At 66.7% G+C, this 56,409-nt stretch carries 58 protein-coding genes and 1 tRNA gene (1 of these 59 only partly in view); 18 read left to right on the forward strand and 41 right to left on the reverse strand.

Annotation, left to right across the window (positions count from 1 at the left end; all coding sequences use genetic code 11):
- Position 1 precedes the first annotated feature (1 nt).
- Entirely contained in the window at positions 2-1,555 is a 1,554-nt protein-coding gene (locus tag AADH62_RS13245; RefSeq protein WP_341579892.1) for an SDR family oxidoreductase, read from the reverse strand.
- A 9-nt stretch (positions 1,556-1,564) separates the two neighbouring features.
- Positions 1,565-2,197, reverse strand: a complete 633-nt coding sequence (locus tag AADH62_RS13250; RefSeq protein ID WP_341579893.1) for an N-acetyltransferase — start codon at positions 2,195-2,197, stop codon at positions 1,565-1,567.
- Positions 2,198-2,266: 69 nt separating this feature from the next.
- Here AADH62_RS13250 and AADH62_RS13255 point away from each other — a divergent pair, with 69 nt between their 5' ends.
- Positions 2,267-2,833: a nitroreductase family deazaflavin-dependent oxidoreductase gene (locus AADH62_RS13255; RefSeq protein ID WP_341579894.1), complete on the forward strand. Its 567-nt coding sequence runs from the start codon at positions 2,267-2,269 to the stop codon at positions 2,831-2,833.
- Here the strand turns inward: AADH62_RS13255 and AADH62_RS13260 are convergent.
- From AADH62_RS13260 to AADH62_RS13275, 4 genes are all read right to left on the reverse strand, one after another.
- Entirely contained in the window at positions 2,823-4,202 is a 1,380-nt protein-coding gene (locus tag AADH62_RS13260; RefSeq protein ID WP_425355692.1) for a multidrug effflux MFS transporter, read from the reverse strand. The genes AADH62_RS13255 and AADH62_RS13260 overlap by 11 nt on opposite strands.
- Before the next feature lie 159 nt (positions 4,203-4,361).
- Complete coding sequence (locus tag AADH62_RS13265; protein WP_425355693.1) at positions 4,362-5,324, reverse strand: carbohydrate ABC transporter permease; 963 nt, start codon at positions 5,322-5,324, stop codon at positions 4,362-4,364.
- Between the two features lie 51 nt (positions 5,325-5,375).
- Positions 5,376-6,509: a sugar ABC transporter permease gene (locus tag AADH62_RS13270; RefSeq protein ID WP_341579895.1), complete on the reverse strand. Its 1,134-nt coding sequence runs from the start codon at positions 6,507-6,509 to the stop codon at positions 5,376-5,378.
- 102 nt (positions 6,510-6,611) lie between these two features.
- Entirely contained in the window at positions 6,612-7,925 is a 1,314-nt protein-coding gene (locus AADH62_RS13275) for an ABC transporter substrate-binding protein (protein WP_341579896.1), read from the reverse strand.
- Positions 7,926-8,225: 300 nt separating this feature from the next.
- Between AADH62_RS13275 and AADH62_RS13280 the strand changes: the two genes are divergently transcribed.
- Positions 8,226-9,260: a LacI family DNA-binding transcriptional regulator gene (locus AADH62_RS13280; protein ID WP_341579897.1), complete on the forward strand. Its 1,035-nt coding sequence runs from the start codon at positions 8,226-8,228 to the stop codon at positions 9,258-9,260.
- A gap of 112 nt (positions 9,261-9,372) precedes the next feature.
- Positions 9,373-9,819, forward strand: a complete 447-nt coding sequence (locus tag AADH62_RS13285; RefSeq protein WP_341579898.1) for a hypothetical protein — start codon at positions 9,373-9,375, stop codon at positions 9,817-9,819.
- Here AADH62_RS13285 and AADH62_RS13290 read toward each other — a convergent pair.
- The 3 genes from AADH62_RS13290 to rplJ all read right to left on the reverse strand — a co-directional run bounded on the left by AADH62_RS13290 (position 9,749) and on the right by rplJ (position 13,340).
- Positions 9,749-12,277 (reverse strand): HAD-IC family P-type ATPase, encoded by a 2,529-nt coding sequence (locus AADH62_RS13290; protein WP_341579899.1) that lies wholly within the window; start codon positions 12,275-12,277, stop codon positions 9,749-9,751. The genes AADH62_RS13285 and AADH62_RS13290 overlap by 71 nt on opposite strands.
- Positions 12,278-12,392: 115 nt before the next feature.
- On the reverse strand, positions 12,393-12,782 hold the full coding sequence (gene rplL, locus AADH62_RS13295) for a 50S ribosomal protein L7/L12 (protein WP_292710082.1): 390 nt from the start codon (positions 12,780-12,782) through the stop codon (positions 12,393-12,395).
- 42 nt (positions 12,783-12,824) lie between these two features.
- Positions 12,825-13,340: a 50S ribosomal protein L10 gene (rplJ, locus tag AADH62_RS13300; protein ID WP_292710080.1), complete on the reverse strand. Its 516-nt coding sequence runs from the start codon at positions 13,338-13,340 to the stop codon at positions 12,825-12,827.
- A gap of 331 nt (positions 13,341-13,671) precedes the next feature.
- Between rplJ and AADH62_RS13305 the strand changes: the two genes are divergently transcribed.
- From AADH62_RS13305 to AADH62_RS13320, 4 genes are all read left to right on the forward strand, one after another.
- Entirely contained in the window at positions 13,672-14,322 is a 651-nt protein-coding gene (locus AADH62_RS13305) for a YqaJ viral recombinase family protein (protein WP_341579900.1), read from the forward strand.
- Positions 14,323-14,492: 170 nt separating this feature from the next.
- Positions 14,493-16,214, forward strand: a complete 1,722-nt coding sequence (locus AADH62_RS13310; RefSeq protein ID WP_341579901.1) for an MDR family MFS transporter — start codon at positions 14,493-14,495, stop codon at positions 16,212-16,214.
- Positions 16,211-16,696, forward strand: coding sequence for a MarR family winged helix-turn-helix transcriptional regulator (locus AADH62_RS13315; protein WP_341579902.1), 486 nt, complete (start codon positions 16,211-16,213; stop codon positions 16,694-16,696). The genes AADH62_RS13310 and AADH62_RS13315 overlap by 4 nt, the downstream gene beginning before the upstream one ends.
- Positions 16,697-16,861: 165 nt before the next feature.
- On the forward strand, positions 16,862-17,893 hold the full coding sequence (locus AADH62_RS13320; RefSeq protein WP_425355694.1) for an NADP-dependent oxidoreductase: 1,032 nt from the start codon (positions 16,862-16,864) through the stop codon (positions 17,891-17,893).
- On the opposite strand, the gene AADH62_RS13325 is transcribed toward AADH62_RS13320, so the two are convergent.
- On the reverse strand, positions 17,880-18,806 hold the full coding sequence (locus AADH62_RS13325; RefSeq protein ID WP_341579903.1) for a LysR family transcriptional regulator ArgP: 927 nt from the start codon (positions 18,804-18,806) through the stop codon (positions 17,880-17,882). The two genes, AADH62_RS13320 and AADH62_RS13325, sit on opposite strands and share 14 nt — an antisense overlap.
- 71 nt (positions 18,807-18,877) lie before the next feature.
- Here AADH62_RS13325 and AADH62_RS13330 point away from each other — a divergent pair, with 71 nt between their 5' ends.
- Positions 18,878-19,540, forward strand: a complete 663-nt coding sequence (locus AADH62_RS13330; RefSeq protein WP_341579904.1) for a LysE/ArgO family amino acid transporter — start codon at positions 18,878-18,880, stop codon at positions 19,538-19,540.
- Positions 19,541-19,591: 51 nt separating this feature from the next.
- Here the strand turns inward: AADH62_RS13330 and rplA are convergent, their stop codons facing one another.
- The 10 genes from rplA to gabT all read right to left on the reverse strand — a co-directional run bounded on the left by rplA (position 19,592) and on the right by gabT (position 27,080).
- Positions 19,592-20,284, reverse strand: a complete 693-nt coding sequence (gene rplA / locus AADH62_RS13335) for a 50S ribosomal protein L1 (RefSeq protein ID WP_292710068.1) — start codon at positions 20,282-20,284, stop codon at positions 19,592-19,594.
- Positions 20,285-20,298: 14 nt separating this feature from the next.
- A complete protein-coding gene (gene rplK / locus AADH62_RS13340; protein ID WP_018172800.1) occupies positions 20,299-20,730 on the reverse strand; it encodes a 50S ribosomal protein L11 in 432 nt (143 codons plus the stop codon).
- Between the two features lie 106 nt (positions 20,731-20,836).
- On the reverse strand, positions 20,837-21,850 hold the full coding sequence (gene nusG / locus AADH62_RS13345; protein WP_341579905.1) for a transcription termination/antitermination protein NusG: 1,014 nt from the start codon (positions 21,848-21,850) through the stop codon (positions 20,837-20,839).
- Between the two features lie 68 nt (positions 21,851-21,918).
- Positions 21,919-22,182, reverse strand: coding sequence for a preprotein translocase subunit SecE (gene secE, locus AADH62_RS13350; protein WP_341579906.1), 264 nt, complete (start codon positions 22,180-22,182; stop codon positions 21,919-21,921).
- Between the two features lie 45 nt (positions 22,183-22,227).
- Positions 22,228-22,300: transfer RNA gene (locus AADH62_RS13355), tRNA-Trp, on the reverse strand.
- Between the two features lie 151 nt (positions 22,301-22,451).
- Complete coding sequence (locus tag AADH62_RS13360; protein WP_341579907.1) at positions 22,452-22,892, reverse strand: hypothetical protein; 441 nt, start codon at positions 22,890-22,892, stop codon at positions 22,452-22,454.
- Positions 22,893-22,930: 38 nt separating this feature from the next.
- A complete protein-coding gene (locus tag AADH62_RS13365; protein WP_341579908.1) occupies positions 22,931-23,770 on the reverse strand; it encodes a hypothetical protein in 840 nt (279 codons plus the stop codon).
- 24 nt (positions 23,771-23,794) lie between these two features.
- The gene (locus AADH62_RS13370; protein WP_341579909.1) at positions 23,795-24,235 is read right to left on the reverse strand and encodes a pyridoxamine 5'-phosphate oxidase family protein; all 441 of its coding nucleotides are present in this window, start codon (positions 24,233-24,235) and stop codon (positions 23,795-23,797) included.
- Positions 24,236-24,321: 86 nt separating this feature from the next.
- Complete coding sequence (locus AADH62_RS13375; RefSeq protein WP_341579910.1) at positions 24,322-25,686, reverse strand: aldehyde dehydrogenase family protein; 1,365 nt, start codon at positions 25,684-25,686, stop codon at positions 24,322-24,324.
- 38 nt (positions 25,687-25,724) lie between these two features.
- Positions 25,725-27,080, reverse strand: a complete 1,356-nt coding sequence (gene gabT / locus AADH62_RS13380; protein ID WP_341579911.1) for a 4-aminobutyrate--2-oxoglutarate transaminase — start codon at positions 27,078-27,080, stop codon at positions 25,725-25,727.
- Between the two features lie 111 nt (positions 27,081-27,191).
- Here gabT and AADH62_RS13385 point away from each other — a divergent pair, with 111 nt between their 5' ends.
- On the forward strand, positions 27,192-28,562 hold the full coding sequence (locus AADH62_RS13385; protein ID WP_341579912.1) for an FAD-dependent oxidoreductase: 1,371 nt from the start codon (positions 27,192-27,194) through the stop codon (positions 28,560-28,562).
- An 11-nt stretch (positions 28,563-28,573) separates the two neighbouring features.
- On the opposite strand, the gene AADH62_RS13390 is transcribed toward AADH62_RS13385, so the two are convergent.
- A complete protein-coding gene (locus tag AADH62_RS13390; RefSeq protein ID WP_341579913.1) occupies positions 28,574-30,061 on the reverse strand; it encodes a helix-turn-helix domain-containing protein in 1,488 nt (495 codons plus the stop codon).
- 165 nt (positions 30,062-30,226) lie between these two features.
- Here AADH62_RS13390 and aceB point away from each other — a divergent pair, with 165 nt between their 5' ends.
- A complete protein-coding gene (gene aceB / locus AADH62_RS13395) occupies positions 30,227-31,888 on the forward strand; it encodes a malate synthase A (protein WP_425355695.1) in 1,662 nt (553 codons plus the stop codon).
- 32 nt (positions 31,889-31,920) lie between these two features.
- Positions 31,921-33,516, forward strand: a complete 1,596-nt coding sequence (locus AADH62_RS13400) for an isocitrate lyase (protein WP_341579914.1) — start codon at positions 31,921-31,923, stop codon at positions 33,514-33,516.
- Between the two features lie 71 nt (positions 33,517-33,587).
- On the opposite strand, the gene AADH62_RS13405 is transcribed toward AADH62_RS13400, so the two are convergent.
- A complete protein-coding gene (locus AADH62_RS13405) occupies positions 33,588-34,067 on the reverse strand; it encodes a Fur family transcriptional regulator (RefSeq protein ID WP_292710046.1) in 480 nt (159 codons plus the stop codon).
- A gap of 125 nt (positions 34,068-34,192) precedes the next feature.
- On the opposite strand from AADH62_RS13405, the gene AADH62_RS13410 reads away from it, so the two are divergent.
- Genes AADH62_RS13410 through AADH62_RS13425 form a run of 4 tightly spaced genes read left to right on the forward strand, consistent with a single transcriptional unit; the run spans position 34,193 to position 36,686 of the window.
- Positions 34,193-34,882: an energy-coupling factor ABC transporter permease gene (locus AADH62_RS13410; RefSeq protein WP_341579915.1), complete on the forward strand. Its 690-nt coding sequence runs from the start codon at positions 34,193-34,195 to the stop codon at positions 34,880-34,882.
- Positions 34,879-35,199, forward strand: a complete 321-nt coding sequence (locus tag AADH62_RS13415; RefSeq protein ID WP_292710042.1) for a PDGLE domain-containing protein — start codon at positions 34,879-34,881, stop codon at positions 35,197-35,199. Before AADH62_RS13410 ends, AADH62_RS13415 begins: the two co-directional genes overlap by 4 nt.
- A gap of 27 nt (positions 35,200-35,226) precedes the next feature.
- Positions 35,227-35,877: a cobalt ECF transporter T component CbiQ gene (gene cbiQ / locus AADH62_RS13420; protein WP_341579916.1), complete on the forward strand. Its 651-nt coding sequence runs from the start codon at positions 35,227-35,229 to the stop codon at positions 35,875-35,877.
- Complete coding sequence (locus AADH62_RS13425) at positions 35,874-36,686, forward strand: ABC transporter ATP-binding protein (RefSeq protein WP_341579917.1); 813 nt, start codon at positions 35,874-35,876, stop codon at positions 36,684-36,686. The genes cbiQ and AADH62_RS13425 overlap by 4 nt, the downstream gene beginning before the upstream one ends.
- On the opposite strand, the gene AADH62_RS13430 is transcribed toward AADH62_RS13425, so the two are convergent.
- From AADH62_RS13430 to AADH62_RS13495, 14 genes are read right to left on the reverse strand one after another with little or no spacing between them, the layout of a single operon-like run.
- The gene (locus AADH62_RS13430) at positions 36,661-37,410 is read right to left on the reverse strand and encodes a DUF6390 family protein (RefSeq protein ID WP_341579918.1); all 750 of its coding nucleotides are present in this window, start codon (positions 37,408-37,410) and stop codon (positions 36,661-36,663) included. The two genes, AADH62_RS13425 and AADH62_RS13430, sit on opposite strands and share 26 nt — an antisense overlap.
- A complete protein-coding gene (gene hypD / locus AADH62_RS13435) occupies positions 37,407-38,537 on the reverse strand; it encodes a hydrogenase formation protein HypD (RefSeq protein ID WP_341579919.1) in 1,131 nt (376 codons plus the stop codon). Before hypD ends, AADH62_RS13430 begins: the two co-directional genes overlap by 4 nt.
- Entirely contained in the window at positions 38,537-38,809 is a 273-nt protein-coding gene (locus AADH62_RS13440; RefSeq protein WP_341579920.1) for a HypC/HybG/HupF family hydrogenase formation chaperone, read from the reverse strand. The genes hypD and AADH62_RS13440 overlap by 1 nt, the downstream gene beginning before the upstream one ends.
- A gap of 14 nt (positions 38,810-38,823) precedes the next feature.
- Positions 38,824-39,948 (reverse strand): hydrogenase expression/formation protein HypE, encoded by a 1,125-nt coding sequence (gene hypE / locus AADH62_RS13445; protein WP_341579921.1) that lies wholly within the window; start codon positions 39,946-39,948, stop codon positions 38,824-38,826.
- The gene (locus AADH62_RS13450) at positions 39,945-40,589 is read right to left on the reverse strand and encodes a hypothetical protein (protein ID WP_341579922.1); all 645 of its coding nucleotides are present in this window, start codon (positions 40,587-40,589) and stop codon (positions 39,945-39,947) included. The genes hypE and AADH62_RS13450 overlap by 4 nt, the downstream gene beginning before the upstream one ends.
- Positions 40,586-40,858: a HypC/HybG/HupF family hydrogenase formation chaperone gene (locus AADH62_RS13455; RefSeq protein WP_341579923.1), complete on the reverse strand. Its 273-nt coding sequence runs from the start codon at positions 40,856-40,858 to the stop codon at positions 40,586-40,588. Before AADH62_RS13455 ends, AADH62_RS13450 begins: the two co-directional genes overlap by 4 nt.
- Before the next feature lie 5 nt (positions 40,859-40,863).
- Positions 40,864-43,164 (reverse strand): carbamoyltransferase HypF, encoded by a 2,301-nt coding sequence (gene hypF, locus AADH62_RS13460; RefSeq protein ID WP_341579924.1) that lies wholly within the window; start codon positions 43,162-43,164, stop codon positions 40,864-40,866.
- A 25-nt stretch (positions 43,165-43,189) separates the two neighbouring features.
- Entirely contained in the window at positions 43,190-43,657 is a 468-nt protein-coding gene (locus tag AADH62_RS13465; protein ID WP_341579925.1) for a hypothetical protein, read from the reverse strand.
- A gap of 34 nt (positions 43,658-43,691) precedes the next feature.
- Positions 43,692-44,876, reverse strand: a complete 1,185-nt coding sequence (locus AADH62_RS13470) for a hypothetical protein (protein WP_341579926.1) — start codon at positions 44,874-44,876, stop codon at positions 43,692-43,694.
- Complete coding sequence (locus AADH62_RS13475) at positions 44,873-45,187, reverse strand: hypothetical protein (protein WP_341579927.1); 315 nt, start codon at positions 45,185-45,187, stop codon at positions 44,873-44,875. The genes AADH62_RS13470 and AADH62_RS13475 overlap by 4 nt, the downstream gene beginning before the upstream one ends.
- Positions 45,180-45,743 carry a hydrogenase maturation protease gene (locus AADH62_RS13480; protein ID WP_341579928.1) on the reverse strand — a complete coding sequence of 188 codons (564 nt, stop codon included), beginning with the start codon at positions 45,741-45,743 and terminating at the stop codon, positions 45,180-45,182. Before AADH62_RS13480 ends, AADH62_RS13475 begins: the two co-directional genes overlap by 8 nt.
- 14 nt (positions 45,744-45,757) lie before the next feature.
- A complete protein-coding gene (locus tag AADH62_RS13485) occupies positions 45,758-47,368 on the reverse strand; it encodes a nickel-dependent hydrogenase large subunit (RefSeq protein ID WP_341579929.1) in 1,611 nt (536 codons plus the stop codon).
- Between the two features lie 17 nt (positions 47,369-47,385).
- Positions 47,386-48,357 (reverse strand): hydrogenase, encoded by a 972-nt coding sequence (locus AADH62_RS13490; RefSeq protein WP_341579930.1) that lies wholly within the window; start codon positions 48,355-48,357, stop codon positions 47,386-47,388.
- Positions 48,354-48,956 carry a DUF1641 domain-containing protein gene (locus AADH62_RS13495; protein WP_341579931.1) on the reverse strand — a complete coding sequence of 201 codons (603 nt, stop codon included), beginning with the start codon at positions 48,954-48,956 and terminating at the stop codon, positions 48,354-48,356. The genes AADH62_RS13490 and AADH62_RS13495 overlap by 4 nt, the downstream gene beginning before the upstream one ends.
- Before the next feature lie 123 nt (positions 48,957-49,079).
- Here AADH62_RS13495 and AADH62_RS13500 point away from each other — a divergent pair, with 123 nt between their 5' ends.
- Genes AADH62_RS13500 through hypB form a run of 3 tightly spaced genes read left to right on the forward strand, consistent with a single transcriptional unit; the run spans position 49,080 to position 51,338 of the window.
- Positions 49,080-50,066, forward strand: coding sequence for an AraC family transcriptional regulator (locus AADH62_RS13500; protein WP_341579932.1), 987 nt, complete (start codon positions 49,080-49,082; stop codon positions 50,064-50,066).
- A gap of 41 nt (positions 50,067-50,107) precedes the next feature.
- Entirely contained in the window at positions 50,108-50,524 is a 417-nt protein-coding gene (locus AADH62_RS13505; RefSeq protein WP_341579933.1) for a hydrogenase maturation nickel metallochaperone HypA, read from the forward strand.
- Complete coding sequence (hypB, locus tag AADH62_RS13510) at positions 50,499-51,338, forward strand: hydrogenase nickel incorporation protein HypB (RefSeq protein WP_341579934.1); 840 nt, start codon at positions 50,499-50,501, stop codon at positions 51,336-51,338. The genes AADH62_RS13505 and hypB overlap by 26 nt, the downstream gene beginning before the upstream one ends.
- 16 nt (positions 51,339-51,354) lie before the next feature.
- On the opposite strand, the gene AADH62_RS13515 is transcribed toward hypB, so the two are convergent.
- From AADH62_RS13515 to AADH62_RS13535, 5 genes are all read right to left on the reverse strand, one after another.
- Positions 51,355-53,076, reverse strand: a complete 1,722-nt coding sequence (locus tag AADH62_RS13515) for an acyl-CoA dehydrogenase (RefSeq protein ID WP_341579935.1) — start codon at positions 53,074-53,076, stop codon at positions 51,355-51,357.
- Between the two features lie 84 nt (positions 53,077-53,160).
- Positions 53,161-53,784 carry a response regulator transcription factor gene (locus AADH62_RS13520; protein WP_341579936.1) on the reverse strand — a complete coding sequence of 208 codons (624 nt, stop codon included), beginning with the start codon at positions 53,782-53,784 and terminating at the stop codon, positions 53,161-53,163.
- Positions 53,781-54,944, reverse strand: coding sequence for a sensor histidine kinase (locus AADH62_RS13525; RefSeq protein ID WP_341579937.1), 1,164 nt, complete (start codon positions 54,942-54,944; stop codon positions 53,781-53,783). Before AADH62_RS13525 ends, AADH62_RS13520 begins: the two co-directional genes overlap by 4 nt.
- Positions 54,945-54,987: 43 nt before the next feature.
- Positions 54,988-55,836 (reverse strand): ABC transporter permease, encoded by an 849-nt coding sequence (locus AADH62_RS13530; RefSeq protein ID WP_341579938.1) that lies wholly within the window; start codon positions 55,834-55,836, stop codon positions 54,988-54,990.
- Positions 55,833-56,409: the 3' portion of an ABC transporter ATP-binding protein gene (locus tag AADH62_RS13535; protein ID WP_341579939.1), read on the reverse strand. 341 nt of this gene lie beyond the right edge of the window; 577 of the gene's 918 nt are visible here — the last part of the coding sequence; its start codon lies beyond the right edge, outside the window — the gene reads right to left on this strand; the stop codon is at positions 55,833-55,835. Before AADH62_RS13535 ends, AADH62_RS13530 begins: the two co-directional genes overlap by 4 nt.

Here is a 56,409-nt window from a genome sequence, read left to right on the forward strand (position 1 = left end):
TCTAGACGTCGACGGACTCGGGGTCGCTCACGAGCGTCTCGGCGGTAGCCGCAATCCGATTGGCCATCCCGCTGAAGATGAACCCGTGGAAGGGCAGCACGGCGAACCAGTACAGGCGCCCGGCAAGTCCGTGCGGGAAGAACACGGCGCGCTGCTCGTAGCGCGATCCGGTCTCGGTCGGGACCGCCCGCAGTTCAAGCCACGCCAGACCCGGAACCTTCATTTCGGCTCGCAGGCGCAAGAAGCTCCCGCGCTCGATAGCTTCGACGCGCCAGAAATCCAGGGCATCACCCGCTGACAGGCGGCCCTTGCTTCGGCGCCCGCGCTGCAACCCGACTCCGCCGACCAGCCGGTCCATCCATCCCCGAATGGCCCACAGCAGCGGCGAGGAGTACCAGCCGTTCTGCCCGCCGATACCCTCGATCACCCGCCACAGCGCGGATGCCGGTGCGGGAGTCGTCGCAGATCGCTCATCGACGAACACGACCTGACCGGCCCAGTCCGGGTCACTCGGCAACGGACTGGAGGGCACATCCAGAAGCTCCGCATCGGCCCAGCTCGTCTCGACCGTGTCATCCTTCTCGCGGTTGAGGGCTAGAGCCACGGCATCCCGGTATCGCATGAGGCCGTCTTCGGGCCGAGGAATGAGATCGTCGACAGCCCAGGAACGCACCACGCAGTCCACCTGCAGCGACTCGACCAGGGGGCGAGCGATAGCGGCGGGGATCGGCGTGACGAGGTTGACCCACAGCGACGCGAGCCGCGGAGTGAGCACGGGCAGTGCAGCGATTGCGCGTTGCGGGAGGCCCGCGACGACCGCGTACCCGTTCATCATCTGCCCGTACCGCAACACGTCGGGGCCACCGATGTCGACAGCCGTGTTCACCTCAGCGGGAACGTGCGCCGCACCGAGCAGGTAGTGCAACACGTCGCGCACCGCGATCGGCTGGATGCGGTTGCGCACCCACTTGGGGGCTGGCATGTACGGAAGAACATCGGTCAGGTGCCGCACCATCTCGAACGACGCCGAACCCGACCCGATGACGACACCCGCCTGCAGCACGAGCGTCGGCACCCCCGAGGCGAGCAGAATCTCACCGACCTCCACCCGACTACGCAGGTGAGGCGACAGCGGAGCATCGTCCGGGTGGAGCCCGCCGAGGTAGACGATGCGGGCCACGGATGCCGCAGCTGCGGCATCCGCGACGGTGGTGGCAACGTCGTGGTCGGTCTGCTCGAAAGATCGACCCGACATCATGGAATGGATGAGGTAGTAGAGCACGTCGACCTCGCCCACGGCGTCGGCGACGGCATCCGGGTCCTTCGCGTCGCCGGCCACGACCTCGACGCGATCCCCCCACGAGAAGGCGGCGACGCGCCCCGGATGCCGGGCGAGCACCCGCACGCGATACCCGGCGTTCAGCAGCCGCGGAACGAGCCGCCCACCGAGATACCCGGTGGCGCCGAGCACGAGCGCGCGCGGCTTCTCGCCGTCGGCGCGGGGTGAAGCTGCGAGAGCGGGTTCGCGGCCGGTCGGTGCGGTGAGGTCTTCCACACCGGCAGGCTAACGCGGCCCTGGCCCCTCCGGGCCGCTCAGCGACATTCCGAAGGCTTGAACTCCCTCGTGCGAGGGAAGCCTCACGAATCCGAGGCGGTCGTAGAAGGCGAGAGCCGACGTGTTCGTGGCGTCGGCCACCAGGTGCACACCGGGGACTCCGCGCTCACGGAGGGTCTCGATGAGCGCGTCGATCAAGCGTCGCCCCCATCCCTGTCCCTGCGCCTGCGGCAGCAGGTCGATGTGCAGGTGAGCGGGATAGGCGTCACCGTAGGGTTCGGCTCCCGCGCGTCTGGCGGCAGCGTAGCGAAGGATGCCGGCGGTGCGCTCCGCACGCAGATCCGCGGCGTCGACATCCGGAGTCCACCGCGCCCCGCGCTCGGGCCACCACGACGTGCTGAACCAGTCCTCGAAAGACCTCGTATCGGGTGCGCAGACGAGATATCCGACTGCCTCGCCCTCATCGTCGACCACGAACGCGTCATCCGGATGCCGGGCGAGGTAGGGGCGCAGGAACACCTCGGGCCAGATCTCGTCGTCGGTCAGGATGCCTGTCGCATCGGATCCGGCATCCGCCGTGCGGATGCACACCGACGACAGTGCCGCCTCATCCTCGGGGCGAAAGGGTCGAATGCTGGCCACGCCACGATGGTACGCGGGGGTAGTCCGCCTGCGACGAGGCTGCGAGGATGGCGAGGTGAGGACGAACGCGTGGGTGTGAGCACCGGTCAGGTGTCCGAGATCGCACAGCGTATCGCGAGGCCGGTGCGCGATCTGCTCCGCACACTTCTGGCGCCGCTGACCAGAACCCGACTCTTCCGCGCCGCAGGTCCCCGCCTGCTCCCCCCGGTCGAGCGGGTCTTCGCCGCCCTCAGCGGCGGCCGAGTGCAGCTCAGCGCCGTCCTGGTTCCCTCACTCGTTCTCCACACGACCGGGGCCAGAAGCGGTCTCATCCGTGATGTTCCGCTGATGTACACCCCCGACGGACAGGGCCGGGCGATCGTCGCCGGGACCAACTTCGCCGGCGAACGCCACCCCGCTTGGACGACGAATCTGCTCGCCCATCCGGATGCTGCGATCACGGTTCGCGGAAAGCTGATGCTCGTGAACGCCAGCCTCATCCCGGACGAGGAGCGAGACGCCGCGTGGGCGCGCATCGAGGCCCAATGGCCCGGCTACCGCGCCTACGAGCGGGAATCCCACCGCACCGTGCGACTGTTCCGGCTCCAGCCGGTACGCAAACACGCCAAGCGCGGCGAGGCCGCCCCTACGGAGTGAGGGCCTGCACCGTCCGGGGCCGCACGATCGCCCACAGTGCGATGACAGCGATCGCTCCGCAACCCACCATCACCGATGCCATCGTCGTGGCGGTGATGCCAGCGCTGGCGGAGAGCCAGCCGACGAGCGGCGAGATGGCGCCGGCGACGCCGAAGTTGACCGCCCCGAGGATGGATGCCGCGGTCCCCGCCGCCTTGCCGTGGCGGTCGAGGGCGAGCACCTGTACGCACGGGAAGCCGAAGCCGACCGAGGTGATGAACAGGAACAGGGGGACCATCGTTCCCCAGAGTCCGAGTCCGAGACTGTCGGCCAGGATGATCGCCGCACCGAACACCACGGTGCCCGCCGTCGAGAAGGCCAGCACCCACTGGGGCCCGAAGCGTGCAGCCAGCCGCGAGGCCATCTGCACGCCGAAGACGATCCCGAGAGAGTTGACGGCGAACAGCAGACCATAGGCCTGTGGATCGAATCCGTAGCCCTCCTGAAAGAGGAACGGCGAGGCTGACAGATACGAGAACAGTCCGCTGAAGTTCATGCCGCCGATCACGAGCACGCCAAGGAACACGCGGTCACTGAGAACCGACCGATACCGCTGCCAGGTCGTGGTGCTGCCCTTGTCGTGGCGGCGCGCGGGCGGCAGGGTCTCGGGGATGAGGAAGATCGTGCTGACGAGCATCACGACGCCGTAAACGGCGAGAACGACGAAGATCCCCTGCCAGGGCATGACGATCAGAAGCGCCGAGCCGATGAGAGGCGCAATGACCGGGGCAACACCGCTCACGAGCGCGAGCCGACTGAGCATCACGACCAAGCGCTTCCCACCGAAGAGGTCGCGCACGATCGCCATCGCCACGACGCCGCCCGCGGCAGCGCCGACTCCCATGAAGAACCGGGCTGCGCCGAGGGTGATGAGCGTCGGCGCCAGGGCCGCGGCTGCGCTCGCCAGCACATGCAGCACCGTCACAGCGATCAGCGGCATCCGTCGCCCGACCTCGTCGCTGAGCGGGCCCACCACGAGCTGACCGACAGCAAATCCAATCATCGTGCCCGTGAGGGTTAGCTGGATCGCGGCTGACGTGGTCTGGAAATCGTCCTCCAGGACCGGAAACGCCGGGAGGTACAGATCGATCGTGAAGGGGCCGAGGGCCGTCAACGCGCCGAGCAGAATGATGTACAGGACGCGGCGACGCGCGGGGATGGCATCGCCCGGGTGCAGCATGATCGGCGCCGTGGCGGGGTTCGTCCCGAGCGTACGGATTGCACCCGTCGCGGCGCGAAGGCGGGTGGCTTCTGTTGCGGGAGCGGGGTCTGACACCCCGCTCGCGGATTGAGCTTCGGGCGTCACGGGGTTGGAGGCGGTGTCGAGCACGGGTTCCGTTCAGAAGGAGATTACTCGGCGCTCGGGGATCGTCGCCCCCGATCGGCGTCGAATCGATTCGACTACATGATAACGGATGCCATCACACCGAGCATCCGACGACGAAGGGGCGCCCCTTCCGGAACGCCCCTTCGCCTGGTTCTCTTGCGATCAGCCCTTTGTCGACCCTGCGAGCAGGCCCCGCACGAAGTAGCGCTGCAGCGAGAAGAACACGATGAGTGGAACGATGATCGCCACGAAGGCGCCGGCAGTGAGCAGCTGCCATTCGTTTCCACGGGTTCCCGTGATCTCTGCGAGCAGCTTCGTGATCGGCGCAACCGGCCCGTCGGCGAAAATCAACGCCACGAGCAGGTCGTTCCAGACCCAGAGGAACTGGAAGATCGCGAACGACGCGAGCGCCGGCATCGTCAAGGGCAGGATGATGCGGAAGAAGATCTGCCCGCGCGATGCCCCGTCCACCCGTGCCGCCTCGATGATGTCAGCCGGGATCTGCGACATGAAGTTGTGCAGCAGGTAGATCGCCAACGGCAACGCGAACATCGAGTGCGCGATCCAGACCTGTGCGTATCCGCCGGAGACTCCGAGGGGCCCGGTGATCTGCAGTCCGAAGATGTTCAGGCCTCGCGAGAACGAGCTCAGCAGCGGAATCAGCGCCATCTGGATCGGCACGATCTGCAGCGCGAACACGAAGATGAACAGCCAGTCGCGACCCTTGAAGTCGATCCACGAGAACGCATAGGCCGCAAAGGCCGCGATCGTCAACGGCACGATGGTGGCTGGGATCGTGATGGCGATCGAATTGATGAACGCCTCGGCCATCGTGAGCTGCGTGTTTCCGGCCTGCAGCACCTGGATGTAGTTCTCCAGCGTGACTTGCGGGTCGGCGAAGAACGTCCACCATCCGGTCGTCTTGATCTGCTGCTCGGGCCGGAACGAAGAGATGAACAGACCGAAAGTCGGGATCGTCCACGCCACCGCAATGATGATCGATGCGACGGTCGCCCACGGCTTGGAGAGCACCTTACGCGCACGTCGCGCGGGGCCCTCGGACCTCGCCATACCGCGGGTGAGCTCCTTCTCGGTCTCCTTGTCGATCGGTAGATCGATCGGCATGACCTCACTCACTGGATCCCCCCTTCGGGAGATCTACGGGCATGAGCTCGCTCATCGGATCTCCTTCTGCTTGCGGATCTGCCGCGCGTTGTAGATCACGATCGGCAGCACCAGGAGGAACAGGACGACCGCGAACGCGGCGCTCCGCCCCGCCTCGAACTTCGTGAACTGGGTGTACATCTCGTTAGCGATCACCGAGGTACCGAAGTTGCCGCCCGTCATCGTGCGAACGATGTCGAACACCTTCAGCGAAGCGATCGAGATCGTCGTGAGGACCACGATGATCGCCGGGCTGATCGCCGGGACCGTGACGTTGATGAAACGCTGCCACGCGTTGGTTCCGTCCAACTGCGCCGCCTCGAGTTGTTCGGTCGGCACGCCCTTGATCGCCGCGGAGAGAATGACCATGGCGAAACCGGTCTGCACCCAGATGAGCACGACGATCAGGAACAGCGTGTTCCACGGCTCGTTGAGCAGCCACTGCACGGGGTCTCCCCCAAACCAGACCACGATCTGGTTGAGAAGGCCGATTTGGGTGAACTCCGGGCCGCGGTAGGCGTACACGAAGTTCCAGATGATGCTCGCACCGACGAACGAGATGGCCATCGGCATGAACACCAGAACCTTGTAGACCTTCTCACCGCGGGTCTTGTCGATGAACACCGCGTAAGCGAGTCCCACGATCGTGGACACGGTCGGTGCGATCAGCACCCAGACGATCGTGTTGACGACGGTTCGGATTCCCTCGGGCTGCGTGAAGATCCAGACGAAGTTGTCTATCCCGACGAACTTGTTGCCCGCCGCGTTCATGAACGATGCGACGAAGGTCTGGATCGACGGGAGAATCAGACCGATCAGCAGCAGCAGCGCCGCCGGAGTCATGAAGGCGATGAGCTGGATGAAGTAACCCTTGCCGTTACGTGATCGGTAGTCGATCACGAAGAACAGCCCGCCGATGAGAGCGGCGACGATCGCCGCCCACCAGACGGAGTTGAACAGCAGAACCGTGGCTACCGGGATGAGCACGCACATCGCGAGCCGGATCCAGGTGTAGACGGGCCCCGAGCGGGGAGCAATGTCAATGAGGAAGAGGATCAGGCCGATCACCACGAGGAATGCAACGACCACGACGATCGCTTGCAGAATCGGGTGCATCGTGCCGACCCAGTTGAAGAAGGCGGTCACGTCGCTCCTTTCGAGTACGTCAGCGGACTCGCTCGAATCCTAGCCAGGAAGACGACGGAGGGGCCGCCCCGCCTGAGCGAGGCGGCCCCTCCGTCATTACTGTCAGCTGGCGGGCCAGCCGGCTTCGATCTGCGCGGTGACCTCGTCAACCGGGGTTCCGCTGATCCACGAGACCATGCCCTTCCAGAACGTCCCGGCGCCGACGGCGCTGGGCATCAGGTCGGATGCGTCGAACCGGAACGTGGTGTTCGGGTCCTGCAGGATCTCGATCGCCTGGGTCAGGATGCCCGACGATGCGTTGGCCGGGTCGAGGCCGGTGTTGGCCGAGATGACGCCACCGAGCGAGACGCGGTTGTTCGCCCACTCCGGGCTCGAGAGGTACTCGAGCACAGCCTGGGTGTCGGACTCGTCGTTGAACGCACCGACGATCTCACCGCCACCGGTGACCGCCGGAGCTCCCGCTTCCTGACCAGGCATGATGAATGCCCAGACGTCGCCGTCCTCGGCGACAACGCCGCCGGCATCCTCGATGAATCCGGTGAAGAACGACGCCTGGTGGTGCAGTGCACACTCACCCGAGACGAGGGCAGCCGCAGGGTCGCCGAACTCGGTCGAGTTGATGGACTGCACGTCGCCGAAGCCGGCGTTGACGTAGGCGGGGTTCAGCAGGTACTCACCGGTCGCGTCGAACGCGTCGATGATCGGCTGGTCGGTGAACTTCACCTCGTTGGCAACCCACTGGTCGTAGACCTCGGGACCCGAGTCGCGAAGCACCATGTCCTCGATCCAGTCGGTTCCCGGCCAGCCAGTTGCATCGCCCGAGCCGAAGCCCGCGCACCACGGAGCCTTGCCCGTGGTCGACTGGATGGTCTCGGTGGCCGCCATGAGCTCATCGAGAGTGGTCGGGACCTCGAGGCCCCATTCGGCGAACTTCGCGGGCTGGTACCAGATGAAGCCCTTGACGGATGCCATCAGCGGCGCGCCGTACAGCGTGCCGTCGACGGTGCCATACGCGGCCCAGTCCTCCGACCAGTAGTCCGCAACGTTCTGCTGCACGGCCTCGGGAGCCGGAACCAGGTAGCCGCGCGACGCGAGGTCGGCGAGCAGACCGGGCTGCGGGAAGATCGCGATGTCGGGCGGGTTGCCACCCTGTGCACGGATGCCGATCTGAGACTCGAACTCCTTGGAAGCCTCGTACTGGATGTCGATTCCCGACTCCTCTTCGAAGTCGGCCCACGACTGGTCGAGCAGTTCCGCCTCGGTGTCCGAGATCGTGCCGTAGATCGTGACGACGTTGTCGACGTCGCCGCCCCCACCGTTGCCGCCGTTGTCACCACTGCAACCGGCGAGCGCGATGCCCGCGACGCCGGCGATCGCCACGGCGCCGAGCACCTTGTGACGCTGTGTCATGCCCATATGAAAGACTCCTCCTCGTTGAGCGCAAACATGGTTCCTTCGTAAGAGCCTCTCGGGAACCGTTTCCATGATACCGTATCGCCCTCTTCTCCAGCGCACAACAGATGAACCATTACGAGCCGATAACTGCGGTTGGGAGCGCTCCTTTCCCTATCGCGATAGTTATTGACGACACGACATTCTTGTGGAACCGGTTCCCCTTTTCGCCCTTCGTCGTTTAGCCTGTCCCTACAAGGGATCGACGATCGATCGCGGGTGCGGTGTCGGGAACCGCAGAGAACCGCCGGAAGGTACAACGACGTGAGCGGCATCGAGGACGTGGCCCGCGCTGCGGGAGTCTCGAAGGCGACGGCAAGTCGCGCTCTCACCGGACACGGATATGTCGCTGCTGCCACACGGGAGCGGGTGACCCGAGTCGCCCACGAGATGGGATATGTCCCCTCCTCGAGCGCTGCGAGCCTCGCCACCGGACGCACACGCAACATCGGCGTCGTCATGCCGTACCTCAACCGATGGTTCTTCGCCGAGGTGCTCGAAGGCATCCAGGAGGTGCTTCTCGAATCCGGCTACGACCTGACTCTTTACGACGCCAAGCCGGGGACGGAGGGTCGTCGACGCGTCTTCGATGATTTCCTGGCCAGAAAGCGATTCGACGGGCTGATAGCGGTCGGGCTCGAACCGGACGACCACGAGCTCGAAAGACTGGTCGCGATCGGTCGTCCCGTCGTGAGCGTGGTGGCAATCGGCGATAACGCGGGCGTCGTGCGACTGGATGACGAATATGCAGCGCGACGCGCGACAACGCACCTCATTGAACTCGGTCATACGAAGATCACCTTCCTCGGGGGCGTCTCGGTGTCGAGCGGTCCGCACGTCGATCGCGCGCGCCTGTCCGGGTACCAGCGCACGATGACGGAGGCGGGTCTGACCGTGACGCATGTCCGGTCGGAGGTGAGTCTGCCCGGCGGATATGCGGCGGCCGTCGACCTACTCGGAGACCCCGCACGACGTCCCACGGCGCTCCTGGCTACCTGCGACGAAGTTGCGATCGGCGCCATCATCGCTGCCCGGCGGCTGGGCATCCCGGTTCCGTCAGCGCTGAGCGTCGTCGGTATCGACAATCACGAGTTCGCCGAGATGTTCTCTCTCACGACGCTCGAACAGTCACCACGCAGTCAGGGCATGCATGCCACGCGGATGCTGCTGGGACAGCTCGAGGATCCCGCGCAGGTTCCGCAGGATGTCAGCATCCAAGCCCGCCTGATCGTGCGCAACTCAACGGCTCCGCCCCCGGGAACCGCCTCGGTGACCGTCGGCGTCGGTGTCACATCCTGACACCCGATCCTCCGCGAGACACCCAACCTCCCGTGACACGCGGCGTAGCGCGCGGTGTGTCATCCGAATTGCGGAGTCTCGTGCGGCAGACGCCTCCCGCTACAGTGGTGCCGTGAACGAGACGGCGGCCGAGGGCGGCGCGGGGACGGCGACTTCGGATGCCGCGCGTCGCCCGGTGATCGTGTCTCTCGCCGTCGCGTTCGTTTATGTCACGGGGATGCTGAGCATCCTGCTCGGCATCCTGGTACTGCTCAGCCGCTACGACCAGACGGGCTCAGGCGACATCCTCGCGGTGTCACTCGTCGGGGCTGCCATCATCCTCATCGGGCTGCTGATCATCGGGATCGCGTCCGGCGTCGCGCGCGGCAGCCGGCTGTCGCGGATCACGCTCACCGTCTACCTGGCGATCCAAGTGCCGCTTCACGGCCTGGCCATCGCCACCGCGGACTTCGACTGGATCGCCGTCGCGCAGCTGGTGCTCGAGCTGTTCACTCTCGTGGTGTTGTGGCTTCCGCCGACGAACCGCTTCTTCCGCGCCGCCGCTGACGCCCGGCGCTGACAGGCTTCGCGCCCACCGCCCTCGCGGCCATGTCACGCGCCACGAATCGGCGGTGGATGAACCGCACGATCTCGATTCCGCCGATCGTCGCCACGATCACTGCTGTGAGCAGATACGCGGCGTCCTCCCCCGGGTCCGTGAGCTGGAAGAACTCGGTAGCCAGGGGCACCGAGAAGATCAGCACCAGGCCGATGAACATCGCGCCGACCACAAGGCCCTTGTAGCGGTCGATCGGGCGGGACAGCACGGTGAGGATCCAGATCCCGACGATGGCGAGCAGGATCGTCGCGCCCGTTCGCATCTGTTGCTCATCGACGCCGAGCGACTGCGCGCCGAGCGTGTAGAGGGTGAGGCCTGCCCCGACGACGACACCGGCGGGGATGGCGAAACTCAGCGACCGCCGCAGGAACCCGGGAATATAGCGCTGCCGGTTGGGCATGAGGGCCAAGAAGAACGCCGGGATGCCGATCGTGAGCCCGTCGGTGATGGAGAGCTGCCTGGGCAAGAATGGGAATTGCAGCACCAGGATGCCGAACACGATCGACAACACGAAGATGTAGGAGGTCTTGGTGAGGAAAAGCATCGAGACCCGCTCGATGTTGGCGATCACCTGGCGCCCCTCCGCGACGACATCGGGCAGGTGCGAGAACTGGCCGTCCAGCAGCACGAGGCGCGCCACCGCCTTCGTGGCAGCGGCGCCGGAGTTCATCGCGATGCCGATGTCGGCGGTCTTGATCGCGAGCGCGTCGTTGACGCCGTCGCCGGTCATCGCCACGGTGTGGCCACGCGATTGCAGGGCAGTGACCATGCGCTTCTTCTGCTCGGGGGTGACGCGACCGAACACGCGGTACGTCTCGAGCACGTCTGCGAGCGCCTCGTCGTCGTCTGGCAGCTGGCGGGCATCGAACCCCTCGGGCGCGTCCACTCCGACCTCACGCGCGATGGCAGCGACAGTGCCGGGATTGTCGCCCGAGATGACACGGATGCCCACCCCCTGCTCCCGGAAGTACGCCAGCGTCTGCGCGGCATCTGGCCTCACCTGTTCGCGGAAGGTGAGAACGACGATCGGGACGAGGTCGTCGGGGATGCGCTCGGCCTCGGCCTGTTCGTCGGAGATCGGATGCGGCGAGTGGCCGAGCACGAGGGTGCGCCGTCCCGTCGCGGCAAGCTCGGCGACCAGGGACCCGAGGTCGGTGCCGGCCCCGGTTTCTTCCGGAAAGACCATCTCGGGTGCACCGAGCACCCAGGCGCCCGACGGACCATCGGTGAACGACACGGCGCTCCACTTGCGCGCCGACGAGAACGGGATGACCGACCCTGCGGCGACAGGAGCTTCGAGCGGATAGGGGTCTCGCAGGCACCGCGCTGTGGCGTTGGCCGCCGGATCGGCGCCGTACCACGCGAGCGCCTCATCCCATCCGGGCGCCGCAGCACCGCCGACGGGATGAACGGCATCGAACTCGATCTCGCCCGCAGTGAGCGTGCCGGTCTTGTCGAGGCACACGACGTCCACGCGTGCCAGCCCTTCGACGGCGGGGAGTTCGTTGACGAGCACCTGTCGGGAGGCGAGCTTCGCCGCGCCCACGGCGAAGGCGATGCTGGTCATGAGCACGAGTCCGAGCGGGATCATCGCGGTGACCGCGGCGATGGTGTTCACAGCCGCCTGAACCCAGTCACCACTCTCCCAGGCGGCGACCCATCCGCCGAAGACCATCATCTGGGCGTTCAGGACCAGAAGCGCCATGGGCCCGATCGCCCATCCCACGACGCGCAGCACGAGGTTGATCGAGGAGCGCAGCTCGCTCGAGACGAGCGAGAATCGCTTGGCCTCAGCGGCGAATCGGTTGGCGTAGGAATCGGCACCAACACGGATGACGCGTGCCATCCCCTCCCCCGCGACGACGATCGACCCAGAAAGCGCCTCGTCACCGGGACGCTTGTCGACGGCATCCGACTCGCCCGTGAGCATCGACTCGTCGACCTGCAGCCCGCGCGGGTGAATGACCTCGGCGTCGGCAGCGATCTGGTCGCCGGCGCGGAGTACCAGGATGTCATCGATCACGACATTCGTCGGGTGGATCTCGGCCTCGACACCGTTGCGCAGAACACGAGCGGTCGGTGCATTCAGAAGGGCAAGCCGATCCAGCGCCGCCTTGGCGCGGAATTCCTGCCACGCACCGATGATCGTGTTTGCCAGGGCGCTGAGGCCGAAGATCGCGTCTTGCCACCTCCCGAGAAGCAGCAGCACGGCGAAGCACGAGCCAACGATGGCGTTGAATATCGTGAAGACGTTGGCACGGATGATACTGCCGATGCTCCGACTCGAGTCGGCCTGATAGGCGTTGGTTCGGCCGTCGGCCACACGCTCGGCCACCTCGGCAGCCGTGAGTCCGGTGATCTCGTCATCCCCGGTCGGCTCGGGCCCTGGCTGCGTTGCCACATCGGTACCGCTGGTCATGCGTTCACCCTAGCGGGCACGCCCGGCGCGGGAGGGTGCAGGTTCGGATGCCGGGAATGCACGAAGGCCCCGGATGCCGAAGCATCCGAGGCCGTCGTAAGAAAGTCGCAGGGACTTACTTGAGGGTGACCGTGGCGCCTGCCTCTTCGAGCGCAGCCTTCGCCTTGTCTGCGGTCTCCTTGTTGGCGCCCTCGAGGACAGCCTTGGGAGCACCGTCGACGACGGCCTTGGCCTCGCCGAGGCCGAGCGAGGTGAGCTCGCGGACGACCTTGATGACCTGGATCTTCTTGTCGCCAGCGGCCTCGAGGATGACGTCGAAGGAGTCCTTCTCCTCAACCTCTTCGGCGGGGGCACCACCGGCGGGGGCGCCGGCAGCGGCAACTGCGACGGGCGCGGCGGCGGTGACGTCGAAGGTCTCCTCGAACGCCTTGACGAACTCGGAGAGCTCGATGAGGGTGAGCTCCTTGAACGCGTCGAGCAGCTCTTCAGTGCTGAGCTTTGCCATGATGATTCTCCTTGATGGGTGTGGTTATCGCCGGGGCCCGTCTCAGGCCGCGGACTCCTGCTTCTCACGCAGCGCGTCGACCGTGCGAACGGCCTTCGACGGCAGTGCGTTGAAGACGAATGCTGCCTTGGTCATCGAGGCCTTCATCGCGCCGGCGAGCTTCGCCAGCAGGACTTCACGGCTCTCGAGGTCGGCGAGCTTGCCTACCTCTTCCGCGCTCAGGGGGGAACCGTCGAAGTATCCGCCCTTGATCACGAGAAGAGGGTGTGCCTTGGCGAAGGCGCGCAGTCCCTTCGCGACGGTGACCGGGTCACCGTGCACGAACGCGATGGCCGAGGGACCCACGAGGTCCTCGTCCAGTGCCGTGATCCCCGCGTTGTTCGCGGCGATCTTGGACAGCGTGTTCTTCACCACGGCGTACTCGGCGTCCTGACGAATCGCGCTGCGGAGCTCCTTGAGCTCCGCAACCGTCAGACCGCGGTACTCGGTGAGCAGAACGGCGGTCGAGTCCTCGAAATGCTTCGTGAGCTCGGCAACCGTCGCTTCCTTCTGCGCCATGGCCACTCCTTGTGTCTTGTCCCCGCCTCACGGTGGTGGGGCGGGAGCCTCGGACCCCCAAAAAATGAGAAAAGCTCCGGCGCAAGCGCACGGAGCTTCGGCCCGGATGGGCGTTGTTCGTGTCACCTGCGCGGGCCCCTGGGTACTCTCCCGAGAGAGAATCTCCAGTGCTTCGATCGACGTTCGCTTGCGCGCGCGACGATGACCGGCGGTCTTCGGCTCCGATAAGTGTACGCGGCACTCGGTCGCCCCGACAAATCGGCGTCGAGGCTCTCGCGCTTCCTCGCGTGTACGCACCGCCGAGGTCGCCACCCGCACGTAGGGTCGAGGGGTGACTCCCGAACTCCAAGCGCGCATCGTCGCCGATTCGCGCGATCGGGTCGCGTGGGTGCGGGCACGCTCGCGCGGGATCACAGCGACGGATGTCGCGACGCTCACTTCCGAGCGGGCAATCGCCCGCGCAGCAGACGCCAAGCTCATGGGATCGGGCTTCTCAGGCAACGCGTATACGAACCACGGGCGGCTACGGGAACCTGAGATCGCTCGCTGGGTAGCTGCAACGCACGGCATCCAGCCCTCCTCGGCGCTCTTTCACGCCGAGATCGAGAAGCGCCACCTGGCCACCCCCGACGGTGTCGTGGTCGACGCGCAGGGGCGCATCATCCTCGCCGAGATCAAGACGACGAACAAGGAGTGGCGCAGCATCCCCCGTTCCTACCTCCGACAGGTCTGGTGGCAGCAGCACGTCCTCGGCGCCGAGCGCACGCTCGTCGCCTGGGAGCAGCATGACGGTTTCGTCCCGGTCGGCGACGAGCCGCGGTGCGCGTGGATTGACCGCGATGAGACTGAGATCGCGCGACTGGTGAGCCTGGCGACGGCCCTCATCGATGAGTTATACATGCGCACACAGCGCACGCGAACTCTGACGGCCGCCCCGGTCACGACACGCGAGCCCTATCGCGCCCTCGCGCTGTCCGACTGATCAGCCACGCCCCACCGCTCGCCTCGCCTCATCCGGCACCGTCGGACTCCGCTATGACGCACGTCCACCAACTAATTGACTCCTGTCAACCAAATAGCGTATAGTTGACATTTGTCAATGACTGCGCGATGACGAGCGCAGCCACATCCTCGTCGTCCAGAAGGCAACCCATGGCATCCGCTTCTTCTCCAGCTCCCGCCCTCACCGACTCCGGGATGACTCGCCGCCAGGTTCTCGAGGCTCTCTCGGGACTGCTCCTGGGCATGTTCGTCTCGATGCTCGCCTCGACAGTCGTCTCCACCTCGCTGCCGGTGATCATCCACGATCTCGGCGGCGATCAGACCGCGTTCACATGGGTCGTGACAGCAACGCTTCTGACGACAGCGATCTCGACGCCCGTGTGGGGAAAGCTCGCCGATCTGATAAATCGCAAGCTCCTCTTCCAACTCGCGATCGGCGTCTTCGTGATCGCGACAGCCGCGGCGGGATTCGCTCCGAACGCCGAGTGGCTGATCGCCATGCGTGCCGTGCAGGGCGTCGGCGCCGGAGGCCTTGCGGCGCTCAGCCAGGTGATCATGGCCGACATCATCAGTCCCCGCGAGCGCGGCCGCTACATGGGTCTGTTCGGGGCCGTCATGGCGCTTGCGACCATCGGCGGTCCCCTCGTCGGCGGCGTCATCACCGACGGGTTCGGCTGGCGCTGGAACTTCTACGTCGCCCTCCCGTTTGCCGTTGCAGCGCTGATCATCGTGCAGCGGACCCTCCACCTGAAGCCTCTGACCGCACGCAAGGTCTCGATCGACTACCTCGGCATCGTCCTGCTCTCGGCTGCCGTCTCGCTGCTTCTGATCTGGGTGACCCTCGCCGGGGACTCCTTTGACTGGTGGAGCCTGACGACCCTGCTGATGGTGGGCGGCGCGATCCTCGCAGCCATTGCGTTCATCGTGGTCGAGCTGCGCTCACGCGAACCCCTCGTCCCGCTCTCGATGTTCCGGAGCCGCACGTTCACGCTCGCCGTGCTCGCCTCGATCGCCACCGGCATCGCCATGTTCGGGGCCTCGGTGTTCCTGAGCCAGTACATGCAGCTGGCCCGGGGCGCCACACCGACCGAGGCCGGGCTGATGACGATCCCGATGATCGCCGGCCTTCTGGTGGCATCCGTCGGCGTCGGCCAGCTGATCACCCGCTTCGGGCACTGGAAGCCCTACCTCATCGCCGGCAGCATCTCGCTGATCGCCGGCTCCGCCCTGCTGACGACGATCCACTACGACACGAACTTCGCTCTCGTGTCGCTGTACATGTTCCTCCTCGGCGCCGGCATCGGGATGACGATGCAGAACCTCGTGCTCGTCGTCCAGAACACGACCGAGCCCACGAAGATCGGCGTTGCAAGCTCCGGCGTCACCTTCTTCCGAAGCCTCGGTGGCAGCGTCGGCGTTGCGGTCATGGGCGCAGCCCTTGCCAGCAGCGTCACCGACCTGCTGGGGGGACGAAAGGATGACATCACCGCCGCGCTCGGGGCCCTCGGCGACCAGGCCTCGAGCTGGGCCTCGCAGCTGCAGTCGGGATCCCTCCCGCAGGTCTCTGCGATGCCCGAAGGTCTGCGGGTCATCTTCGAAGACGTCTATGCTCAAGGCATCTCACAGTCCTTCTTCATCCTCGTTCCGTTCGCGATCGTGAGCCTCATCGCCATCGCGTTCCTACCGAACGTCCCCTTGACTCGGATGACGAACCGCGAGCGGCTGGAAGCGAGCGAAGCCGACCTCGCCACCGTGTCAGTCGCCGAGGGCATGGACACTCTCACCGCCACTGCCGACTTCTCGACGGATGCCGACGGTTCCCGCCGCGGCGAGACTGCTCGCGCGGCATCCAGCCCGGGGTCGCCGCGATGAGCGAAACCGCAGCTCCCGAGGACCTCGACCCCGCAGCCCGCGAGCATCGCGCGGCAGTCGACCGGCTCGAGGGGGCGATCTCCGAGCTCATCTCGCGCATCCGAAAGTTCTATGCGCAGATCGCCGATGAGGTGAGCCCGGGAATGCTCCCCGGGACATTCAAACTCCTGGCCACGATCGGCCGCATCGGACCCACGACATCGTCGACTCTCGCCCACCGCCTGACGGCCGACAAGGGAATGATCAGCCGACAGATCAGCGAGCTCGAGAGCCTCGGGTTCATCGAGCGGACCGCTGATCCCGACGACCGCCGTTCGCGGCTGATCTCCCTCACCGCGGAGGGACGGAAGCGACTGGATGCCGCACGAGCACCGTACGAGCGGATGCTCTCTCATACCCTCGCGGAGTGGCCCACCGAGTCGATCGATGATCTCACCGATCTGCTCACCGCTTTCGCGTCCGGCGACATCCCGAAGCGCTGACTGGCGCGTCTTATCGGCGCGGTGACACCGACGTAACACGAGCGAGACAATCGCGCGGTTGACTGAGATCACCTCGCGGAGGGCGGGGTTCCACTGGTCGTCCAGTGTCACGTCGACGCCGATGTGCACGACCCTGAGACGACGTATTCGCGGAAGGAGCGACCGATGCGATTCCGGCCGCTACGCCAATCCCACGAAGCTCAGGCATTCTCGACCGAACCCGCGGAGGTCCCGGAGGTGATGCGGGCGGTCACCGTCGCCCAGTGGGGCGCGCCCCGCGTGCTCACCGAGGGAACTGTCCCCGTACCGCGCCCCGTGCTCAGCGAGGTGCTCGTGCGCGTCGTGGCTGCGGGTGTGAACCCGATCGATGCCAAGACCCGCGCCGGTAAGGGACTCGCTCCTGCCGTCTCCGAGCTACCCGGGATCCTCGGATTCGACTTCAGCGGCGTCGTCGTTGAGTCCCCGTTTGAGACGCATCCGTTCCCTGTCGGTACCGAGGTCTTCGGCATGGCAGGGTTTCCCCGAACGCCCGGAAGCTACGCGGAGTATGTCGTCGCACCCACGCTGTCGATCGCGCGAAAGCCTGCATCCCTCTCGCACGTCGAGGCAGCGGGAGTCCCGGTGGCGGCCCTCACAGCCTGGGGCCTGGTTGTCGAGACGGCTCACGCCCACGAGGGTCAGCGCATTCTTATCCACGCGGGAAGCGGGGGCGTGGGGCATTTTGCCGTGCAGTTCGCTGCCTACTTCGGCGCTCATGTGACAGCCACGGCGTCCGGCGCCAATGCCCCCTGGCTGCGCGACCTCGGCGCGTCAGTCGTCATCGACCACACCTCGACGCGCTTCGAGGAGGTCGTGCACGATATGGATGTGGTCATCGACCTCGTCGGCAACGTCACCGACTCGATCGGCACACGCTCCCTCTCGGTCCTGCGTCCGGGCGGGATGTACATCCTCGTACCTACCGGGTCCTGGCCGGACTACCGCGAAGCAGCGGCAACGGCAGGCGTCCGCGCCACCAGCTACAAGGTCATTCCCGAAGGCGCGACGCTCGCGACGATCGCCCGCCTGCTGGACTCCCGGTCGATCCAGGTCTACATCGACCACGTCCTCGACCTCGCCGACGCAGCGAGGGCACACACCGACATCGAGGGCGGACACACGCGCGGCAAGATCGTGCTGCGCGTCAGCGACGATTGAGGCTGGGCGCAGGTCGAAGCACCCGTCGCCCCTCCTCGACGATCTCGGTGGCCACGGCATCCAGGAGCGGCGAGCGCAGATTCCACTGCTGCCAGTGCAGAGGAACGTCAATCGGCGGACCTCCCAAGCGCACGAGCGCGCCGCTCTCGAGCCCAGCATCGGATTGAAAGCCCGGGAGCAACCCCCACCCGAATCCGAGCCCGACTGCCTGCGCGAAATCATGGGATGCCGGGACATAGTGCCGCGGGGCATCCGACCCCGAGATCCCCTGTTCCCGCAACCACCTGTCTTGCAGATCGTCGCGCCGATCGAACTGGACGACCGGGGCTGCAGCCAGCGCACGGATGTCGTTGCGTGAGGTCTCGAGGTAACGGGCGACGAAATCGGGGGTTGCAACTGCCTCGTAGCGCATGACACCCAGCGCGGTCACGCGGCATCCGGCTACCGGCTCTGCACGCGATGTCACGGCGCCCATCACGGTGCCGCCCTCGAGGAGCGCAGCGGTGAAGTCCTGATCGTCGCGATGAAGATCGAACACGACCGGATGCCGCGCGCTCAGGCGCGCCAGCGGCGTGAGGAACCAGGTGGCGAGCGAGTCAGCGTTGACTGCCAACGGCACCGAAACCGGCCCCTCGTCGGCGCCGTCATCAACACGGACTCCACCGATTCCGGCAAGAGCGTCGTGTTCGAGGACGCGCGCCTGACGGGCGAGCCGGATGACGGCATCCCCGGCGTCCGTCGGACGAACCGGCTTCGATCGAACGAGCAGCACCCGGCCGAGCTGATCCTCGATCGCGCGCAGGCGTTGGCTCACGGCACTCGGCGTCATCCGCATCCGTCGCGCCGCAGCCTCGAGGGTGCCCTCCTCGGCGATGATTGCCACGGTGTCAGCGAGGTCGAAGTCGATCTTCATGTGAAGCGATGCTAATGGCACACAAGAATCCTGAGCTGGAGTGAATCCATTGCTCTCGTTACCGTCGAGAGGTGCTCACTCCCCTGCTGGCCGGCCTCGGCCTCGGCCTCTCGCTGATCGTCGCGATCGGCGCGCAGAATCTGTTCGTGCTGCGTCAAGGCATTCGGCGTGAGCACGTCCTCGCCGTGGTGGTCGTGTGCGCGGCATCCGACGCTGCCCTCATCATGCTGGGCGTCTCGGGGATCGGGCTCGCACTGGCGGCCCTGCCGTGGTTGGTCACAGCCGTGCGCTGGGCGGGCGCGGCCTTCCTCGTGGGGTACGGCCTCCTCGCAGCCAGGCGGGCGTGGCGCCCCTCCGGAGCGCTCACTGTCGACCCGTCGGCCGAAGCCGCCGCAGGCTCTGCCGCTGAGCAGGCGTCGGCGACCCACTCGGTGACCACCGAGACGCGACTGTCGGCGACCGTGCTCACGGCGCTGGCCCTGACCTGGCTCAATCCGCATGTCTATCTCGACACAGTGTTCCTGCTCGGTGGAGTAGCGAACTCCCACGGCGAGGACCGCTGGGTCTTCGCGCTCGGCGCCGTGTCCGCGAGTGTCCTCTGGTTCAGCGCGCTCGGGTTCGGTGCCCGGTATCTCGGGCGGTGGCTCGCGACGCCGCGAGCCTGGCGCATCCTCGATGCGATCATCGCCGTCGTCATGATCGCCCTCGGCGTGAGTCTCATCCTGGGCGGATGAACGACAACGGCCCCCGCCGCAGCGGAGGCCGTTGTCGTATCAGAGCGTTGCTCAGGCGATGCTGTTGACATCCAGCGGGATGCCGGGGCCGAACGTGGTTGACACTGCACCCTTCTGGATGTAGCGACCCTTCGAGCTCGAGGGCTTGAGGCGAACGATCTCGTCGAGCGCAGCCTTCAGGTTCTCGTCGAGCTGCTCGGCCGAGAACGACGCCTTGCCGACGACGAAGTGCACGTTGGCGTGCTTGTCGACACGGAACTCGATCTTTCCGCCCTTGATCTCCTCGACCGCCTTGGCGGGGTTGGGCGTCACGGTGCCGGTCTTGGGGTTGGGCATGAGGCCTCGAGGACCGAGGACCTTACCCAGACGCCCGACCTGGCCCATCAGCTCCGGGGTCGACACCGCAGCGTCGAACGCGGTGTAGCCGCCGGCGACCTTCTCGATGAGCTCGGCGCCGCCGACCTCATCAGCACCTGCAGCGATCGCCGCTTCGGCAGCAGGACCGGTTGCGAACACGATGACGCGTGCGGTCTTGCCGGTGCCGTGGGGCAGGATGACGGTGCCGCGCACCATCTGGTCTGCCTTACGCGGGTCGACCGAGAGCTTGAGGGCGACCTCGACGGTGGAGTCGAACTTCTTCGAGCCCGTCTCCTTCGCCAGGTTCACTGCCTCGCTCGGCGAATAGAACTTGCCTGCCTCGATCTTCGAAGCTGCTTCGTTGTAAGCCTTGGACTTGGTAGCCATTGTCGTCCTCCCCCTCAGTCCTCGACCGTGATGCCCATGGAACGGGCGGTGCCAGCGATGATCAACGAGGCTGCCTCGATGTCGTTCGCGTTCAGGTCGGGCATCTTGGTCTCGGCGATCTGACGGACCTGCTCCTTGGTGAGCTTGGCGACCTTGACGGTGTGCGGGGTCTTGGAACCCTTCTGCACTCCCGCGGCCTTCTTGATCAGCTCGGCTGCCGGCGGGGTCTTGAGGATGAACGTGAAGCTGCGGTCCTCGTAGACGGTGATTTCCACGGGGATGACGTTGCCACGCTGCGACTCGGTCGCGGCGTTGTACGCCTTGCAGAACTCCATGATGTTGACGCCATGCTGACCGAGCGCGGGCCCGATCGGCGGCGCCGGGTTGGCTGCACCGGCGTTGATCTGAAGCTTGATCAGGCCGGTCACCTTCTTCTTCGGTGCCATTCTTCTTTCCTTTCATCGAGCGGATGCCGTCGGCATCCTCTCTCCCGCAGCCCGGCGGTTCCGGGAGCGGTGGTCTGTGTGGTGACTCGGCTAGAGCTTGGTCACTCTATAGTTTGGTCACCTGGTCGAACGACAGCTCGACCGGAGTCTCGCGTTCGAACAGCGAAACGAGCACCGTGAGCTTGCCGCTTTCGGGCTTGATCTCGCTGATCGTGCCGGGAAGACCCGCGAACGAGCCTTCCTTGATCGTGATGGTCTCGCCGACCTCGAAGTCGACTTCCGCCGGAATCGCGCGAGCGACCGGCTGACCCTTCTTGGCGGCGCCACCCTTGGCCGGAGCGGTCTCCTTGACCTCGACGAGAGACTTCAGCATCGTGAAGGCCTCTTCGAAACGGAGCGGCGTCGGGTTGTGCGCGTTGCCGACGAATCCGGTGACACCGGGAGTGTGGCGAACGACCGACCAGGTGTCTTCGTTGAGCTCCATGCGCACCAGCACGTAGCCGGGGATGCGCACGCGGGTGACCATCTTGCGCTGGCCGTTCTTGATCTCGACGACATCTTCCATCGGAACTTCGATCTGATAGATGTCTTCTTCGACCTCGAGCGTCGACTTGCGCTGCTCGATGTTGGCCTTCACCTTGCGCTCGAAACCGGCGTACGAGTGGATGACGTACCACTTGCCCGGCAGCGACCGCAGTTCGGCACGGAACGCCTCGTACGGGTCTTCCTCGGCCTCGTCCTCGTCGGCATCGTCCTCGTCGCCGAGTTCGGGCCCGTCGTAGGGAGTCACTTCCTCGGCGGCGTGAGCCGCACGCTCGGCTTCTTCCTCAGCGAGGTCGTCGGCGAGGACCTCAGCGGCAGCCTCGGCCTCCGCCGTCTCATCGATCTCGAGTGCATCGTTCACGATCGCATCAGCCTCCGGGTCACTCACCTCGACGTCGTCGTCGTCCGAGTAGTCCACGTCGTCGTTCTCATCCTCGATGTGGATGGCGACGTGCTCGGCCGCATCGCTCTGGTGCTCTTCGCGCGCGAGTTCGTTGCCCTCCTGGGCCTCGTCCTCCTCAGAGGACTGCTCGGCCGAGGGTGCCCAGTCGGCGTCGTCGAGAAATCGTTCAGACACGTGTTTGGTTCACTTCCGTTTGATCGGGCGCGACGCAGCATCCTGCCCGCACCGTGAGGACGAGCAGATCAGGCGGGAACGCCGAAGACCTGTGTCGTCACCCAGAGGAACACGAAGTCCATCCCGTACACGAGGGCCATCATGATGACGACGAACCCGAGCACGACTGCCGTGTACTTCAGGAGCTCCTGGCGCGTCGGTGTGACGACCTTACGAAGCTCCGCAAAGACCTGACGGATGAACAGGGCGATCCGCGCGAAGACGTTCAGCTTCTTCTCGCGAGGAGCGCTGCCGCTGGCAACGATCTCGCCCTTGGCGTCATCCTGGACCATGTATCCCACCTGGTTGCTTCTGGTGTGCCAGCTTGCGCTGACGCGCAGGGCGGACAGGAATCGAACCTGCAACCTGCGGTTTTGGAGACCGCTGCTCTGCCAATTGAGCTACCGCCCTAAGGCCGAAAGGCCTTGAGGTGCCTACAGTCTTCTGCCGCGACCTGAAAAAGGGGGTGTGTCCCGATCCCGGGCACGGCGAAAGAATGCAGACTTGTACTGCAGGTCCAGTGTACGGCATGCCCTCCCGACGGGCGAACCGCATCCGACCCTCAGCGGGCGTCCAGGCATGGCGTGAACACGGCGATCACCAGAAGCGGTGAGTCGTAACTGACGGTTGCGACGATGCCGCTCTCGTCTACCCAGGCGCCTTCCTTGCCCGCAACCGCGTCGGCGTCGATAGCCGTCCACTCCTCCGGATCGATGGCCGCTGTCACGGCCTCGACGAGCGCGTCCTCTGCCGCATAGTCGGCCGCCACGGAGACGGAGCCGACCGCGGTGAATGCCCGCTGCACGCCGCGATCCTGCTCGCCGCAGCGTTGTACCTCGGAACTCGCAACCTCGAGGGTGCGAAGCACCCCTTCCTCGACGGCCCCTGCCGCAGCCACCAGGGTGTCGAAGGCGGACTCGGCATCCGATTCGAGCTCAGCGATGTCGGGTCCGGCGCACCCCGCGAGTACCACGGATGCCGACAGCAGCCAGGCCGCAAACATCGCTGCTCGCCGTACCCGCAGCCCACGCCGACCCCCGGTCATGGGCGAGCCACCGCGCTGACTTCGAACTCCTCGGGCGTCGGAGCGCTCGTGCGCACACCGAGCGCGGCGAGCTGGTCGACGAACCAGCCATCGTGCCAATCGTCGATGTCACACGGGGACGAGGAGCCCTCGTACGCCGACCGCTCGATGCCGTGCTGATAGACAGCCCGACAGCTGGCATCCGTCTCCAGCGCCCACTCGTAGTCGTCATGCGACACCCCGGCACGCTCGGCCGCGAGCAGGGCGGGAAAGTAGTTCTGGTACTGGTACCAGTGCATAGCCTCGTGCACAAAGATCGGCCAGGCGAGGCGCTCGATTCCCGGCTCCCACGCAACGAAGAGCCAGTCGGGGTAGCCGGTCTGGTAGCAGCCACCGACCACGAGGAAGCGCGGGCCGTCCTCCTGCCCGGCGTAACCGCAGTTCTCGGGACCGGCATCGAAGATCACTGTGACCTCACCTGCTCCGATCGAGTCCAAGAACGCGCGACCCTGCGGGTCATCGCCCGGGAAGGCCTGCCCACCCGGGTTGGGGGCCGCAGGTTGCGGGGCCGCATCGCCCTCGCGCCACTGCGCGATCCAGGCTGCGTCAGCCTCCCACGCTGCTGCAGCCTCGACGTACCGACCGCGGGCGCCGCGGATGTCGGCGGCGAAGTCCTGATTCACAGCAAACACGTCAGCGATCGCATCCGCCTGTGACGCCGTCACCGCGGTGGGTCTGCGGTCCGCTGTCAGCCACTCCAGCCCGATGACCGTGGTGATTCCGAGCGCGACGGTGAGGGCTCCGGCCAGCACCGGAATCCACAACCGCGCGGGGTTCACCTCACCATGATCGGGCATCACCCCGCATCCTGCGCGCCACGATCAGTAATCGGCGATGCCGTAGCGATCGGGCTCCGGTCCACGACGGAATCGTCGACCCGACATCGTCTCGGCGATCACCCGAACGTAGTGGTACTTCAACGTCGGCAACCACGGCCGAAGGGGAAGCTCATCAGCAGCTTCGACCTCTTCCTCGGTCGCAAGGCGCTGAGCCCGACCGCGCACGATCACGCTCCATGCCACAGCATCGGTGTAGTGATCGACTTCGAAGAGCACTTCATCGTTGACGGTGAGCTCGACGAGCTTGCTGCCCTCGGCGGTGCGGAACACGATGGTGTCCTCATCCACGACGTAGTTGACCGGGAAGATGTCCAAGACATCTCCAACCCGGGTCACCAGGCGGCCGAGTTCTTCGCCGGCCAGAAGCTGCCAGCACTCCTCATCGCTGAGAGTGGCGACGACATCGTCCATCATCTCTTCCATGCCCTCATTGTGGGCGCACGCCGTGGATCGCACTAGGGACCCTTGGCCCTGGCGCGGTCCACGACCACTGCGAGGAAAACCGCGGCTCAGGCGACGCGAATGAGCTTCTTGTTGACGAACTCGTCGGCCGCGAGCAGACCCATTTCACGCGAGGTGCCAGAGCGCTTGACGCCGCCGAAGGGAAGCTCAGGGCTGTCGGCGAGCACGATGTTGACATAGACCATGCCAGCCTCGATGGCGTCGGCCACCCGCTCGGCCTGCGCCGGATCGGTCGTGAACACGTAGGAGCCGAGCCCGTAGCTTGTCGCGTTGGCCACGGCAACCGCCTCGGCTTCGTCGGCGACGCGATAGACCACTCCCGCGGGACCGAACAGCTCCTCGCGGTAGATGTCGTTGTCGGCCGTGACTCCGGTGAGCACCGTCGCGGGATAGAACGCCCCGTCCCGCTCGCCGCCGAGCTCGACAGTGGCGCCTTGCGCGACGGCACGGTTCACCTGCTCCTCGAGCCGCTCGGCCGCAGCCAGCGACGAGAGCGGACCGATCACCGTGTCATCGGCGAAGGGGTCACCGAGGGGAGCTGCAGCCATGGCCGCCACGAACTTCTCGAGGAACGCGTCGTACAGCTCGTCGATGATGATGAAACGCTTGGGGGCGTTGCAGGACTGCCCGTTGTTGTCGAGCCGCGCCTCGACCGCCATGGCCACGGTCGCGTCGAGATCGTCGGTGGAGAGCACGATGAATGGGTCGGAGCCGCCAAGCTCGAGTGCGACCTTCTTGAGGTTCCGGCCTGCCACCTCGGCGACGGCGGCACCCGCGCGCTCCGAACCGGTGACCGAGACTCCCTGAACACGAGGGTCAGCGATCACCGTCGCTGCCTGCTCGTTGGTCAGGCGCACATCGACGTAGGCACCCTCCGGGAATCCGGCATCCCGATAGATCGCCGCAATCGCCGCTGCGGACTCGGGACACTGGGGTGCGTGCTTGAGCAGGATGGTGTTGCCGATCACCAGGTTCGGGGCGGCGAAACGAGCGACCTGGTAGTACGGGAAGTTCCACGGCATGATGCCCAGCAGCACACCCAGCGGCGATCGGCGGATGACAGCGGTTCCCTCGGCGAGGATGTCGAGGGGTGTGTCACCGGTGATCTTCTCGTAGTTGTCGGCGTAGTACTCGGTGATGTCGGCAGCGAAGTCGACCTCGCCGAGGGCTGCCGACAGCGGCTTGCCCATCTCGCGCACGATGATCTCGGCCAGCTCATCCCGCCGCTCGCGGTGCAGCTGTGCCGCACGCCGCACGAGCTCAGCGCGCTCGGCAGGAGCGGAGGCGCGACCCCAGGTGCGGTAGGCCTCGTCGGCTGCCGCGATCGCAGCTTCGGCCTCGGCATCCGTCATGGTGGGGTAAGTGGCGAGCGTCTCCCCGGTGGCGGGATTGACGACGGCGTAGGTACTCATGGGTCCTCCTCGGTCGGCAGCGAACGGTGGTCGGTTGGTCACGACGATGACAGGACGTGTGCCAACACGTCCAGTGCATCATCGAGCAGGTCATCGCCGATGACCAGGGGCGGCAGGAAGCGGATGACGTTCCCATACGTCCCGCAGGTGAGCATCAATACGCCCTCATCGAGGGCCGCGCGAACCACGCGCGAGGTCAGGGCGGCATCCGGGTCCCCCGTGGCAGGGTCCACGAACTCAACCGCGATCATGGCTCCCTTCCCCCGGATGTCACCGAGGCGCGGGTCGGATGCCTGAATCTCTCGCAGTCGCCGCTCGAGAACCTCACCGATGTGCCGGGCCCGGGCAGGCAGATCCTCGGTCTCGTAGACCTCGATGGCCGCGAGGGCTGCGGCGCAGGTGACGGGATTGCCGCCGTAGGTGCCACCGAGGCCACCGGTGTGCGAGGCATCCATGATCTCTGCCCGCCCGGTGACGGCGGCAAGCGGCAGCCCACCGGCGATCCCCTTGGCCGTCGTGATGAGGTCGGGAACGATGCCGAACAGGTCGCTGGCGAACATCGCACCGGTGCGGGCGAAGCCTGTCTGGATCTCGTCGGCGATCAGGACGACCCCGTTCGCATTCGCCCACTCCTGCAGGGCAGGAAGGAAGCCGTCGGCCGGGACGATGAATCCGCCCTCACCCTGAATCGGCTCGATGATGATCGCCGCGACATCCGTCACCCCGACGTGTTTCTCGATCACGCCGATCGCCCGCTTTGCTGCGGCGGCACCGTCGAGGCCGTCTCGGTACGGGTACGACATCGGTGCCCGGTAGATCTCCGGTGCGAACGGTCCGAATCCTGCCTTGTAGGGCATGTGCTTGGCGGTGAGGGCCATCGTGAGGTTCGTGCGGCCGTGGTACCCGTGATCGAAGGCGACGACGGCCTGGCGCCCCGTGTGCTTGCGGGCGATCTTGACCGCGTTCTCGACGGCCTCAGCACCCGAGTTGAACAGTGCGGTCTTCTTCTCGTGATCGCCCGGAGTGATGCGGTTGAGCGCCTCGGCCACGGCAACGTAGGGCTCGTAGGGCGCCACCATGAAACACGTGTGAGTGAACTGGGCTACCTGCTGTTGCACTGCCGCGACCACGGCGGGGTGCGCGTTGCCGATCGAGGTGACGGCGATTCCGGAGCCGAGGTCCACGATCGAGTTCCCATCGGCATCCAGCAGGATGCCGCCGCCCGCCGCGACGATCGACAGCGGTGCGGTGTGCCCCACGCCCGCCGACACGGCAGCCGCCTTGCGGGTCATGAGCTCCTGCGAGCGCGGTCCCGGAATGGACGTGACGAGGCGCCGCTCCTGCGGGAGGGAGGGGCCGCCGAGCGGGACCGTGAGGCTATCGAGTTGGCTCATGTCGTGAGGATAGCTGGACGATCGATCGCGCGCGACCCGTGCAACTCAAACGTCGGAATCCGTCGTGGATGGCCACTTACGCGACGGCTCCCGTCGTGGGAGAATCATTGCGTGATTAATGGCGGCGTGTCGTGGTGGTGGCGAGACATCGGCGGGACGCCACCGCCGCGTGCACCGCTTCCTGGCGACCTCGCGCTCGATGTCTGCATCGTCGGTGCCGGGTACACCGGACTATGGACGGCGTATTACCTCAAGCAGGCCCAGCCAGACCTGCGCGTCGGTGTGATCGAGCAGAGTTTCGCCGGCTTCGGAGCGTCGGGCCGCAACGGTGGTTGGCTGACGAACTCGGTCACGGGAGGGCGGGAGCACTACGTCGCCCGCTACGGACGGGATGCCGCGATCGCGCAGCAGCGGGCGCTCAACGACACCGTTAGCGAGGTGATCGAGGTCGCACGCCACGAGGGCATCGACGCCGACATCATCAGGGGCGGCGAACTCGAGGTCGCCCGCACCCCCGCGCAGCTCGCCCGGCTTCGGAAGACGGCTGCCGAAGAACTGTCATGGCCGCACACCGACGTGCAAGAACTGGATGCCGCGGCCACGCGAGCGCGTATCGATGTCGCCGGCGCACTGGGCGGGATCTGGCATCCGCACTGCGCACGCATTCACCCCGCGAAGCTCGCGGCGGGACTGGCTATGGCCGTGGAGCGGGCGGGCGTGAGCATCTTCGAGCAGACGACAGCTCGATCGATCGAACCCGGACGCGTCGAGACGGACCGGGGCACGGTCCGCGCAGATGCCGTCATCCGCGCCACCGAAGGCTTCACCGCGAACCTGCGTGGCGAGCACCGCACGTGGCTGCCGATGAACTCGTCGATGATCGTCACCGAGCCGCTGCCTACCGAGGCATGGGACGCGATCGGCTGGTCGGGGCGAGAAACTCTCGGGGATTTCGCCCACGTCTATATGTACGCGCAGCGAACTGCTGACGATCGCATCGCGTTCGGGGGTCGAGGCGTCCCGTATCGGTACGGATCCCGGGTCGATACGAACGGACTGACGCAGGAGCGCACGATCCGCTCTCTCACCGATCTCTTGCACGACTTCTTCCCAGCTACCCGCGGTGTGCCCCTCGCCCATGCGTGGGCCGGTGTGCTCGGCGTGCCGCGCGACTGGTCGGCGACCGTCGGCTTCGACCTGGCGACGGGCCTTGGCTGGGCAGGCGGCTACGTCGGAACTGGCGTGACGGCAACCAATCTCGCCGGACGCACGCTCGCCGACCTGGTGCTGCGCCGTGACACCGATCTCACGCGGCTTCCCTGGGTGGGGCATCGCGCAAAGCGGTGGGAGATCGAACCGCTGCGGTGGACAGCCGTGAACGCCATCTATGCCGCATACCGCGGCGCCGACCGCCTCGAAGCCCGCGGCGGATCACGGACATCTGCTCTGGCGCGGGTGGCCGACCTCATCGCCGGGCGCTGATTCCGCCCGGCTCAGTCGGGTGCGTGAGCCTCGAGGAACTCGTACACATCTGTGGTGTCCACGCCCGGGAACGCCCCGGTGGGGAGCGTGGCGAGCAGCGTGCGCGGGGTGCGCACGTTCGGCCAGGAATGACCGCGCCAGGATGACTCGAGGTCTGCCGGAGCGCGACGGCAGCACACCTCCACCGAGTGCCGGGAGACGCCACGATTGGTGGTCTCGCGCCCGATGAACCATTTGGTGTCGTCGAAGCGCACGCCCACGCTGATCGAATGGAGCCCCTCGGAGGAGGGCTCGACGCGGGCCGTGCACCAGTAGGTCCCGTTACCGGTGTCGGTGTACTGGAAGTACGGATTGAACCGGTCGGGGATATCGAAGACGACGCGGCTCGTCCACTTGCGACAGCACATCTGCCCCTCGATGGAGCCGAACCGGTCGGTCGGGAAGTTCACGTCATCGTTCTCGTAGGCCTTGGTGATGGTGCCCGACTCGTGGACCTTCAGAAAGTGCACCGGAAGCTCAAGATGGACCGTCGCGAGATTCGTGAAGCGGTGAGCGGCAGTCTCGTAGGAGACCGAGTACGCGTCCCGCAGGTCTTCGATTGAGAGGGCGCGGTGAGACTTGGCCTCCTGCAGGAAGGGAACGACGTCGGCCTCCGGCATCAGGAGCGCCCCCGTCAGATAGTTGATCTCCACGCGCTGGCGAAGGAAGTCGCCGTAGCTCGCGGGCTCGTCGTGCCCCAGGATGCGGCTCGCCAACGACTGCAGCACCGCCGTTCGGGCATCCCGCTTACTCGCGATCGTGCTCGACAGATAGAGCCGGCCGTGCTTGAGATCCAGAACGCTGCGGGTGGTGAGGGGCACATCGGAGACGTAATGGATCGTGAACCCGAGGTGGGCGGCGATGTCGGATGCCGTGCGCTGCGTGAGCGGGCCTCCGGTGTGCCCGACGGCGGCAAGCAGGTCGCGGGCGTGAGCCTCGAGGTCGGCGAAGTAGTTCTGCTGGCTGGTCATGAGCCGGCGCAGGGAGAGGTTCGCGCGGCGCGCCACTTCCGGAGTGGCTGCCCGTTCATCTCGCAGTCGCTCGATCTCACCCTGCAGCGCAAGCATCGCCGCGAGAACCTCGTCGGGGAGTGAGCGACCGATGCGGAACGGGGAGATTCCGAGCGCCTGGAAGGTTGGCCCCCGCATCGCCCGCTCGAGGGAGACCTCCATCGTTGCGCGCTCATCCAGCGGCTCTGATTCCAGCAGCGCGTCCAGATTCGTGCCGAGAGCGTGCGCGATGGTGCGCAGCAGGGTGAGCTTGGGCTCTCGCTTTCCGTTCTCGATCATCGACAGCTGGCTCGGGGCACGGTCGACCACCGCCGCCAGGTCGTCGAGGGTCATCCCCCGCTCGGTACGCAACTGGCGGATGCGCCTGCCGATCGTGAGGGTGTCGATGACATCGTCGTCATCCGTTGTGATCCCCGGGAGGGACTCTTCCGGCGCTGTGAGGCTCGTCATGCCGCCGATTCTGTCACAGATACAGAATTTTGCGTGATCTTCACACGGATTCTGGCCAACCAAGCGCTGAAACTTCACCGAGAGTGGGTGCACGACGACCAACCAGGCGTCGATCCACCGGATGACGAAGCCGGCGGATGAGAGACCAGACAGGACGGATGCGCCATGACTGCAACCACGACCCCGATGCCCGCCCGGACGGCTCCCGTGCCGACCTCGAGCGCCGCGGCGGCGCTCGAGGTCGTCGGGCCGATCCGTGACCGCTACGACGAGATCCTGACGCCCGACGCCCTCGCGTTCCTGACCGAGCTGCACTCCCGGTTCTCGGCTCGCCGCCACGACCGCCTGGCCGACCGGATGCGCCGCCGGTTCGAGATCGGCAACGGCCACGACCCGCAGTTCCGTGACGACACCGCGCACATCCGTCACGACGACGAGTGGCGGGTCGCAGGCGCCGGCCCCGGCCTCGAAGACCGGCGCGTCGAGATCACCGGCCCCACCGATCCGAAGATGACGATCAACGCATTGAACTCGGGAGCGAAGGTGTGGCTCGCCGACCAGGAGGACGCCACCAGCCCCACCTGGAAGAACGTGATCGAGGGTCAGCTGAGCCTGTACGACGCGATCCGCGGGCAACTGCGGTACACGAGCCCCGAGGGCAAGAGCTACGAGGTCACCGCCGAGCAGACCCCCACGATCGTGATGCGCCCGCGGGGCTGGCACCTGGTCGAGAAGCACCTGCGCTACACCGACCGCACCGGGCGCACGATGGATGCCTCGGGTTCGCTCGTGGACTTCGGGCTCTACTTCTTCCACAACGCGAAGCAGCTGATCGAGAACGGCGTGGGTCCGTACTTCTACATCGCCAAGCTCGAGTCAGCGGAAGAAGCCAAGCTCTGGGACGACGTGTTCACGTTCAGCGAGCGATACCTCGGCATCGAGCACGGCACGATCCGAGCCACCGTGCTGATCGAGACCCTCCCCGCCGCCTTCGAGATGGAAGAGATCCTCTTCGAGATGCGCGACCACGTGGCCGGCCTGAACGCCGGCCGCTGGGACTACATCTTCTCGATCATCAAGAACTACCGCGGCCGCGGCGCGCGCTTCGTCCTTCCGGACCGGAGCGAGGTAACCATGACGGTGCCCTTCATGCGGGCCTACACCGAGCTGCTCGTGAAGACCTGCCACAAGCGGGGAGCCTTCGCGATCGGAGGCATGAGCGCCTTCATCCCCAACCGCCGCGACCCGGAGGTCACCGAGCGCGCCTTCGAGAAGGTGGCAGCCGACAAGAAGCGCGAGGCCGGCGACGGGTTCGACGGCACGTGGGTTGCCCATCCCGATCTCATCCCCGTCGCACGGGCCGAGTTCGATGCCGTGCTCGGCGACCGGCCGAACCAGCTCGACCGTCAGCGGCCCGACGTGCACGTCAGCGCGGCCCAGCTCATCGATGTCCACATCGGTCGCCCGATCACGGCATCCGGGGTCTACGGCAACGTGTCGGTGGCGATCCGCTACATCGAGGCGTGGTTGCGGGGCCTCGGCGCCGTCGCGATCGACAACCTCATGGAAGATGCCGCAACAGCGGAGATCAGCCGCTCGCAGATCTGGCAGTGGATCCACCAGGACCGCACCACCGACGACGGCACGCCCATCACGCGCGAGTACGTCGAAGGCCTCATCGCACAGGTGCTCGATGAGGTGACTCGCTTCGAGGGCGACCGATTCGACGACGCGGCAGCGATCTTCCGCGAGGTGGCACTCGGGAGCGACTTCCCCGCCTTCCTCACCCTCCCCGCCTATTCGCGCTACTTGGTCGAGACCGACTGACTGCGCCCGAGACCGACGACGAAGGACAAGACATGACCATCTACCAGGACGACATCGCCGCCATCCGCGAGCTCAAGAATCGGCACGGTTCCAGCTGGGATGCCATCAACCCCGAGTCCGTGGCACGGATGCGGGCACAGAACCGGTTCCGCACGGGCCTTGAGATCGCCCAGTACACCGCCGACATCATGCGCCGCGACATGGCAGAGTACGACGCCGACTCCTCGCTGTACACGCAGTCGCTCGGGGTCTGGCACGGCTTCATCGGCCAGCAGAAGCTGATCTCGATCAAGAAGCATCTCAAGAGCACGAACAAGCGCTACCTCTACCTCTCGGGGTGGATGGTCGCGGCGCTGCGCTCCGAGTTCGGGCCGCTGCCTGACCAGTCGATGCACGAGAAGACCGCGGTGCCCGCGCTGATCGAGGAGCTCTACACGTTCCTGCGCCAGGCCGACGCGCGCGAGCTCGATCTGCTGTTCACGAAGCTGGATGCCGCGCGGGCTGCGGGCGACGAGACGGCGACGGAGTTCATCCAGAGCCAGATCGATAACTACGAGACCCACGTGGTGCCGATCATCGCTGACATCGACGCCGGATTCGGTAACCCCGAGGCGACGTACCTGCTGGCCAAGAAGATGATCGAGGCCGGTGCCTGCGCCATCCAGATCGAGAACCAGGTCTCGGACGAGAAGCAGTGCGGTCACCAGGACGGCAAGGTGACGGTTCCCCACGAGGACTTCATCGCCAAGCTCACCGCGGTGCGCTACGCGTTCCTGGAGCTAGGCATCGACAACGGCATCATCGTGGCGCGCACCGACTCGCTCGGCGCAGGGCTCACACAGAAGCTCGCGGTCACGCACGCGCCCGGCGACCTCGGCGACCAGTACAACGCGTTCCTCGACGTCGAGGAGATCTCGGATGCCGACCTCGGCAACGGGGACGTCGTCATCAAGCGGGATGGCAAGCTCCTGCGTCCCAAGCGCCTGGCGAGCAACCTCTACCAGTTCCGCCCCGGGACGGGTGAGGCCCGCTGCGTGCTGGACTGCATCACGTCGCTGCGAAACGGCGCAGACCTGCTGTGGATCGAAACCGAGAAGCCCCACGTCGAGCAGATCGCGGGCATGGTGGATGCGATCCGCGAGGAGATCCCGAACGCGAAGCTGGTCTACAACAACAGCCCCTCGTTCAACTGGACGCTGAACTTCCGTCAGCAGGCCTACGACACCCTCGCCGCGGAAGGGAAGGATGTCTCGGCCTACGATCGGGCGGAGCTCATGAGCGTCGAGTACGACGACACCGAGCTCGGCCGGCTGGCCGACGAGAAGATCCGTACGTTCCAGCGGGATGGGTCGGCACGGGCCGGAATCTTCCATCACCTCATCACCCTGCCGACCTACCACACAGCGGCCCTGTCGACCGATGATCTCTCGAAGGGATACTTCGGCGACGACGGGATGCTCGCCTACGTGCGGGGCGTGCAGCGCCGCGAGATCCGCGAGGGCATCGCGACCGTCAAGCACCAGAACATGGCAGGAAGCGACATCGGCGACAACCACAAGGAGTACTTCGCCGGCGACGCTGCCCTCAAAGCGGGTGGGCAGCACAACACGATGAACCAGTTCAGCTGATCATCGAGAAGACACGGATGCCTCGGACGACGCCGTCCGAGGCATCCGTCGTTCGCGGGGCGCCGTCCCGTTCAGGAGACGCCGCGAGCGCAGTCCGCGCAGGTGCCCACGAGCGAGCTCTGCGCGGGCTCGAGCGCGAAGCCGTTCGCGTTCCGGGCCGATCGGGCGGCCGAGGCAAGCAGATCGGCTGGCAGCGCGACGACGACCCCGCACGAGCGGCAGACCCCGTGAAGGTGCGCGTGCCGGTCTTCCCCGGTGGCGAGGTGATAGCCGGTCGAACCCTGCCCAACCGGACGCGTGGTGACCACCCCCAGGCTGTCGAGCATCTCGAGCGTGCGGTAGACCGTAGCCCGATGGATGCCGAGGTCAGCGACAGCACCCGCGATCTGCTCCGCCGTGCGGTGCTCATGCTCGGCCGCGAGCACACCGATGACGGCGCGACGTGCTGCCGTGATGCGCTCGCCACGCTCGGAGAGCTGCGCCAGCGCGGCGTCGGCAAGGCTCACGGGAGCCTCCGCGTGGAGGTGCTCGTGGTCGTGTGGCGCACCCATTCGGCAATCGTGGCACACGCCCCTCCGAATGGCGGCACGGCGGAGATTTCGACTCTTGTGTAATGCGACTGAGTCGCAATAGTGTGAGCGCAATCCCAGACCGCATGGTCACCCGAGGAGGGCCGATGCACGTACCTGATGGATTCCTCAGCGTGCCGGTCTCGATTGCGACGGGGGTCGTAGCGGCCGGAGCTATCGGCCTGGCGATCAAGAACTCACGCGCCGAGATGGCCGATGACCGCAAGGCCCCGATGGTGGGAATCGTCGCCACGGTGATCTTCGCCACACAGATGATCAACTTCCCCGTGGGCGCGGGAACGAGCGGCCACCTGTTGGGCGGTGCGCTGGCGGCCGTGCTGCTGGGTCCGTGGACAGCGGTGCTCGCGTTGAGTGCCGTGTTCATCGTCCAGGCCCTTCTGTTCGCCGACGGCGGGCTGACGGCCCTCGGGACCAACATCACGCTGATGGGGCTGGTGACGATCACCGTCGGCTGGTGGGTGTTCCGGGGCCTTGTCCGCCTGCTGCCTGCACGCCGATGGGCCATCGCGGTGGCCGCAGGTATCGGTGGCCTGCTCTCTGTCCCCGCGTCGGCAATCGCGTTCGTCGGCCTGTTCGCGATCGGCGGTCAGGTGGCAGTGCCGATCGAGGCAGTCTTTGCTGCGATGGTCGGCTGGCACGCTCTCATCGGGATCGGCGAGGCGATCATCACCGGACTCATCGTCGCCGCCGTACTCGCTACTCGTCCAGACCTCGTCTACGGAGCGCGCTTCCAGCGATCCGGAGCGACCCCGACCCGAGAGGCGGCACTGGTATGAGCACCTCCTCCGCCCCCTCAGGGCGCCGGATCTCCACACGCACCTTCACTCTCTGGGCTCTGGGCATCGCGCTGGTGATCGCGACGGTCGTCAGCATCTGGGCCTCATCAAACCCCGACGGGCTGGAGTTCGTCGCGGAGGCCGTCGGCTTCAGCAGCGCCGCGCAAGACAGTGCGACGGCGGGCTCACCCTTGGCCGACTACACAGTGGCCGGACTCGACGGGAACTGGCTGTCGATCCTCATCGTCGGTGTCGTCGGATGCGGCATCACCTTCGCTCTGGCGTGGCTTCTCGGCCGTCTCGCACGGCGCGGCTGACACAGTGCGCCGGATAAGGGCGATGCGGTGAGCACGCTGGACTGGGGGCATCGCGAGGGAACCTCCCTCCTGCACCGCGCCCCCGCACGGACGAAGTTAGTCGGGACGGTGGCCTTCGCCGCTGTCGTGGTCGCCACTCCCCGTGACTGGTTCCTCGCCTTCGCGGTGTACGCGCTGGTGGTGGTCTCAGCGCTGGTCATCGCGCGTGTCCCACCCCGGATCGTGGCACGACGGATGACGATCGAGCTGCCTTTCGTCGTGTTCGCCCTCCTCCTCCCGTTCATCGCGACAGGGCCGACGATCGAGGTCGGTCCCCTGACGCTCGCTGTGGAAGGGCTCTGGGGCGCATGGGCGCTCCTGGCCAAGGCGACCCTCGCCGTGGGCGCCGCGACCGTGCTCATCTCGACCACCGAGCCGCGGCGGATGGTGCAGGCGCTGGGTCAGCTCCGCCTCCCCGCGGTCCTCACCTCGATCATCGGCTTCATGATCCGCTACCTGGATCTCATCGTCGAGGAGACCCGGCGGATGCGCATCGCTCGCGAATCGCGGGGGTTCCGCGCTCGGGGCCTCGCGGCGTGGCGGATCATCGCGCAGGCCGCGGGAGCGGTCATCGTGCGCTCCCATGCCCGCGGCGAGCGCGTCCATCTCGCGATGCTCTCGCGGGGTGGAGTCGGATGAGTTCGGCATCCGTATCGGTGCGGGGGGTCGGTTTCTCCTACCCGTCCGGCACTGCCGTGCTGCACAGCATCGACCTCGAGATCGCCGCCGGCGAGCGGGTGGCGGTGCTCGGGCCGAACGGAGCGGGCAAGACGACGCTCATGCTCCATCTGAACGGCATACACCTTCCCGATCGCGGAGTCGTGGAGATCGGCGGCACACCGGTGGGCCGAGGGTCGCTGCCCGAGATCCGCCGCCGAGTGGGCGTCGTCTTCCAAGACCCCGACGACCAGCTCTTCCTCCCGACAATCGGGGAGGATGTCGCATTCGGTCCCGGAAACTACGGCGTGCGCGGGCCGGAGCTGGAGTCGCGGGTCACCGAGGCTCTGACCCGGGTTGGACTCGAGCACCATCGAGACACGGCGCCCGGTCGGCTGTCGCTTGGCCAGCGACGCCGCGCGGCTATTGCGACGATCCTGTCGATGGATGTGGAGGTCATCGTGCTCGACGAGCCGACCTCCAACCTCGACCCTGCCGCCCGTCGAGATTTGTCCGCGACCCTCGGTGCACTCGACGCCACGATCATCGTGGTGACCCACGACCTGCCCTACGCCCTCGAGCTCTGCCCTCGGTCGGTGATCCTCGACGAAGGTCGAATCGTCGCCGACGGCACGACAACCGACATCCTCTCCGACGCCGACCTGCTGAGCGCGCACGGCCTCGAGCTCCCGTGGGGGTTCGATCCGCGAGCGCCCCGTCCACCCCGTACCGGCGCGACCGGCCACGGCTCGGCGCCAGATCAGGTCAGGATGCCGCGAGCCGAGCGTTGACCCGCGCGAGCTGGGCACTCACGCGAGCCTCGAGTCCCCCGGCGGTGTCGCCGTCGATGACCTCGGCCACCGCACCCCAATGGATGGCAACCTTCTCGCCGGCCGTCGCGGTGTCGCCGAAGGGGACTGTGACGTCCCGCTCGGCGTTCGCATCGTCGGAGTCATCGAGCGCGAGAACGCCCTCGCGATAGACCAGTCGCGGTCCGCGCACGCGCCAGCGTGTGGCATCCGCGTGCATGACCGTGGCAGGCAGGATCGCGCACGACTCCAACACCTCGACGGGCTCGGGCCGACCGGTGCTGAGCAACCGCGTCCAGGGGTACACCCCGAAGACGTGAAAGGCGTGATGGGGAGCCGCTTCGGCGGCCAGAGACTCGTCAAGGTATGCCCAGTACGACCCGGCGCGCGGACCGATGATCGCCAGCAACTCACGCCAGAAGACGGCGGGATCGATGGCGTCGCCCTCGACAGAACCTGTCCAGTACGCCCGCACCGCCCGCTCATCGAGCGGATCGCACGCGAGAAGGCGCCCGATGACCGTCAGATACGGCCACGCGCCCGAGAAGCGGGTAGCCGCCCCCCGGACGTCCACCCCAGCGCCCTCACCGCTCGCCACCTCCGCGAGCAGGGGTGCGCCATCGGGGCCGCAGTAGCCCTTCTCGTTCGGGTGGTACGCGTAGCGCGCGAACAGTCGCTCCCCGTGCGGTCTCGAGTCGGCGCTCACACGCGGGCCACGGCCTGGGCCGCCTCCCGGTGGAGCCGACCGAAGTTGTAGTACGCGGCGCATGCGCCTTCGGGCGAGACCATGCACGTACCGATCGGGGTCTCGGGGGTGCACGCGGTGCCGAACACCTTGCACTCCCACGGCTTGATCACACCCCGCAGGACGCTGCCACATTCGCACGCTGGCGGGTCCTCGACCCGCACGCCGGGCAGCGCGAACTTCTTCTCGGCGTCGAATCGTTCGTAGTCGGGGTGGATGCCGTACCCAGACCGTGGGATGTAGCCGAGGCCCCGCCACTCGAACGTGTCGCGCACCGCGAAGACCTGCTGCATGAGCGCCAGCGCGGCAGGGTTCCCTTCGCGCCGCACCACCCGCGCGTACTGGTTCTCGACTTCGCAGCGGCCGTCCTCGAATTGCGCCAGCAGCATCTCGACAGACTGCAGGATGTCGAGCGGCTCGAACCCGGTCACCACGATGGGAAGTCCATACTCGGCGGGGATGAAGTCGTAGACCGTCGTCCCCACCACCGTCGAGACGTGTCCGGGACCGATGAAACCGTCGAGGTCGAGGTCGTCGGCATCCAGGATCGCGCGCAGCGGCGGTTCGATCAGGACGTGATTGCAGAAGATCGAGAAGTTCTTGATCGCGAGCGCTGCAGCACGAGCGATCGTCACCGCCGTCGACGGTGCGGTCGTCTCGAAACCTACCGCGAAGAACACGACCTCTTTGTCGGGGTTGTCGATGGCGATCTTCAGGGCATCCAGCGGCGAGTACACGAAGCGGACGTCGGCACCCGCTGCCTGCGCCTGCAGGAGGCTGCCCTCGGTGCCGGGAACGCGCATCATGTCGCCGAAGGTCGTGAAGATCACTCCGGGCCGATGCGCGAGCCACACCGCGTCGTCGACGCGTCCCATCGGGATGACGCACACCGGGCATCCGGGACCGTGCACGAGTTGCACGGCCTCGGGAAGAAGGTGCTCGAGCCCGTGCCGATAGATCGTATGGGTGTGACCGCCGCACACCTCCATGAACGACAGCGTGCGACCGAGGCGCTGCGTCTGCGCCTCGATGACACCGAGCAGCGAGCGGGCCGCAGCGGGGTCGCGGAACTCATCGACGAAACGCATCAGACGATCTCCGTTTCCATGAAGGCCTCGAGCTCTTCGTCGTATGTTCGCCCGAGCTTTCGGATCTGGTCGAGGGTGACATCCGCCTCGCGCTCGTCGATCTTGCTCATCGCGAAGCCGACGTGAACCAGCACCCAGTCCCCGACTCCGACATGCTCGTCGGCAAGCAACCGCGTGGAGATGACGCGGCGAACACCACTGACCTCGACCGACGCGAGGTGTTCGTCGGCATCGACGACCTCGACGATCTCACCGGGGATTCCGAGACACATGACTGACCTCTCTTTCAGCAGATCCGGGGAAGGGGGTCGCCCACGAGCATGTCGACGATGCGGGTGCCACCGAAGGCGTTGCGCACCGCCACGATGTCGGAGGGACTCGCGACAACTTCGCCGATGATGGCGGCACTGTCGCCGCCGGGAAGTGCCCGTAGGGCAGCGAGCCCGGCATCCGCGACATCGGCGGGAACGACCGCGGCGAACATCCCCTCGTTGGCGACGTAGAGGGGATCGATCCCGAGCATGTCGCACGCGCCGCGAACCACCGGCGCCACCGGCAGGGCTTCGTCGTCGACGATCACTCCGCACCCGGATGCCTGTACGAGCTCGTTGAGCACGGTGCCAAGGCCCCCACGGGTGGCGTCTCTCATCCAGCGGGTCTGCGGCGCGGCATCCAGCAGAGCCTCGACGAGTCCGTTCACGGCACGGGAGTCGGACGAGATCTCGGCGTCGATCGCGAGGTTGCCCCGCGCGAGCATGACGGCCATTCCGTGGGCGCCGATGGCACCTGACACGAGGATGCGATCGCCCGGTTCGACGAGGTCGGCTCCGAGTCGGCGACCTTCGGGGAGCACCCCCACCCCGGCTGTCGTGATGAAGAGCTTGTCGGCAGCGCCCCGGGGGACGACCTTGGTGTCGCCCGCGACGATCGCCACGCCCGCCGCGTCGGCTGCAGCCCGCATGTCGGCGGCGATCTCGCGGAGTGTCTGGACAGGAAGCCCCTCTTCGATGACGAAAGCCGCGGTGAGTGCGGTGGGCACCGCACCGCTGACGGCGAGGTCGTTGACGGTGCCGTTGACGGCAAGGTCGCCGATGCTCCCGCCGGGGAAGCGGATCGGGTTGACAACGTACGAGTCGGTGGTCATCGCGATGCGTCCCGCCGGCCGGTCCAGGACTGCAGCGTCGCCCGGGTCGCCCGGCGTGGGAGAGCCGAATGCTTCGAAGAAGACGGCGTCCACGAGCGCCGCAGAGGCCTTCCCCCCTGCTCCGTGCGCCAGGGTGATCACCTCGTCGATCAGCCGCGGGCGGCGCCGGCGGAATGCTTCGATGCGGGCGAGGACCTCGTCCTCCGACTCATTGAGCCGGTTCTTTCCGCGCCGGACAGTGTCGGCTGCGGCGGAATCGGTGGTCATGACATCACCTCCGCGGCGATCGGGACGGGCACCTCGGGCGGCAGCGGCACCGAAGCGATCGCCATCCCGGCGTGGATGAGCACGAGGTCGCCCGGCCTGACGTGTCCGAGGATCGTGACATCGACATCCTCCTCGCCGTCCGCAGTACGTACGCGCGCCGGAGCAAACAGGACGGGTGGAGCCGCGAGGACCTCTCCGAGTCGACCTTCGTCGCTGCAAGTAATACAGACCTCGTCCGTGCACTCCACGATGGCCGGCTGCAGCGCGGCGGGGTCTGCTCGCAGGTCGTCGGCGAGGGTGAGGATGCCGGGCACGACGACCTCAGGATCGCCGGCGACACACACGGTGGCCACGCCATCGGCAGGACGCTGCGCATCCCCTACCCAGATCCCCGCGACTCCCCATGCTGGAAGTCGGGCCAAGAGCTGGTCCCGGTCGGCGAAGGCGCCCACGATGATCGCGGCGTCGCCCGATCGCGCGGTGGCTCGCAGAATCTCGACCGCGTCGGCCTGCCCCACCTCCCGGACACCGGAGAGCGCTGAAGAGTCCACGCCGATGACGTGCACAGCGCCACCGAGCACCTGGGCGCGGGCCACGTGGACGGCGGCGATCCGCAGGTCGCTTGCAGGCGCGGCGCTCACAGCCCGATCCTCGCGTCGTGGGCAATCGCACCGTCGGCATTGACGACACCGGCATCCTGCATCGCGCTCATCACCTGGGTGACCTGATCGGCCGGAACGCGGGTGAGCGCAAAGCCGGCGTGCACGATGACGTAGTCGCCGACCTGGAGGTCGGGGAGGAAGTTGAGCTTGGCCGTTTTGGTCTCGCCGGCGAAGTCGATCTCGGCGACGATCGCGCCGTCGGGCTCGACCCAGCGGTCGGTGATCCTGCCCGGAATCGCAAGGCACATCGGGCTCACTCCCCTCTGCCGGACGAGCCGGCAAGCATCAGGTGTCCGGCGAGGGCCTGCCCGAGGCTCAGGCCGCCGTCCCCGGCGGGAACCCGACGGTGGAGCATCATCGGGACCCCGTCGCGGGACAGTCTAGATCCGACCTCGTTCAGCAGCACGCGGTTTTGTGCGACGCCGCCGGTGATGCCCGCAACGTCGGCGCGGCCAGAGCTGACGAGGTCGGTGAGCGCGGTGGCGATCCAGGCAGCGACGCCGTCGTGGAACCTCCGCGCCAGACACGCGACCGGTTGTCCCGCACGCATCCGCTCAACGATGTCGGCGACCATCGCGGGCAGATCGGCTGCGGCATCCGGGTGCCCGCCGTGCTCGCAGGCGCCCGCAGCTGCCTCGAGCTCCATCGCCGCCTGGGCTTCGTAGGTGATGCGATGACGGATGCCGAGAATCGCCGCGACGGCGTCGAAGACCCGCCCGAGACTTGAGGTCGCGATCACGCCGACGGGCTCCGCGGAATCCAGCTGTGCATGCACGAGAGCCAGTTCCGCGGGTGGAGCATCGGCGGCGACGGGGATGCCGGTGTCATCGATGCCCCAGTCGCGCAGCAGCCCGACTGCGACGCGCCAGGGTCTGCGGGCAGCGGTGTCCCCACCGACCAACCGGAAGCGTGGGACGTGCGCGACGCGCTCGTATTCGAGCGGGTCGGCCCCGACGAGCAGGATCTCGCCACCCCAAATGGTGGAGTCCTCACCCCACCCGGTGCCGTCGACGGCGGCCACCGCGACCCGGGTGCCGAGCGCGCCGTGTTCGGCGACAAGACTCAGGGCGTGCGCGTGGTGGTGCTGGACCTGCACGAGAGAGATCCCGGTCCGATCCGCATGCCGCTGCGCCCACCGCGTTGTCGCGTAATCGGGGTGCAGATCGGCGACCAGAAGAGCCGGCGAACTGCGATGCAGCGCCTCGAACTGTGCGACGCCCCGCTCGAAAGCATCCTGGCACGCGAGCGAACCCATGTCTCCGACGTGGGGCGACAGGAACGCCCGGTCATCGCGCACGATCGCGAACGTGTTCTTGAGTTCGCCTCCGACAGCGAGGACCACGCCACCGCCGGACGAGGCTGAGAGACGGATCGGTAGCGGCGCGTACCCGCGGCTCCGACGAATCGGAATCAGGTCGCCGCCTGCGCCACCGGCGAGCAGGACCGAATCCTCGACGGGAACGTGGATACCTCGGTCGTTCGTGAGGAAGAGGTCGGCGATCCCGCCGAGCAGCTCGAAAGCGTCGTCCTCGCGGAAGCACAGCGGGTCACCTGACACGTTGCCGCTGGTTGCCACCACGACGTCTGTCGGATTCAGCAGGATCTCATGCACCGCGGCGGAGGGGAGCATGATGCCTATCCGCGACAGCCCGGGAGCCACGGACGGCGCGAGATCGGCATCCGTCGCTGCATCGGCGATGACAATGGGACGGGCAGGCCCCGTCATCTCGCGGGCCGCGGCCGCGTCGAGGTGCGCGATGCGCGATGCCTCCTCGATCGAACCGGCCATCACCGCGAAGGGCTTGTCGGGACGGCGCTTACGCTCCCGCAACCGGCGGACGGCAGCGTCGCTGCGGGCATCGCACATCAAGGTGTAGCCGCCGAGGCCTTTGACCGCCACGATGCGCCCGTCCCCGAGAGCACGTCGCGCGGCGGCGAGCGCCTCCGTTCCGGTACTCACGGGACTCCCAGCGGCATCCGTCAGCGCGAGAGTAGGTCCGCAGTCGAAGCAGCTGATCGGTTGGGCGTGGTAGCGCCGATCGAGGGGATCCTCATACTCGGCGCGGCAGGCTGCGCACATCGGAAAGACCGACATGGTCGTCAGCGGCCTGTCGTAGGGGAGGTCACGGATGATGCTCAGCCGTGGTCCGCAGTTCGTGCAGGTGATGAAGGGGTAGCCGAAGCGCCTGTCATCCGGGTCTCGAAGCTCGCGGCGGCAGTCGTCACAGCATCCGACGTCGGGCGGGATGAGGGTGCGCACGCCGTCCGCACGGCGGCTCTCGACGATCCGGAAGTCGGCCTCCCCCGGGATGGTGTCGCGATCCGCGGTGGTCATTTCGTCGATGACAGCGAGGACTGGCGCATGCTCACGCACCTCGCGCAGAAAGTTTGCGACGGCGGCGGCAGTCCCCTGCGCCTCGATGAAGACGCTCTCGTCGTCGTTGCCGCACCATCCGGTCACGCCGTGCGCGGCAGCGATTCGCGAAACGTGCGGGCGAAACCCGACACCCTGCACGACACCGCGCACCGTCGCGGCTACGCGGACGCTGGGCACGACGACAGCGCGCAGGCGCGCCGTGTCAGTGCCCGCCGCAGCCACAGCCCTCGGGGCCGCATGCGCCGGCCCCGGTCCCGCAGGCACCCGTCGGGGCGGCGCTCGGCCCGCGCAACAGCGATTCGAGACTCACGAACGCTACGGGACGAGCGCTCGCCGTCGGCGCCGGCGCCGTCGCCTCGGCGGTGGCTGCGGGGTCCGGCATCCGGATGATTCCGTGCATGCCCAGCAGCATCCGCACTGCCGGATCGTCGACGAGGTCAAAGAGGAGCTCCTTGCCACGTGGGTCTTCCCGCAGAGCCCGCACGATCGTGGTGAGCGCCTCCTTTGAGAGAGCGTCAAGGGCCAGCGCGAACTCTTCAGCCACGGCACGACTGTCGGGATCGAGCCGGCTGATGGCAGCGACAGCCGCATCCAGTCTCGAGGCAGTCGTTTCGAGGGTTGCAGCCTCTGGAGTGTCAGTGTCTCGCGTGTGAGTGTCGAGCATCGTCATCGGATACCTCCCCATTCGTTCCGGCGTGCGGGCGTCATGCCGGGCTCCCCGCCGCCACCAGTTGGTCACGGAGGTCACGCACGATCGCGGCCGAGTTCTCATCGCCCTTCGAAGCGAACAGGAACTCCGCCTCATCGAACCGCCCCCGTGCATCGTCAAGGAGTCCGAGATGGGCAAGCGCATTCCCTTGGTTCGAGAGCACCCGGGCGCGCCCGAGAGCGTCCTTCTTCGGCGATCGGGTGCGTAGCACCACTTCGTAGAGGTCCACAGCTTCCATGAGGTTGTCACGCTGGCGCGCGGACGGCGCGTACACCAGCGCGTTGGCGAGATTCAGACGAGCGCTGGCCCATTCCTCGGCGTCGTCTTTCTCATCGAGCAGTCGGGCCGCCGTGCGCAGGGACTGGATCGCGATCCCCACACGCAGCATGTCGGCATCCGACATGACGGGCGCCGCCAGGTACGCAGTGCCGAGGTTGAGATGTACGCGGGCGAACAGGGGCCGGTTCTCGCCCTCATCAAGGTGCCGGAGCGCCTCGGTGTAGCCCTGGATCGCTTCGGTGAGAGAGCGCCGCCCCTCGATCGCCATTCCGTGGACAAGGCCCGCGCGGTGGTAAAGAGCCTCGGCGTACGCGGCGCGGAGGTCGGTGCCCTTCAGCAGCGCGACTGCCTCGTCGGCATCGGCAAGATTGTGTCCACGACCGGCGAGTTCGCTGAGGATGACGCCCGCGAACGCGGGAGCGACGCCGCGGACGTGGTCGGCGGCGGCGCGTAGACATTCGACAGCCTCGTTCTCGTCGCCGTCATCGAGCGCATGGGCTGCCTGCGCGGTGAGGATCAGTGCGGCAACCTCGCCGGTGGAGCTGCCGACCTCGGGCGGGATGCTGGTCTGCCCGAGCGTGAAGGCGACATGGTCGACGAGCGGCCGCCACTGGTCCCCGAGCGCGGCAGTGACATCGGTTCGCGCAATGCTGTCAGGGTCGACGACGAAGAGGTTGTAGCGGTCGACGGGACGGTCGGATGCCGCGAAGACCGCGGCAGCATCCTCGACTCGTCCCTCGTAAGCCAGACGCACCCCTTCGAGCGCGGCGGGCCAGCTCTCGGGCAGGCGACCGGCAAGCAGCGACTGCCGCGCGGCATCCGTGTCGTCGCCGGCGACCAGCAGCAGACCGGCCGGCAGGGCGAACGCTCCGAGGGGCTGTGGGCGGTCGATCTCGGTCATCGGGAACCCTCTTCGGTGATGGTCAGGCGGCGGCGCTTTCGCGACCATTGTGCTCCCACGAAACCAACCGGGTAGTCATCGGCGAGCGCTTCACGCAGGAGAACGCTGCGGTCGCCCGCGACGTTGCGTTGCTTGAGCATCAGTCCACCGGATGCGGCGACGCCGACCGGCATCACCACGATCTCGCCGGTGGGTGCACGAAGGGCGGCGATCCGGTCATCCGGGAAGTGGGCGCGAGCGAAGTCTGCGGGAAGGCGCAGGTGCCCCTCGGGAGTGAACTCGACGGTCACCTGCTCGACGTCCTCAGTCATCGACCTGCTCCTCCAGGTCGGCGATGCGCTCCTGCACGATCCCGAGCGCCCGCTCGACCGCCGCGTCCACGACCGGGCTCAGGGGCGCACCGAAGGCGAAGGAACCGCCCTCGATGAGCAGGACGTCGATGTCAGCCGGCATGAGCGGCCCCAAGAGCCACCGGCCGAAGGCGATCGCGTGATCCCACCGGAAGTCATGGCTTCCCATCGCACCGGCGGGCGGGAGTTCCGCGACGACATCTCCGGGAACGGCGAACAGGGTCCCGGGCTCGGCGCCGGTACTGGACGCATCGATGATGAGGACCCGGTCGGCGTGACGCATCTCGAACGCGACGCCCATCCCACTGGTGCCCCCGTCGGCAATCCGAACCGTCTCCGGCACGGGCCCGGCCTCCCACAGCCGCCTGATCAGGACTGGACCTGCCGCGTCGTCCCCACGCAGGATGTTCCCGCATCCGATGATCAACAGCTCGACGCGCGAACTCTCGTCACCGTCGTCGATCAACCGCCACGGCTCGACCGCCTCGTCGGTATGAACGGCCGCGCCCGCCTTCACCTCTTGTCCCTCGCTCAACACATGTTGTTGATGACGAACGACGACATCTCTCGCCCCGTCTTGCCGTCGTAGGCGTGCACCGTGCACACGAGGCACGCGTCGAAGCTACGGGTGACGTGGCCGAGCTCGACGGGGTCTTCCAGGTCGTAGACGGGAGCCCCGATCAGCGCCTTCTCGATCGGTCCGACGACGGCATCCTTATCGCGCGGCCCGATGTTCCACGCGCTCGGAGTGATGACGTTGTAGTTCGCGATCTTGCCGTCCTCGATGACGATCCAGTCCTGCAGCGCGCCGCGGGCAGCCTCCGTGCCGCCGTAACCGCGCGCCGACACCGGGTCGGTGGGCTCGGCGAAGAACGAACCGTGCAGGTCGATCTGGTTCAGCCAGTTCTTCACGAGCTTGTAGTACTTCGCAGCCTCGTGCATCCGCGCGAGCTGGCGCACCAGGACCGAGGGTCCCTTCTTGGCCATGACGTCGGTGAACAGCGGATCGTAGTCCTGGAAGTCCTTCGTCTGCGGCTTGCCCGCAACGACCTGCCGCGCGAGTGGTCCGGCTTCCAGTGGCAGCCGGCCGACCCCGGGCACGTCATAGCGCGGAGCCTTGGCGAAGGAGTACTTGTCTTGCTTGGCGCCGAGCTCGGGGTCGATCGCGTTCTGCTCCCCGTCGAAGGGATGCACGACGTCATCGCCGCGATAGAAGGAGTGCGCGACATCCTCGCTCACCCGCGCCTGGTCGTACTCGTGGTGCGCGCCGTTCGCGTAGACACCCGAGCGCACGACAAGTGCATCGTTGCGGCCCTCGATCGTGGGGTGATCGTAGGAGGCCGGGTCGAAGTAGGTACCGGCGGCGATGTAGTTGCCCCATCCCTGCCCGTACAGGTCAAGCCCGATGTCCAAGGCGTAGCGGATGAAGAACCCGCAGTCAGAGTCGCGGTGGGCGTCGCTCTCGTCGACCCAGGCCAGGATGTCTTCCCACGTCTTGTTCTCGAGCCACCGGTCGACGGTGCAGCCGAGCCACTGCTTCTCGAGCCACGCGTTCTTCCAGTTGTCAAGGATCGCGTGCGAGCGGGTCACGTCACTGAGGGTCGGAGCGCCCATGATGCCACCGGGAACCATGAAGGACGAGTGCGGCCACTGACCGCCGAAGATCGCGTAGATTTCGACGGGCTTCTGGCTGAGCACGACGCCCGGCTGGTAGCTCGTGCCGACGTAGGCCGAGAACCTCCGGCAGGCCTCGTCGTAGAGGGGCGAGTTCTTGTACTTCTCGTGCGTGAGGTCGATCGCGAAGATCGCGTAGAAGTAGCGCGGAATCGACTGCAGGGTCTCGACCGCCTGCCCGATGTTGCGAACGAGCGTCGCGTTGTGGGGGACGAACGTCTGGAACGCGGTATCCAACGCGTAGCACGCCTTGTAGAGGTGGCTGCCGCCGCAGATCCCGCAGATGCGGGGCGTCATGATCAGGCCCGCGCGCATGTCCTTGCCCCGCAGGATCGTTTCGAACCCGCGGAACATCATGGCCTGCGTCCAGGCATCCGTCACGACACCGTCTTCGATGGTGACGCGCACGTCCAGGTCGCCCTCGACGCGGCCGAGGGGGCTGACGTGCAGATCGACGGTAGAACTCATGTGCTGGGCCTTTCGGGCTAGACGACGAACATGTCTTCTTTGGACCACTTGGGGGCGGAGATCCGCGCCGCGGCAGCCATGGCCATGTAGGTGACGTGGTCCTCTCCGGGCGGGAGGTCCTTCGGGATGGCGCCGGCGATCAGCTGCGTCTTGAAGACGGAGCCCGGCATGAGGTCGGCGAACGGGAACTCGGGCTCCGTGCATCCGAGGCACGGCATGCCCGCGCGGGTCTTGGAGGACTGGCGGTTCCACAGGATGCGGTTGCACGGCGCGTGGGTCATCGGCCCGCGGCATCCGAATTCGTAGAACAGGCATCCGGTGCGCGTGCCCTCACCGAAGCTCATCGTGGACTGCTTGAACTCGAAGAAGGTGTTGCGGGTGCAGCCGTTGTGCACGAACTGGGTGAAGAAGGTCTGGGGCCTGTTCAAGTCATCCAGTGCGATGTCTCCGACGCGGCCCGTGGCCAGCGCAACGATGATCTGCGTGATCCAGTCGGGGTGGGCGGGGCAGCCGGGGATGTTGATGACGGGAAGTCCCGACTTGCTGCGCCAGTCGGCGCCGAGGAACCCGCCCTTGGCCTTGCGGTGGAACTGCAGACCGGTCGAGTCACTCGGGTTGGGTGCGACGGCGGGAAGCCCGCCGAAGCAGGCGCAGTCGCCGATGGCCACGACGATGGATGCCGCCTCGGCGAGCTCGGTCACCCAGTCCTTCATGGGGCGGTCGGCGAACATGTCGAAGCGGCCCGTGCCGTCGGGGCCTTCGATCACGGTCCCTTCGAACACGAAGATGTCGAGCGGCCGCTTGCCCTCGGCGCAGTCTTTGAAGATCTTCTGGGCGTTCTTGCCCATCTCAAGGCCCGTCGTCGGGTGCCAGAGAATCTCCAGCCCGAAGTCGACAATGAGATCGACCACGCTCGGCTCATCCGCGTTGAGGAACGACATCGTGTTCCCCGAACACGCCCCGCCCTGCAACCACAGCACGCTGGTCATGCCTGCTCTCCTTCCGTTGCGGTGGTCTCTCCCTCTGCACGGAGGGAGCGACCGAGTTCCTTGACGATCCGCAGCGCGAAGGCAAGCCCTCGCCTGACATCCGGATCGCGGGTCATGCCGCTGATCGCGATGATGCTCGGCGGCTTCTGCTCAGCCTCGGCCTGCGCCTGCTCGGTGGCGCGACTCACGCCGCCGGCCAGCCTCGTCAGCAGATCGAGAAGCGCTGGGTCGAGCAGGCCCGAGGACCCGATCTTCTCGACGAGATCGGCATCGGCCACGTGCTCCAAGACGGGAATGGCCTGGTCGGCGACCTTCAGGAGCGCAGGGCCGGCTGCCACTGCCCGCTTACCGACCGGACTCTCGGTGACCATCGCCACGGCTTCGTGGTAGCTGGTCGCGACGTTCTCGACGATGTTGTCGGAGTGCGCGAAGAAGCCGCCCACGACGTCGAGGAGCCCCGCGACGAGCTCCGCGTTGTCGAGCAGGTGGTTGAGGGCAGCGACGGTCTCTGGATCACCGAGCCGCTGGCGAAGGCGCTCGGCCTCGATGTCGGCGCCTGTGATCATCTTCGCGTCGTCCGGCGAGAGCACAGTGCTCATACGGCGTCCTCCGATCGGGGCACTCCGCGACGAGGTGCCCTGGCATGAATGTATCCCTGGCGCCCGGTGCATAGCATCCGGAATGCGCAGGGTTTATCCTCAGAGCGATCCTCTGGAGGACATATGGTTCGTCCCCTCCGCACGCCGCCAGCCCTGGCGAGTGCCCCGTCGGTGCGCACCGACGACCCGCGGCGTCTCGCCGGTGAACTCGGTGCTCTCCTGGGCGAGGGCACCGTCGCCGTCCACGACAACCGCGCGAGCCTCGACGGCGCGCTGTTCACCCGCAGCTTCGACACGATCTCGTTGGGATACCTCGACATCGGCACCCCGACCACCATCGACATCCCGGTCACTGCCGACGCCGTCACGGTCTGCATGAACCAGGGCGGAGCGCTCACGGCGCGCGTAGACGGAGTCACAGTGCACACCACGACGGTCCAGGCGATCGTGCTCTCACCGCGCACCGCGGTGCGGCTGGAGATGACTCCCGAATCTCCCCAGCTCCTCGTCCGGCTCGAGCGGCACGCCGTGGAAGCCGCCGTGGCTCGCACCCTCGGCCGACGCGTCAGCGAACCACTGCGATTCGAGCCCTTGTTCGATCTGAGCTCTCCCGAAAGCATCCGGTGGAGCATCGCGGTGCAGCTGCTGAGCACCGAATCCATGACCGATTCGTCGCTGCTGACCCTGCCCCTGGGTCGACAGAGCATCGCCGACCTCCTGGTCGCATCCCTGCTCCTCCTGCAGCCCTCGAACTACTCCAACTCCCTGAGGCGACAGGCAACGTCGGGTCTCATGGTCGACGCCCTCGCCTACATCGAGCAGCATCTGGCCGAGCCCTTCTCGCCGGCGGCCCTTGCCCACGCGGTGCATGTCTCCCCGCGCCATCTGCAGCAGACCTTCCGCGACCGCCTGGGCACAACGCCGTCAGGATACGTTCGCGACCAGCGACTGCAGCGGGTGCGCATCGATCTGACGGATGCCGACCCCAGGCGCGGCGCGACAGTCGCGGGGATCGCACAGCGGTGGGGGTTTACCCACGCCGGCCGGTTCGCGAACGAGTACCGCGACCGCTTCGGAGAATCGCCCTCTCGCACCCTTCGCGGCGCGTGATCACCCTGGCGCGTTCCGCCGGAGCGCCGATTGGATCTAGGGTGAGGGCATCCCCACCGGTGGGGTCGGAGGGCCGGATGCACGAGCTGTCGTTGTGCCGATCGATCGCTGCGATCGCTGAGCGTTCGAGCGCGGGCCGCCCCGTGCTCTCGATCCAGCTCGATGTCGGTCAGCTCCGCCAGGTGGTGCCCGAGACGCTCGTGTATTGCTGGGGCATCGTGTGCGAGAACTCGCCGTCGTTGTCTGGATCGCGGCTCGAGGTGACCTCGATCCCGGCCATCGTCACGTGCCGCGAGTGCACCACCGATTCGACGATCGAGGGAGTGCCGATCCTGGTCTGCGCGTCATGCGGAAGTGGATCGGTGGTCGTACGATCTGGGGAGGAATTCCTCGTCCGGTCAATGGAGGTCGGCGAAAAGGAAGGGAAGACCGATGGGTCGCTTTCACCGCCACGATGACGGAACCGTGCACGCTCACGATCACCACGATGATGGTCACACGCACGAGCACTCGCACGAAGATCACGACCACGCGCATGATCACGTGCACGAAGACCACATCGGTGACCACTCCGGATACGAGACGGGCGCCGAGCGGATCGACGTGCTCGAGCGGATCTTCAGCGAGAACGATGCGGCGGCTGATCGCAACCGCCGGGCCCTGGATGCCGCATCCGTCGTCTCGATCAACCTGATGTCATCTCCGGGCGCCGGCAAGACGACGCTGCTGGAACGGACGCTCGCGGAGTTGGAGGGGCGCGTGCGCGTCGGGATCGTGGAGGGCGACATCGAGACAGCCCTCGACGCCGATCGACTCGACGGCTACGGAGCGCAGATCTCGCTCTTGAACACCGGAAACGGCTTCGGCGGCGAGTGCCACCTTGACGCACCGATGGTCGACCGGGCTCTGCGTGGTCTCGAGCTCGAGGACCTCGACCTCGTCGTGATCGAGAACGTCGGCAACCTCGTGTGCCCCGCCGAGTTCGACACCGGGGCTCACTATCGCGCGATGGTCGCATCCGTCACCGAGGGCGAGGACAAGCCCCTGAAGTACCCGGTGATGTTCCGGTCGGTGGACGTGGTCGTCGTGAACAAGACCGACCTGCTCCCCTACCTCGACTTCGACCTCGACCTGTTTCTCGCGAACGTCCGTGCCGTAAACCCCACAGCACGGATCATCCTCACAAGCGCGAAGGCAGGCGACGGCCTCGCCGACTGGTTCTCCTGGATCGCGGAGATCACGGCGCCGGCCACCGCTGCCGCCCGGGGCTGACCCGGGACGGGCGGCCTCAGGCGATCTCGCCGGCGGCGACGACCTCGGCAAGACCCGCGACGCGCGACAGGTGGTAGACCCCATACGCGTCTGCTTCACGGATGCGGCGCGCATCGGCATCCGTCTGCACGTCGTGCGCGAGGGTTGCCGCGAGCATCCGCGCGTGCATCAGCCCACCGGCCACGAAACCCAGGAGCATGAGGTACGGGACACTGACGGCATATGCGTCGCGTGTCATCCCGAACGCGATCAGCTGGGCAGTCGCCTCTTCAGCGGATGCACGGGCACGTTCGAGTCGCGCCGCGGTGCGCGCGGCGACCGGGTGGTCGAGGCTCTCCAGCGTGGCGACCGCTTCGGCGGTCTCGCCGAGGACGCGGCCGACTGTCGCGCCGCCATCACGGATGATCTTGCGGCCGATCAGGTCGTTGGACTGGATGGCCGTGGTGCCCTCGTAGATCGGCATGATCCGGGCATCGCGGTAGTGCTGGGGCGCGCCGGACTCCTCGATGAAGCCCATACCGCCGTGCACCTGGATCGCGTCGGACGTGATCCGCAGAGCCTCTTCGGTGGTCCACCCCTTGAAGATCGGGACGAACAGCTCGGCAAGACGGATGCTGTCAGCATCCGTCGCCCGGTCGAACAGGTCGCCGACGTACACGCCGAGAGCCCGCATCGCACTGATCTCGCTCGCCATCGACAGCAGGAGGCGACGGACGTCGGGGTGCTCGGCGATCGGGGTCCCGGCAGGACGATCGAGCACAGAGCCTTGCATACGCTCTTCGGCATATGCCCGCGCGCGTTGGTAGGCGCGGTCGCTGATTCCCGTGGCCTGGAGCCCCATGCCGACACGGGCGGAGTTCATCATGACGAACATTCCGGCAAGACCACCGTGAAGCTCTCCGACGAGGAAGCCGGTCGCTCCCTCATACTCGAGCACGCAGGTCGGGCTACCGTGGATGCCGAGCTTGTGCTCGACCGAGACCGTTGTGACGGCGTTGCGTTCCCCGGGGTTTCCAGCAGCGTCGGGCAGGAACTTCGGCACGACGAACAGCGAGATCCCCTTCGCACCCTCGGGGGCATCCGGCGTGCGAGCGAGCACGAGATGAACGATGTTCTCGGCGACGTCGTGGTCGCCCCAGGTGATGAAGATCTTCTGACCCTTTACCGCCCAGGTGCCGTCGTCGTTCGGGGTCGCCATCGTGCGGATCGCGCCGAGGTCTGTGCCGGCCTGCGGCTCGGTGAGGTTCATGGTGCCGGTCCACTCGCCGCTGACGAGCCGCGTGAGGTACCGCTCGCGCAGGTCATCGGAGGCATAGGCGTCCAGGGCGTGGATCGCACCGGTGTTGAGGGCGCTGCACAGAGCGAACGCGGTGTTGGCGGCGTTCCACATCTCTCCGAGACCCGCCTGTACGAGCGCAGGTAGGCCATCGCCGCCTGCAGACTCGGGCGCTTCAGCGGTGATCCAGCCCGCCTCGACGATCGCGCGATAGGCCTCGGGGAACCCGGCTGGCGTCTTCGCCTGACCATTGATGACCGTCACTCCCTCGCGGTCGCCGGATGCATTCAGCGGCGCCAGCACCGCGGATGCGAGCTCCCCCGCCGCAGACAGCGCGTCAACCGCATCCTCTGCCGAGAGAGCACCATCCGTGGCGCGCGCCACGAGATCGGTCCCGAATGCCTCGGCGAACAGGAACGCGTAGTCATCGACGGGAGGAACGTAGGCGGAGGTGTCGGCCATGACGAGCTCGCTTTCAACGGTGGGACTCCGACTCATCATAGATGACACTGCGTCTCATCCGCGTGTGAGTGGGCGCCCACGTTGCTAGAGGATGCCGCGCTCCATGGCGACCGTCACAGCGTGGGTTCGGTCGGCGACCTCGAGCTTGTCGAAGATCTTCAGCAGGTGGGTCTTGACCGTCGACTCGCCAATGCCGAGGTCTGTGCCGATGAGCTTGTTGCTGCGACCGCGCGCCACAAGCTGCAGGACCTCGATCTCGCGCGGAGTAAGCGTGACGGATGCCGCAGGCTCGCGCATTCGCGACACCAGCCGCGCCGCCACAGCAGGCGAGAGCGCCGTCTGCCCCGTCGCGACCAGGCGGATCCCCGCGACGATCTCGTCCTGCGGCGCAGCCTTGAGAAGGTAACCGGCGGCTCCCGCCTCGATCGCCGCCAGGATCTGATCGTCGCTCTCATACGTCGTGAGGATGAGCACGCGGGGCGCGTCGGCGCCAAAGGCGACGATGCGAGCCGTCGCTGCAACACCGTCGATCACCGGCATCCGCAGGTCCATGAGCACGACATCCGGCTTCTCGCGTGCTGCCAGCTCGACCGCCTGGGCTCCATCGGCTGCCTGACCGACGACCTCGAAGCCTTCCTCATCGGCGAACAAGCCGGCGAGCCCCGCGCGCACGACGGGATGGTCATCGGCGATCAGGAGTCGGATCATGCCGCGACTCCGGCCGGCGGGAGCAGGATCGTCAGCGTCGCGCCGTGGCCGGGTGCCGATTCCACCTCGACGTCCCCTCCCGCGAGTGTCGCGCGGTCGCTGATGCCGTCGAGCCCAAATCCAGTGCGGGCTGCTGACGGGTCGAAGCCGACTCCGTCGTCGCGGACAGTCATCCGGATTCCGTCGCCGTCGGGGGCGACAGTCACTGAGACGACGGTCGCTCGCGCGTGCTTGCGAACATTCGCGAGAGCTTCTTGCAGACAGCGCAGCAGCACGACCTGCTGCTCGCGATCGAGATCCACGCCGGCTGCGACCTCGACGTCGATCGCGAGGCCGACCTCTGCCCGGAAGCGTGCGGCCAGCCGCTCGATCGCTGCCGCGAGAGCGTCATCGGCGGGAACAGCGGCCATCCGCGCCACGAGCGCGCGCGACTCGGCGAGCGCCTCGCGCGCGGCCTGCTCGATGGTCGCGATCGTTTCGGTCGCGGCATCCGTTCGCCCGTCCCGCGCCTGCCTGCCCGCACGCTCGCTCAACAGGACGAGACCTGCGAGAGTCTGAGCGAGCGTGTCGTGGATGTCGCGAGCGATCCGTTCCCGCTCCTCCGCCGCACCCCGATCACGACTGAGCGCCTCAACCTGGGACTGCGCCGCGGTCAACTCCGTCACCAGGCGCGCCCGTTCCTGCCCGTACTCCGCGATGCTCGAAATCCACAGGCCCAGAGCGATTGCGAACACCACCGCAAGGCCCCCGGAGAGGATGCCCTCCCAGAGCGACTCGATCGTGAAACCGCCGTGAGCCAGGAATCCGACGAAGACACCGAAACCGATCGCGACGGATCCGAGAACACCTCCTCGACGGGTCTCGACCGACACCCACACGAGGGGATACGCGAGAGTCTGCAGCATCGCCATGAACGGGGCAGCGGTAACGCCGACTCCGATGGAGATGGTCAAGAGGACGACGAACACGACGGCCAGCGACGTGCTGCTGCGCTGCCGAAGCCGCCGGCCGAAGCCGAAGTAGGCGACGACCAGAAGCGCCGCGGAGGCAGCGACCAGCATCCGATCGAAACTGTCGAGTTGCGACAGGATCAGGATGGGCGCGACGATGGCTGCCGCCACGATCGGGACGACGACATCCCACCATCGCGATTCGCTCATCATTCATCGCCCCCTCGCCTGCGTCACGTGTGACCGCCCCAGGCTACGCGTCGCGTCGGATCCACCGGAAGGTGAGCCGGCTGATGATGAGGCCCACGACGAGCCAGATCAGCAGAGCGATCGCGACACCGCCGAGGTCCCAGGCGCCACTCTGCTCGAGGGTCGCGTACTCGGGCGGCAGGAAGACCGCACGCATTCCCTTGGCCATCCATGCCAGCGGGAAGAGGTTCGCGACGTTTTGCAGCCATTCGGGCAGCAGCCAGAAGAACATGTAGACGCCCGAGATGAACTGCAGCACGAGGGCCACGGGGATGACGACGGCCGAGGCGCTCCGGGCGCTGCGGGGGATGGCCGAGATCGCGATTCCGAGGAACGCTGAGGTCGCAAGTCCCAGGACGAACACCCACGCGAAGGTCAGCCACGACTCCACGTCGGACGGCAGCGGCACGCCCAGCACGAGCCCCGCGAACGCGAGCAGAACAGCTGCCTGCACGGTACCGGTGACCAGCACCTGACCGATCTTGCCGATGAAGTAGCTCACCGGCGACAGCGGCGTCCCACCCAGTCGCTTCAGGGTGCCGTCGTGCCGTTCGAGGGCGATATCGATCGCGAGGTTCTGCAGGCCCGACAGCAGCACACCGGCAGCAAGCATGCCGGGAAGGTACATCTGTGCTGCCGAGAGGGCCGGCAGTCCCTGCCCATAGCTCTGATCGCCGTCGCCGCCGAAGACGGTGCTGAAGAGGGCGAGCATCAGGATCGGGAAGAGGAACGTGAAGAAGATCGTCTCGGGTGAGCGGGTGTAGCCGCGGATCTCGAACCCGATACGACGGATGCCGTGGCGTACCGCGTGCATCGGGCTGAGCCGGGCCGGGGCGAGGGTGAGAGCGGTCATGACAGTGTCTCCGGAATCGAAGAGGTGGGTGAGGAGGATGCCGGGGCGACTGCATCGTCCGCGGTGGCCGCGGCGTCCGGGTCGACCATGCCGAGGTAGATGTCTTCCAGGGTGGGACGGCGGATCTCGAGCTCGTCGGGCTCACCGCCGAGACGTTCGGCAAGCGACCGGGCAAAGGCCCAGGGCGTGGGTGTGCTCTCGGTGCGCAGCGTCCCGCCTTCGCGCCACGTGACGCGCGGCATCCGGGCGCCCTCGCCGCCGAACGTCGCGATCGGCCCGATCGCTTGGAGGGTTCCCCGATCGATCACCGCGACCCGATCGGCCAACTGCGCCGCCTCATCGAGGTAGTGCGTGGTGAGCAGGATCGTGGTGCCATCATCCTGGAGTCTGCGGATGAGGCTCCAGAACTCCCGGCGAGCCTGCGGGTCGAACCCCGTGGTGGGCTCGTCGAGAAAGAGGAGTTCGGGGTTTCCGATGATGCCGAGCGCGACATCCACACGCCGTTGCTGCCCGCCGGAGAGCTTGGAGATTCGCGTGTTCGCCTTCTCTTCGAGCCCGACAGCGGCGATCACT

Source organism: Microbacterium schleiferi, from assembly GCF_038150145.1.
Taxonomy (GTDB): Bacteria; Actinomycetota; Actinomycetes; order Actinomycetales; family Microbacteriaceae; genus Microbacterium; species Microbacterium schleiferi_B.

What these genes read in the sequence shown, in the direction of transcription:
- AADH62_RS13360 (WP_341579907.1), bottom strand. Translation starts at nt 22,892, where the DNA reads ATGTTTGCGGCCTGGCTGCTGTCGGCATCCGTGGTACTCGCGGGGTGC.
- AADH62_RS13325 (WP_341579903.1), bottom strand. Translation starts at nt 18,806, where the DNA reads ATGAAGATCGACTTCGACCTCGCTGACACCGTGGCAATCATCGCCGAG.
- AADH62_RS13365 (WP_341579908.1), bottom strand. Translation starts at nt 23,770, where the DNA reads ATGCCCGATCATGGTGAGGTGAACCCCGCGCGGTTGTGGATTCCGGTG.
- secE (WP_341579906.1), bottom strand. Translation starts at nt 22,182, where the DNA reads ATGGTCCAGGATGACGCCAAGGGCGAGATCGTTGCCAGCGGCAGCGCT.
- hypB (WP_341579934.1), top strand. Translation starts at nt 50,499, where the DNA reads ATGGGTCGCTTTCACCGCCACGATGACGGAACCGTGCACGCTCACGAT.
- AADH62_RS13495 (WP_341579931.1), bottom strand. Translation starts at nt 48,956, where the DNA reads ATGAGCACTGTGCTCTCGCCGGACGACGCGAAGATGATCACAGGCGCC.
- rplA (WP_292710068.1), bottom strand. Translation starts at nt 20,284, where the DNA reads ATGGCTACCAAGTCCAAGGCTTACAACGAAGCAGCTTCGAAGATCGAG.
- AADH62_RS13415 (WP_292710042.1), top strand. Translation starts at nt 34,879, where the DNA reads ATGAGCACCTCCTCCGCCCCCTCAGGGCGCCGGATCTCCACACGCACC.
- AADH62_RS13475 (WP_341579927.1), bottom strand. Translation starts at nt 45,187, where the DNA reads ATGACTGAGGACGTCGAGCAGGTGACCGTCGAGTTCACTCCCGAGGGG.
- AADH62_RS13440 (WP_341579920.1), bottom strand. Translation starts at nt 38,809, where the DNA reads ATGTGTCTCGGAATCCCCGGTGAGATCGTCGAGGTCGTCGATGCCGAC.
- AADH62_RS13410 (WP_341579915.1), top strand. Translation starts at nt 34,193, where the DNA reads ATGCACGTACCTGATGGATTCCTCAGCGTGCCGGTCTCGATTGCGACG.
- rplK (WP_018172800.1), bottom strand. Translation starts at nt 20,730, where the DNA reads ATGGCACCGAAGAAGAAGGTGACCGGCCTGATCAAGCTTCAGATCAAC.
- AADH62_RS13455 (WP_341579923.1), bottom strand. Translation starts at nt 40,858, where the DNA reads ATGTGCCTTGCGATTCCGGGCAGGATCACCGACCGCTGGGTCGAGCCC.
- AADH62_RS13525 (WP_341579937.1), bottom strand. Translation starts at nt 54,944, where the DNA reads ATGAGCGAATCGCGATGGTGGGATGTCGTCGTCCCGATCGTGGCGGCA.
- AADH62_RS13290 (WP_341579899.1), bottom strand. Translation starts at nt 12,277, where the DNA reads ATGACCAGCGGTACCGATGTGGCAACGCAGCCAGGGCCCGAGCCGACC.
- AADH62_RS13310 (WP_341579901.1), top strand. Translation starts at nt 14,493, where the DNA reads ATGGCATCCGCTTCTTCTCCAGCTCCCGCCCTCACCGACTCCGGGATG.
- rplL (WP_292710082.1), bottom strand. Translation starts at nt 12,782, where the DNA reads ATGGCAAAGCTCAGCACTGAAGAGCTGCTCGACGCGTTCAAGGAGCTC.
- AADH62_RS13400 (WP_341579914.1), top strand. Translation starts at nt 31,921, where the DNA reads ATGACCATCTACCAGGACGACATCGCCGCCATCCGCGAGCTCAAGAAT.
- AADH62_RS13265 (WP_425355693.1), bottom strand. Translation starts at nt 5,324, where the DNA reads ATGCCGATCGATCTACCGATCGACAAGGAGACCGAGAAGGAGCTCACC.
- AADH62_RS13320 (WP_425355694.1), top strand. Translation starts at nt 16,862, where the DNA reads ATGCGATTCCGGCCGCTACGCCAATCCCACGAAGCTCAGGCATTCTCG.
- AADH62_RS13275 (WP_341579896.1), bottom strand. Translation starts at nt 7,925, where the DNA reads ATGGGCATGACACAGCGTCACAAGGTGCTCGGCGCCGTGGCGATCGCC.
- AADH62_RS13530 (WP_341579938.1), bottom strand. Translation starts at nt 55,836, where the DNA reads ATGACCGCTCTCACCCTCGCCCCGGCCCGGCTCAGCCCGATGCACGCG.
- AADH62_RS13375 (WP_341579910.1), bottom strand. Translation starts at nt 25,686, where the DNA reads ATGAGTACCTACGCCGTCGTCAATCCCGCCACCGGGGAGACGCTCGCC.
- hypE (WP_341579921.1), bottom strand. Translation starts at nt 39,948, where the DNA reads ATGACCACCGATTCCGCCGCAGCCGACACTGTCCGGCGCGGAAAGAAC.
- AADH62_RS13485 (WP_341579929.1), bottom strand. Translation starts at nt 47,368, where the DNA reads ATGAGTTCTACCGTCGATCTGCACGTCAGCCCCCTCGGCCGCGTCGAG.
- AADH62_RS13370 (WP_341579909.1), bottom strand. Translation starts at nt 24,235, where the DNA reads ATGGAAGAGATGATGGACGATGTCGTCGCCACTCTCAGCGATGAGGAG.
- AADH62_RS13515 (WP_341579935.1), bottom strand. Translation starts at nt 53,076, where the DNA reads ATGGCCGACACCTCCGCCTACGTTCCTCCCGTCGATGACTACGCGTTC.
- hypD (WP_341579919.1), bottom strand. Translation starts at nt 38,537, where the DNA reads ATGCGTTTCGTCGATGAGTTCCGCGACCCCGCTGCGGCCCGCTCGCTG.
- AADH62_RS13315 (WP_341579902.1), top strand. Translation starts at nt 16,211, where the DNA reads ATGAGCGAAACCGCAGCTCCCGAGGACCTCGACCCCGCAGCCCGCGAG.
- gabT (WP_341579911.1), bottom strand. Translation starts at nt 27,080, where the DNA reads ATGAGCCAACTCGATAGCCTCACGGTCCCGCTCGGCGGCCCCTCCCTC.
- AADH62_RS13465 (WP_341579925.1), bottom strand. Translation starts at nt 43,657, where the DNA reads ATGACGATGCTCGACACTCACACGCGAGACACTGACACTCCAGAGGCT.
- aceB (WP_425355695.1), top strand. Translation starts at nt 30,227, where the DNA reads ATGACTGCAACCACGACCCCGATGCCCGCCCGGACGGCTCCCGTGCCG.
- rplJ (WP_292710080.1), bottom strand. Translation starts at nt 13,340, where the DNA reads ATGGCGCAGAAGGAAGCGACGGTTGCCGAGCTCACGAAGCATTTCGAG.
- AADH62_RS13390 (WP_341579913.1), bottom strand. Translation starts at nt 30,061, where the DNA reads ATGACGAGCCTCACAGCGCCGGAAGAGTCCCTCCCGGGGATCACAACG.
- AADH62_RS13425 (WP_341579917.1), top strand. Translation starts at nt 35,874, where the DNA reads ATGAGTTCGGCATCCGTATCGGTGCGGGGGGTCGGTTTCTCCTACCCG.
- AADH62_RS13490 (WP_341579930.1), bottom strand. Translation starts at nt 48,357, where the DNA reads ATGACCAGCGTGCTGTGGTTGCAGGGCGGGGCGTGTTCGGGGAACACG.
- AADH62_RS13500 (WP_341579932.1), top strand. Translation starts at nt 49,080, where the DNA reads ATGGTTCGTCCCCTCCGCACGCCGCCAGCCCTGGCGAGTGCCCCGTCG.
- AADH62_RS13520 (WP_341579936.1), bottom strand. Translation starts at nt 53,784, where the DNA reads ATGATCCGACTCCTGATCGCCGATGACCATCCCGTCGTGCGCGCGGGG.
- AADH62_RS13405 (WP_292710046.1), bottom strand. Translation starts at nt 34,067, where the DNA reads ATGGGTGCGCCACACGACCACGAGCACCTCCACGCGGAGGCTCCCGTG.
- AADH62_RS13470 (WP_341579926.1), bottom strand. Translation starts at nt 44,876, where the DNA reads ATGACCGAGATCGACCGCCCACAGCCCCTCGGAGCGTTCGCCCTGCCG.